Here is a 55850-nt window from a genome sequence, read left to right as displayed (position 1 = left end):
GAAGACGCGCGCACGAATCGAGCGACGGCACACACTCCATGACCGCGAGCTAATCGCGTACGGGGCGCGCTTCGCTGCGAGGAATGAAAACATGCCGGTGATGTGCGGTGAGTGTGGCCGATACGGTCACGTCCTGGGTGCAGTGGCAGCGCGTACGGATAGGGGGGTGTCGCTGATGGATAGGGAGTGTGCAAAGGAGGGGGGTGCACGTTTCCTCTCTCTGGGCGAATGCCTACAGCGTGCGGCGAAGCTCGGCATTCCGCTGAGGCCGGAGCGCAGCACAAGCCCAATCGGCGTGATCACTGCACAGCCTGAGTACGAGAACGCGGCGCTTCTCTACAACGCCACATCGGGCAGGTTCGACGCTGGCCACATTGCCCAGGTCGGCGCGGTGAAGCGGAGAGGCTGAGCAACCAACCCGCGCGAAACAGGTTGGCCGACCAGGGTTCCCACAAGTGAACTGATGAGGCATCAGGTATTCGCCGGCTCGGACCATACGTGCAGGTGAGCGGCGCCCTGATGCCTCATCGTTCTTTGCTCATTGGTTCGCGGGTGCGGGGTATCGGTCCGAAAGTTCAGCCGAAAGCCTCTCAGCGATCCCGGTCCCAGCTCGAAAAACGCACGCGTCGCGCGGCCCCTTGCTCGGGGCGACGGAAGGAAGAATTCAGATGATCAAGAACTGTTCGGTTTGCGGCGCTTCATTCGAGCCGCAGAAGACGCATGCCGAATACTGCGGCAAGCCGTGTCGCGATAAGGCGTACAGGCAGCGGAAGGGGGCTGAACGCCCGTCTCTCGCCCGCCCGTCCGCCGGGGGTGCTCCGCTGCCGGACGACGACCGGGAAGCGCTCAGAGAGCTATACCGCGCCGCTATCGTGCGCATCATTTCCGACGGGCTTGTTGTTCCCGGACGGCGCGGGGAGGCCGACGTTGCACACCCGCTAGCGCGCTTCGTCGGGCAATGGTTCAGCGCCCTGGGATACGCCGCAAAGCCCGTCGACAGCGACGGCGACGACCTTGACGCGCTGATCGCTTCACTCCTGAAGAACACGGACGATAAGGGGCAGCGGATATGAGCGAAGCGACGGCGGAGCTTGCAAGTCGGATTGCACGTGCGTCCTTCTCACACGCTGAGGCTGAGGCGCATCCGCTTTACCCGACGTTCAGTCTGGCGTTCGCACGCGACACGGGAAGAGTGCCGACGGGTGCCGACGCATTCGACGCCGCAAGCGCCCCTGACGTCTTCTAAGCACCCTGCAACACCACGAAGCCCCGTAGACGCCTGGGAATGATCCGGGGCCGTCTACGGGGCTTCGCTGCTTTCGGTGCTGGACGGTTCGGAGTTGGGCCTGATGCTGAAGGATCCGGGAGTACGTTGGAAGGTGAACGGTCGGTAGAGGGGTTCGATAGCGCGCGCTCCGGAGCCGGGTTCGCTCTGTTCGTCCTCCCGCTTCTCTTCTTCGAAATGCCGTGACGCTACAAATTCGGCAATGACAGACTGCACAAGCAGACCGTTAGCGGCCCGAAATGCACCGACCCCGTTCATGTACAACATTAGCGATGCGGCGGCCCCAAAGAGAAACCAGGGAGACCAGCTGAATGCGAGAACGACCCACAGAGGCACGGAATATATCGCAACGTTTATGCGGAACTCCCCCTCCGCGTTAAGCCGGTCGCTTTCCATGTAGACGTCCATGCTATTGCCGATGAGGTGTATGCGCAGCTCAGGAAATTCGAACTGGATATTATCCACAAGCATCGCCACCCTATTTGAATCCGGGTCAGTCACGCCGCGCACACGAAAAGCCTTCAAAGCGTAAGCCCTCAAGGCGACCATATCTTCTGCCGTCACGAGTGCGAGTTCACCCAAGAAGACCCAATTGAGCTTTGCTATCCGCCTCCATGGAATCCTCATGACGTCGCCTATGAGGTAAAGCGCAAAGGCAATGACTGCGGTCACTATGGGCCTGCCTGCTACCTCCCCCAGCAAATAAACGCGCTCAAGTAAACCGTTGGCCTCGTTAGACCCGGGCACCGAATCTCCGAACAATATCCATAGCTGAAACACGCACAGTGCGCCGACAGCAAACGGCGTGCGGAGGTGGCGAAACCCTGGGAGCAGACTGGCAAGCATGGTTGTGATGATGCACGCAAAAGGACTGGTATGGAAGACGGTGGAGCCCCGCAGACACCTGGGAATGGTCCTGGGCCGTCTACGGGGCTTCTGTGTGTGTGTTCAGGCGACGTTGTCTGCCAGCAGGGAAGCGACTTCCGGCACGTCGGCAAAGTCCTTCAACCGGGCGAGCACCACGCGCACCCGTTCCGCTGTGCGTTCCGACGCGACGTCGGCGGAAATGCTGATCACACGTTCCGCCACTGCCGCCGCTTCTTCAGGTTCGTTGGCATCGGCAAGGGCTACGGCAAGCCAAGACAGGTACAGCGCCATTTCGCGTGTGTGCGTGGCGTCGTATTCGTTGAGCACTTCCCGGAGCAACGGCACTGCGCGCAAGGGTCGGTGAATCTCCGTGTAAACGCGGGATTCCATAACGCGAAGTTCCCCAGCGTCCACCCAGTACAGATAGGCAGGCGACTCGGTACCGTCGCTGTCTTCGCTGAGCGCTTCTGAGGCTTCCCCCAGCGCCCGCATGGCTTGTTGTCCGTTCTCTCTGCCCCCGGCTTTCGTGTGCGCCCAGGCCACACGGTCCAGATACAGCGCGCGGGCTTTCGGGGGTGCTTCGGCCCGTGCGTCGTTGAATGCCGCCTGGGCGAGTGTGAGCCCTTCGGCTTCCCGCCCCGTGTTGCTCATTTGGTAGGCGAGTGATCCGGCGAGATTCCCGGCAAGCGTGTGGTCTTCAGCCTGCCGCGCCGCACTGATCCCTAGCCGGTAAATGCGCTCCGCTTCGTCGTGCTGCCCGGCGTCGCTCGCAATCCAACCCGCAATCTGGGCCAACTCCCCAATCTGGCGTAGGAGTTGCCGCCCGACTTCGGCCGTGTGCGCGCCTTCCCGGTACAGCTTCACAGCGGAACGCAGTTCCCGGAGCGCTGGGCGGATTAGGTCGCCACCCGCTAACACGTCGTCGGCCAACCTGAGCCCGTGTACGCGCTTCTGTAGGTCGTCCACCTGCCCAATGCCGATACGGCGTCCTGTACGGGGGCTGAGCGGCGCTAGCGGGTCGTCGTCGGGCAGGAAGTCAGCAAGGGTCGGCAACGGTGGCTCAGCGGGCTTCTCTGGCGCTTTCAGGGAATCCAACGGAACGCCGAAAGCGGCAGCGATGAACGGCAACCATTCCCGGGGTGTGCGCTTCCCTGTTTCCCACCGGCTGACTTCCTGCCGTCCGACGGGATCACCCTGCACCTGAGCGGCACGGCACACTTCGCGCGCTAGGCGTGCCTGACTCCACCCGCGCTCTTCACGCAGTCGCCGGATGTTGGCCCCGATTGCACTGCTCATGGGTCAAGTCTGGCCGACAGTTGGCCTACAGGTGGCCGCTAGTCCTAGATCCACTTCAGGCGGACGCTGGGGCGTATGACGGAACCGAAGCGATACCTGAGCGCGCCGGTCGAACTTCCGTACAGGGAAGCCGAGTTGGAGCCGAAACCCGTGGACGGATGCGCCGGTTGTCGAGAGCTGGCCAACGTTCGGGACCGGGCACGGGCGGGCGGCGATATGACGACCGTGACTGACTGCAATGTCCTCATGGCACGGCACCCGGACGGGCACGGATGACCACAGCCCCGGAGAAGCCCCGCAGCGCTGCCCCGGTAGTGCGTCAACGGACGCGCCCAGCGGATCAAGCACCCGTGCACCCGAAGCCCCGCGCGGGACGAACGGGCGGGGAACGTCGGTGGTCGCTGTGGACGGACGGGGACCTCTGCGGCGCGTGCGCCGGTCACCGTGCCATCTGGTGTGACGGCTGCTGCGGATTCGCTGGCTGCGAACTGTGCCGGTGGACGTTCAAGCGCCCGTGCCCGGTGTGCGTCGGCGGAGACGCTGAACCGATCAGGTGGTGACTCCGGCCCGCTGAGCGACGGCGAGCAACACCGCTCAGTGCGCCGGTACCTGCCCCGTCTGTGGCCTACCCCCCGTGGGTCACAGGCGGGGCTTCCATGCACCTGCCGACGTGCACGGCACGCGTGTATGTTTTGGGCAGGCACCCGCCCTCGTGGCCCGTGTTCAGCGCGGCCAGCAGCGAGACGACCTCCGGCCCGCGCACCTCGCCGACGACCAGGCGGTCGGGCCGCATCCGCAGGGCCTGGCGCACCAGGTCCTGGAGGGTGACGAGCCCGACCCCCTCCTGGTTGGCCGGCCGGCCCTCCAGGCGCACCACGTGCGGATGGTCGGGCCTCAGCTCGGCCGAGTCCTCGGCCAGCACGATCCGCTCGCCCGGGCCCACGAGCCCCAGCAGGGCACTGAGCAGCGTCGTCTTGCCGGTGCCCGTGCCCCCGCTGACGAGGAAGGACAGCCGGGCCTCCAGCAGCGCTGTGAGCACCCGGTCCCCGCCCGGGGGCACCGTCCCCGCCGCCACCAGCTCGGCGAGCGTGAAGGCGCGTGGGCGGACGACCCGCAGCGAGAGGCACGTGGAGTCGACGGCCACCGGCGGCAGCACCGCGTGCAGCCGTGTCCCGTCGGGCAGCCGGGCGTCCACCCACGGCCGGGCGTCGTCCAGCCTCCGGCCCGCCACGGCCGCGAGGCGTTGCGCGAGCCGTCGTACCGCCGCCGCGTCGGGGAAGGACACCGAGGTCCGTTCGAGGCCGCCGCCCCGGTCCACCCACACCCGGTCGGGAGCGGACACCAGGACGTCGGTCACCGACGGATCGGCGAGCAGCGGCTCCAGGGGTCCGCTGCCGACCAGCTCCGACCGCAACAGCTCTGCCGCGCCCAGGACTTCGGCGTCCCCGAGCACCCGTCCCTGCTCGCGCAGCGCCTGTGCCACGCGTGCGGGGGTCGGTTCGCAGCCGCTCTCGGCGAGCCACTGCCGCACGCCGTCCAGCAACTCCGCGGGGCCGTCCGGCTCGGACCGCCACCCCGCCCCGATGGATGCGCCGCATCCCTCGGCCCACGTCGGCGCCCGCCCGGTCGGAACACCGCCGAGGCCTCCCCGGGAGCCCGCGGGCCGGTCCGCTCGGTACGGGCTCTCCCAGGTCTCCTCCTCCCACCCACCAGGTGGTCCGGGCGGGGCGGGCAGGGGGTCGCCCGGCACCGCGGACCGTCCGTGCGGCCGGCCATCGCGCGGCGCTTCCAGCGCGGCCCCCGTCCAGCGGCCAGGCCGGACCCGGCCGCTCGTTCCCGCGTGGTGTCCCCTGTTCATGCGACGCCTCCCTCGACCGGAATCCGCTCCCAGAAGGCCGCGCAGAACCGGGCCAGCGGGCCGCGTGCCGCACTCCCCGGCGGCGCCGCTCCGTCCAACGGAGCTGCTTCGTAGGGCACTTCGCCCGCCAGGGGCAGGCCGAGCAGCCGGGCCACCTCGGGTCCGTCCAGCCCCGGGGCGAACGGGCCGCGCACCACGACCCGCAGATCGCGCAGGACCATGCCCGCCGCGGAGGCCATCCGCCCCGCGGCGGCGATCGCGCGCAGCTCGCCCGGCACCACCAGAAGCCCCACGTCGATCTGGGCCAGCACCTCCGCGATCCCCTCGTCGACACGGCGGGGCAGGTCGACGACCACGGCGCCGCCCCGCCGCCTGGCCGCGGCCAGGACCGCCCGTACCGCGCGGGGCGGGACCGCCACCGCCTCGCCCCGGTCCCAGCTGAGAACCCGCAGAGCGTGCAGGGCGGGCAGCGACTCCTCCAGGGCTCCTCCGCCGACCCTGCCCCGGGACCCCGCGAACGCCGGCCAGCGCAGCCCCTCGGCCGCCTCCCCTCCCAGCAGGACGTCGAGCCCGCCGCCCAGCGGATCCGCGTCCACGAGCAGGGTGCGCCGCTCCCGGCGCGCGGAGGTGAGGGCCAGGGCGCAGGCCAGCGTGGACGCCCCGGCGCCGCCGCGCCCGCCGAGCACCCCGACGGTGAGGGCGGGCCTGCCGACCCCTTCGGCCACGTCGGCGATGCGGTCGACCAGCCACTGCTCGCCGTCCGGCAGCATCAGGACGTGGTCCGCCCCGATCTCCACGGCCCGTCGCCAGACCCCCGAGTCGTCCTGGTCGCGGCCGACCAGCACCACCCCCCTTCTCCGGGGGGCTCCGCGCACCCGCCGTGCGGCGTCGTCGCCGACCAGGACGAGGGGTGCCGCCTCCCAGCCGTCCCTGTGTTCCGGAACGCCGTGGTGGACCTCGGGCCGGGCGCCCGCCGCCGCGCACAGGCGGAGCAGGTCGTCCAGCAGTACGGCGTCCTCGGTGACGATCAACGGTCCGCCCTGCCGCCCGTCGGCGGCGGGCGGGCGGTCGTGCGTGATGGTTCCCGCCACGATCCCCAGCCTCCTTCGCTGCTTCCTGCGCGAGGCCCTCCAGGGGCCCCGCGATTCCCGCTCGTATGAAGAGCCGCCGGGCGGCGCCCATATGAACGGCCGTTACGAACCGGCCAAACGCATCCGACAAACGGAACCCGCCGTGAACGGGCGCCGAGCGGAGCGCGTGGGAATCACGGTGCAGCGATCCCGGAAATCGTGTGGATCTTGGTCGAAAACTGTGGACAACTCGACGGCTGTGAATATCGCCTTCACCCTTACCGGTGGGCTCTCTCCGACTTCCACAGAGCAGCGCTGCGACTACGCGCAGTGACCGATGACGGGCACGAAAAAACGCGGCACCACGAGTGCCGGGGAGGCACCGGGGCCGCGCGAAAGAAGACGAAAACCCGTCCGGACATGCGACGACCCCCGCCGGGGGGGAGAGCGGGGGTCGTCCCCACGGCCGACTCGGGGGGGGAGGAGTCGGACCGGGTTAGCACGGTCGCGAACGATCCGTGACTTCCATGGTGTACCCGAGAGCCTTCTCAAGCAAACCCACGCGCCTCACCTTACGCCGAATGGTGGGCCCTATGCTCGACCTCGTGGAAAACCACTCCTTGCCTCGTACAGCCGCCTTCTTTGACCTGGACAAGACGGTCATTGCGAAGTCGAGCACGCTCGCGTTCAGCAAGTCGTTCTACCAAGGCGGACTGATCAACCGCAGGGCCGCGCTGCGGACCGCGTACATCCAGTTCGTGTTCCTGGCCGGTGGGGCCGACCACGACCAGATGGAGCGGATGCGCAAGTACCTGTCGGCGATGTGCCGCGGCTGGAACGTCCAGCAGGTCAAGGAGATCGTCGCCGAGACGCTCCACGACCTCGTCGACCCGATCATCTACGACGAGGCGGCCTCCCTCATCGAGGAGCACCACACCGCCGGACGGGACGTCGTGATCGTGTCCACGTCCGGCGCCGAGGTGGTCGAGCCGATCGGTGAACTGCTCGGCGCGGACCGCGTGGTGGCGACCCGCATGGTCGTGGGCGAGGACGGCTGCTTCACCGGCGAGGTCGAGTACTACGCCTACGGACCGACCAAGGCCGACGCGATCAGGGACCTCGCCGCGTCCGAGGGCTACGACCTCTCCCGCTGCTACGCCTACAGCGACTCGGCGACCGACGTGCCGATGCTGGAGTCGGTCGGCCACCCGCACGCCGTGAACCCTGACCGCGCGCTGCGCCGCGAGGCGGCGGCCCGTTCGTGGCCGGTCCTGGACTTCCACCGGCCCGTCCGCCTCAAGCAGCGGCTTCCCAACCTGTCCGTGCCACCCCGGCCCGCCCTGGTCGCGGCGGCGGCCATAGGCGCAGCCGCGGCCACGGCCGGTCTCGTCTGGTACGCCAGCAGGCGCAGGGCACCGGCCGTGTGACCGCGGCGGCGGCCGGCCCGGGCAGGTGCGGATGGACGAGCACCTCGCGCCCAGCGCGCACCCTTTCGCACCATTCGACCCCAAAGGCAAAGAAGTCCGGTCAGGGGTTTCGCTTCCTTCGGACCAGGAGTACAAAGGGGTTAACGGCCCGCGAGACCAAGGACATCCGCGAGGATCACCTTCCACGGCATTTCGGCCCCACGGACCGAGCATGGACATCGAGCACCCACGCGACGTCGACCCGTCGATTACGGGCCAGCCGCACCAGGTGACGGGCAGAAGATCCCGACCTGATGGGCATCATCACGAGGACGCTTGGTAACCCGGTGAACATGCCAGCGGCGGTACGAGTCCTCGTACCGCCGCAACCCTGTTCGGGGAGTTCTCCACGCTCGGGGGCGAACCGGGCGTCCGGTCAGGCCGCGCCGCGCTGGAGCGCCTCGCAGACGGCCGCCGACTCCCGCGCACCGAGTTCCACGGCCCTGCCGCAGTGGGTGATCCAGGCCGCCATGCCCTCCGGCGTTCCGGAGACGTAACCGTCGAGCGCCGCGAGGTAGGCGGCGCGGCCCAGTTCCGCGTGGCCGACCTCGGCCGGGCAGATCGCCTTGGGGTCGAGGCCGCTGCCGATCAGCACGAGGCGTTCGGCCGCGCGCGCGACCAGCCCGTTGCGGGACGTGAAGGGACGCAGGGCGATCAGCTCGCCGTGCACGACGGCGGCGGTGACCAGCGCGGGCGCCGAACCCCCCGCGATGACCAGCCGCGCGAGCCCGTCGAGCCGGCCGGCGACCTCGTCGGCGTCCGGTAGCGGCAACTCCACCAGGGGCTCGTCGACCGACTCGCCGTGCCGGCGCGGCCGGCCGGTGTCGTCGCCCTGGTCGGCGGCGGCCACCAGGTGCAGCCGGGCCAGCACCCTCAGCGGCGACTGCCGCCAGATGGACAGGAGCTGACCGGCCTCGGCGGACAGCCGCAGGGCCGCGCCGACCGTGCGGGCCTGGTCGTCCGCGCTGAAATCCGTACGCCGGCGCACTTCCTCCAGAGCCCAGTCGGCCCCGGACACCGCGGCCGAGCCGCGGGCGCCGCGCAGCGCCGCCTCCGACGTGATCTCGTTGCTGCGCCGCCGCATGATGCGGTGCCCGTAGACCCGGTCCACGGCCTTGCGGACGGACTCCACGGACTCGGCCACCCCGGGAAGCGAGGCCAGGGCCGCGAGCGGATCGGCGGACGCACCTGTCGTACTCATGAGTACGACCCTACGCACCCCGCGGCCCCGCCCCACGAAGGAGTGGCCTTCTTCACGCGTGCGAGCACATGGAGCGACCGACCCACTACTCTTGGTGAACATGAAAATTGCTTTCGTCGGGAAGGGCGGCAGCGGCAAGACCACCCTGTCGTCGCTGTTCGTCCGCCATCTCGCCTCGTCCGGGTCGCCCGTCGTCGCCGTGGACGCCGACATCAACCAGCACCTCGGGGCCGCGCTCGGCCTGGAGGAAGCGGAGGCGGCGGCCCTCCCCGCCATGGGCGAGCGCCTGCCCCTCATCAAGGACCACCTGCGCGGCTCCAACCCGCGGATCGCCTCCGCCGAGACGATGATCAAGACGACTCCGCCCGGGGAGGGGTCACGGCTCCTGCGCGTCGGCGAGTCCAACCCCGTGTACGACGCCTGTGCCCGGCCGGTGGAACTCGACGGCGGCACGATCCGTTTGATGGTCACCGGCCCGTTCACCGAGGCCGATCTGGGAGTCGCCTGCTACCACTCCAAGACCGGCGCGGTGGAGCTCTTCCTGAACCATCTGGCGGACGGCGCGGGCGAGTACGTCGTCGTCGACATGACGGCGGGCTCCGACTCGTTCGCGTCCGGCCTCTTCACCCGTTTCGACGTCACGTTCCTCGTCGCCGAGCCGACCCGGAAGGGGGTCTCCGTCTATCGCCAGTACAAGGAGCACGCCCGGGACTTCGGCGTCACCCTCAAAGTCGTCGGCAACAAGGTGCAGGGCCCTGACGACGTCGACTTCCTGCGCTCGGAGGTCGGCGACGACCTCCTGGTCACCGTCGGGCACTCGGACTGGGTGCGCGCCATGGAGAAGGGCCGGCCGCCCCGCTTCGACCTCCTGGAGGAGGCCAACAGCCGCTCCCTGCACGTGCTGCGCGACGCGGCCGACGCCACCTACGAGCTGCGCGACTGGGAGCGCTACACCCGCCAGATGGTCCACTTCCACCTGAAGAACGCGGCCGGCTGGGGCAACGCCCGGACCGGCACGGACCTCGCCGGGCAGGTCGACCCCGGCTTCGTCCTCGGCGAACACCCGCTGGCCACGGCCTGAGCGACCATCCGGCCCCCCGCTCCCGCCGCAGGCCGGGGGAGCCGGGGGCCGGTCCGGTGCGCCGCTAGCGCCGGGCCGCCGGAGCGCCGGGGACGCCCTTCGGGGCCGGAGCGGGGTTCGCGGAGAGGAAGGAGGCCCAGCCCTGCCGGGGAGCCTCGCCGACCTGGAGGTCACGGAGCTTGGCGAGGGTGGCCGGGTCCTGGGCGTCGAGCCAGTCGGCGAGTTGCCGGAAGGACACGCAGCGCACCTCGGCCCGGGTGCAGACCCGCTCGACCACCTCGTCGACCGCACGCATGTAGGTGCCGCCGTTCCAGGACTCGAAGTGGTTGCCGATGATCAGCGGTGCGCGGTTGCCGTCGTAGGCGCGTTGGAAGCCCTGGAGCAGGCCGTCGCGCATCTGGTCGCCCCAGAACTCCTGCTTGTCCGGGTCGCCCTGGGTCTGGGTGCCCGACTGGTTGACCATGAAGTTGTAGTCCATGGTGAGCTGCTCGTAGGAGTGGCCGGGGAAGGGGACGAGCTGCATCGACAGGTCCCACAGCCCCTCCTTCTTCTGCGGCCAGAGCTGGTTGTTGACGCCGCTGGTGTCGTAGCGGAAGCCCAGCTGGTGGGCCGCCTTCATGAAGTTCTCGCGGCCTTCGAGGCAGGGCGTGCGCGCACCGACGAGTTCCTTGTCGTAGTCGAACGGCAGCGCCGACTCCGTCGTCAGGCCCGCGTTCGTCTTCCACGACTTGACGAACGACTTCGCCTGGGCGATCTCGCTCTTCCAGTCCGCGACCGACCACTGGCCGACGCCGCCCTCCTTGCCGCAGAAGTGGCCGTTGAAGTGCGTGCCGATCTCGTTGCCCTCCAGCCACGCGCCGCGCAGCTGCTTCACGGTGTCCTCGATGCCCTGCCGGTCGTTGAAGCCGATCTCCGAGCTGCCGGCCGAGTGCTGCGGCGGGTGGTACAGCTCGCGTTTGCCCTCGGGCAGCATGTAGACGCCGCTCAGGAAGTAGGTCATCGTCGCGTTGTTGGCCTTCGAGACCTTCCGGAAGTGCGAGAACAGCTTCTGGCTGTCCTCTCCGGCGCCGTCCCAGGAGAAGACCACGAACTGCGGCGGCTTCTGGCCGGGCTTCAGGCGTTCGGGCCGGGGCAGGTGCGGCTGCGCCCCGGTGTACGAGGTGGAACCGTCACCGATCAGCCGGACCGCGGCCTTGGGGGCGGCGGGCGCGCCCTCCGCCTTCTTGACCGCGTGCGGGGTCTCGCGGGGCGGGGTGGCGCCGCCGGCGCAGCCGGCGAGCGCCGTGGCGCAGGCCGCGGCGAGTGCTGCACCCGCGGCGATCCTCTGGGTGGCGGCCATCTTCCGCCCTCCTCTTCCTCGGTCGGGCACCCCTGGGTCGGGGCGTCATGGGTGGACGTGCGGCGCTGTGCCGCGGCGCCGCCAAGGTGGCACGAGACCGAGAAGGAATAAGTACGACAAGCCGATCAAATGACCGCTTCACTCCAGAGAGTGATTCAATGCACCATTTGCTCCGCTTTTCCGCACGATGCCTTTACTCGGCATTACGATCCATTTACCGAGCGTTGAAAATCCCGCCGCTGTACGCCGTGACCCACGGCCGCGACCCGCCCCCCGCCTTCCGGACGGGGGATCACCTGTTCCGCGACCGCGCCGCCCCGGAGGAGACGGGAACATGTCTGCCTGCGTCCCCACCCGCGCCGCCGACCCCACTCGGCCCGCACCTGTCCACCCGCCCCACAGCCCCCCGCCGACCCCGCCCCGCCGGTTCCGCGTCGAGGGCGCGGATCTGTCGGCCGCCATCGCGGTCTTCCTGATCGCCCTCCCGCTGTCCCTGGGCATCGCCCTTGCCACGGACGCCCCGCTCCAGGCCGGTCTCGTCGCCGCCGCCGTCGGCGGACTCGTGGCGGGGCGCCTGGGAGGTTCACCTCTTCAGGTCAGCGGCCCCGCCGCGGGCCTCACCGTCGTCACCGCCGAGCTGATCCACCACTACGGCTGGCGGGCGACCTGCGGCATCACCGTGCTCGCCGGAGTGGCCCAACTCGGCCTCGGCTGCCTCCGCGTGGCCCGCACCGCGCTGGCCGTCAGCCCCGCGATCGTGCACGGCATGCTCGCCGGCATCGGCGTCACCATCGCCATGGCCCAGTTGCACATCGTGCTCGGCGGCGTTCCCCAGAGTTCCGTCCTCGACAACCTCCTCGGCCTCCCGGACCAGGTGGCCAACCTGCGGCCCTCCGCGGTGTCGATGAGCGTGCTGACCCTGATCCTGCTGTTCGCCTGGCCACGGCTGCCGGGCCGCTCCGGCCGGCTGCTGCGCAAGGTGCCCGCCGCGCTCGTCGCGGTCGCCGGCGCCACCGCCACCGCCTCGCTCGCCGGCCTGACCCTGCCCCGCGTCGACCTGCCCTCCTGGAGCAGCCACGCGCTCGCCGGACTCCCGGAGGGGCCGGTGCTCGGCGTCGTCGCCGCCGTCCTCACCGTCACGCTGGTGTGCAGCGTGCAGTCGCTGCTCGGTGCCGTCGCGGTCGACAAGCTGGTCGGCTCCCGCCCGCAGCAGCAGGCCCGCGCGGGCCGATCCAACCTCGACAGGGAACTGCTCGGCCAGGGCGCCGCGAACGTCGTCTCGGGCGCCCTCGGCGGGCTGCCGGTGGCGGGCGTGGCCGTCCGCAGCTCCGCGAACGTCCAGGCGGGCGCCGTGAGCCGCAACTCCACGATGCTGCACGGCGCTCTCGTCGTGGTGGCCGCGCTGCTGATGGTCCCGATCCTGGAGCTGATCCCCCTCGCCTCGCTCGCCGCCCTGGTGATGGCCGTCGGCATCCAGATGGTGTCCCTGCACCACATCCGCACGGTCACCCGTCACCGCGAGGTGCTGGTCTACGCCGTCACCACACTCGGCGTCGTGTTCCTCGGCGTCCTCCAGGGCGTGCTGCTCGGCGTCGGCGTGGCCGTCGGCGTCGCCCTGCACCGCCTGACCCGCACCCGCATCACGCACGAGGAGAGGGAGGGCGTGCACCACATCCGCGTGCGCGGCCAGTTGACCTTCCTCGCGGTGCCGCGGCTCAGCCGTGCGCTCCATCTCGTCCCGCGCGGGGCCGACACGGTCGTGGAGCTGGACGGCTCGTTCATGGACCACGCCGCGTACGAGTCGCTGCACGACTGGCAGGGCACGCACAGCGCCCAGGGCGCCACGGTGGAGATCACCGGGCGGGCCGGGACCCGTATCGCGGAGCCGGCGGAGTCCGGGCACTGCCGCTGCCGCCCCTGGACACCCTGGCGGAACCACCACTGCCACGACTCCGCCCCGCCTGCCGTCGCGGTGTCCGCGACCTCCGAGGCGCCGCCCGAGGAGCCCCCGCGGGAAGCGGCCGAACCCCGGCCGAGCGGGCACCAACTGGCCCGCGGGATCAGCACGTTCCAGCGGAACACCGCGCCCCTGATGCGGGAGGAGCTGGCCCGGCTCGCACGGGAGGGGCAGCGGCCCTCGCAGCTGTTCCTCACCTGCGCCGACTCGCGGCTCGTCACGTCGATGATCACCTCCAGCGGTCCGGGTGACCTGTTCGTCGTGCGGAACGTGGGCAACCTCGTGCCACTGCCCGGCGAGGAGTACGGGGACGATTCGGTGGGCGCCGCCATCGAGTACGCCGTGGAGGTGCTCGGCGTGCGGTCCATCACCGTCTGCGGACACTCCGGTTGCGGGGCCATGCAGGCGCTGCTGACGTCGGAGCCCGACGGCGCCCGCACCCCGCTGAAGCGGTGGCTGCGGCACGGACGGCCGAGCGTCGAGCGGACGGCGGACGCGGGGCGTGCGCCGCGGCTGAGCGGGCGGGCGCCCGCCGACGAGGTCGAGCAGCTCTGTCTGACCAACGTGGTCCAGCAGTTGGAGCACCTGCGGGCGCACGACTGCGTCACCCAGGCGCTGCGCGCGGGCACCCTCGAACTGCACGGGATGTACTTCCACGTCGGGGAGGCCCAGGCGTATCTGCTCGACGAGGGTGACGGGGCCGGGCTGTTCGGCCACGTGGGAGCGGTGGACGAGCTGCGTCCCGCGTGACGGGCGGTGGTGCGCGGCCCGGTCGGCGAGGCCGCGCACCACACCGGACCGCCGGCGCCCCCGTCCGCCCTGTCTCCCCCCGCACTCCCCCGTATCCCCTCGGCCTCCCTTCACCGCCCGCCCGTCCCTCTCTCGCCCGCCCCTCTCGCCGAGCCGCCCCGACACGCCCGGCCCGGCATGTCGTTGCGCCGCCGCACGCCCCGTGAACCGGGCTCCGGCGCCGTCCGTGCTTCGGAGTGGGCCCCGGTCACCGGGCCCCCGGGTCGCGTGTGATCTCTTGGGGCGGCCGGGCCGCCTCCCTCGGCGAGCACGGATCGCCGCACCGCGGGACCGGAGCGACGACGGCAATAGGTCTAAACCAATTTGGGGACGACCCTTGTCACCGGGCCCCCCGGTCTGATGAGCTGTGGCCTGGGACACAACGGACACCCTGGGAAAGGGAGATGTCGTGAGCAACGAAAGCCTGGCCAACCTGCTGAAGGAAGAGCGCAGGTTCGCGCCGCCCGCCGACCTGGCGGCACACGCCAATGTCACCGCGGAGGCGTATGAGCAGGCCAAGGCTGACAGGCTCGGCTTCTGGGCCGAGCAGGCCCGCCGGCTGACCTGGGCCACCGAGCCGACCGAGACGCTGGACTGGTCGAACCCGCCGTTCGCGAAGTGGTTCGCCGACGGCGAGCTCAACGTCGCGTACAACTGCGTCGACCGCCATGTCGAGGCCGGGAACGGCGACCGGGTCGCCATCCACTTCGAGGGCGAGCCGGGCGACAGCCGCGCCATCACGTACGCCGAGCTGAAGGACGAGGTCAGCCGCGCGGCGAACGCGCTGACCGAACTGGGCGTGCGCAAGGGCGACCGGGTCGCCGTCTACCTGCCGATGATCCCCGAGGCCGTCGTCGCGATGCTGGCGTGCGCCCGCATCGGCGCCGCGCACTCGGTGGTCTTCGGCGGCTTCTCCGCCGACGCGATCGCCGCCCGCATCCAGGACGCCGACGCCAAGCTGGTCATCACCTCCGACGGCGGCTACCGGCGCGGGAAGCCGTCCGCGCTCAAGCCCGCCGTGGACGACGCGGTCGGCCGGGTCGACGGGGTCGGCACGGTGCTGGTCGTGCGCCGCACGGGCCAGGACGTGGCCTGGACCGAGGGCCGCGACGTGTGGTGGCACGACGTCGTGGGCAGGCAGTCGGCCGAGCACACCCCCGAAGCCTTCGGCGCCGAGCACCCGCTGTTCATCCTCTACACCTCGGGGACGACGGGGAAGCCCAAGGGCATCCTGCACACCTCGGGCGGCTACCTCACCCAGGCCAGCTACACCCACCACGCCGTCTTCGACCTGAAGCCGGAGAGCGACGTGTACTGGTGCACGGCCGACATCGGCTGGGTCACCGGACACTCCTACATCACCTACGGGCCGCTCTCGAACGGCGCGACGCAGGTGATCTACGAGGGCACCCCCGACACCCCGCACCAGGGCCGCTTCTGGGAGATCGTCCAGAAGTACGGCGTGAGCATCCTCTACACGGCGCCCACCGCGATCCGCACGTTCATGAAGTGGGGCGACGACATCCCCGCGAAGTTCGACCTGTCGTCGCTGCGGGTCCTCGGCTCGGTCGGTGAACCGATCAACCCCGAGGCCTGGATGTGGTACCGCAAGAACATCGGCGCCGACCGGACGCCCATCGTCGACACCTGGTGGCAGACCGAGACCGGCGCCATGATGATCTCGCCGCTGCCGGGCGTCACCGAGGCCAAGCCCGGCTCCGCCCAGCGCCCGCTGCCCGGCATCGCGGCCACCGTCGTCGACGACGAGGCGAACGAGGTGCCCGACGGAGGCGGCGGCTACCTGGTGCTCACCGAGCCCTGGCCGTCGATGCTGCGCACCATCTGGGGCGACGACCAGCGGTTCCTCGACACCTACTGGTCGCGCTTCGAGGGCAAGTACTTCGCGGGCGACGGCGCCAAGAAGGACGAGGACGGCGACATCTGGCTCCTCGGCCGGGTCGACGACGTGATGCTGGTCTCCGGACACAACATCTCCACCACCGAGGTCGAGTCCGCTCTGGTGTCCCACCCCTCCGTCGCCGAGGCCGCCGTCGTCGGCGCCGCCGACGAGACGACCGGGCAGGCCATCGTCGCCTTCGTCATCCTGCGCGGCACGGCGTCCGCCGAGGACGAGGGGCTCGTGGCCGAGCTGCGCAACCACGTCGGCACCACCCTCGGGCCGATCGCCAAGCCCAAGCGCGTGCTCCCGGTGGCCGAACTGCCCAAGACCAGGTCCGGCAAGATCATGCGCCGTCTGCTGCGGGACGTCGCCGAGAACCGGGCGGTCGGCGACGTCACCACCCTCGCCGACTCCACGGTGATGGACCTGATCCAGGCGAAGCTACCCGCCGCGCCCAGCGAGGACTGACGCGGGAAGCCTCCCGCACGACCCCCCGAGGGGTGGCGGAACCGCCGGTCACCGGCGTTCCGCCACCCCTCGGCCGCTGTCCGGCACCTCTGGCTCCGGCCTCCGCTCCCCCCCCTGACGGGCGACGCGCAGCGCGGACCCGCGGCGCATTCCCCGCCCCGGCACCCGCGCTCTTCGCACACCTCATCCCATCCGATTTGCCCGTAATCTGAACACTCCGATGCCGACCCGGGCCACACGTTAGGTAAAGTAAGCAAAAAGTCCACGACGCGACAAGATCCATCATGGTGTGCCGGGAAGTCTGGTCGGCGAGTACTCAGTCCTGCCTGCCCGACCGGAGGTCCTCCCCGTGGCCGCGCCCCGCACCACCCCCCGCAAGTTCCTCGGACGGATGTCCCTGCCCGAACGGAACTTCGTCGCGGAGGCCCTGCGCGCCGAGACCGTCGGCGGCGTCCTGCTGCTGATCGCGGCGATCGCCGCCCTCCTCTGGGCGAACACCCCCATCCGGGAGAGCTACGAGACCGTCTCGCACTTCCACTTCGGGCCGAGCGCCCTCGGACTGCACCTGTCCGTGGAGCACTGGGCTGCCGACGGACTGCTCGCGGTCTTCTTCTTCGTCGCCGGAATCGAGCTGAAGCGCGAACTGGTGGCCGGGGACCTGCGCGACCCCAAGGCGGCGCTGCTGCCGGTGGCCGCCGCGATCTGCGGCATGGCCGTCCCCGCCGCCGTCTACCTGGCCACGAACGTCTCCGGCGGCGGCTCCCTCGAAGGCTGGGCCGTCCCCACGGCCACCGACATCGCCTTCGCACTCGCCGTCCTCGCGGTCATCGGCACGTCGCTGCCGTCCGCGCTCCGTGCCTTCCTGCTCACCCTGGCCGTCGTCGACGACCTCTTCGCGATCCTGATCATCGCGGTCTTCTTCACCGAGTCCATCAACTTCCCCGCCCTCGCGGGGGCGATCGTCGGGCTCGGCGTCTTCTGGTTCCTGCTCCGCAAGGGCATACGCGGCTGGTACGTCTACGTCCCGCTCGCCCTCGTCATCTGGGCGCTGATGTACAACAGCGGCATCCACGCCACCATCGCCGGCGTCGCGATGGGCCTGATGCTGCGCTGCCACCGGGTCGAGGGCGAGGAGCACTCCCCCGGCGAGCACATCGAGCACCTGGTGCGCCCGGTCTCGGCGGGCCTCGCGGTTCCGCTGTTCGCCCTGTTCAGCGCGGGCGTCTCCATCTCCGGCGGGGCGATCGGCGAGGTGTTCACCCGCCCCGAGACCCTCGGCGTGGTCCTCGGACTCGTCGTCGGCAAGGCCGTCGGCATCTTCGGCGGCACCTGGCTCACGGCCCGCTTCACCCGGGCCTCGCTCAGCGACGACCTCGAATGGGCGGACGTCGCCGCCGTCTCCACCCTGGCCGGCATCGGCTTCACCGTCTCGCTGCTCATCGGCGAACTCGCCTTCGCCGGCAACCGGTCGCTCACCGACGAGACCAAGGCCGCCGTCCTGATCGGCTCGCTCATCGCGGCCGTCCTCGCCACCGCCCTGCTGAAGATCAGGAACGCCAAGTACCGTGCGATGTGCGAGGCGGAGGACCGCGACGAGGACCGCGACGGCATCCCCGACATCTACGAGCAGGGCAACCCGGCGTACCACCTGCGCATGGCGGAGATCTACGACCGGAAGGCCGCCGAACACCGCAGGCTTGCCGAAGTGGCGGGTGGGGCAGGCGAGGGGAACGACGGTCCGGCATGATCTGACACGACCGTACAAACACATGCAGAAGAGGGAGATCGCGATGAGCGCACCCGACGGCAGCCCGGTCGGCGCCGAACGCAGCATCGGCCAGCTGTTCGCCTCGGCGACGACCGAGATGTCCGCCCTGGTGCACGACGAGATCGCACTGGCGAAGGCGCAGCTCAAGCAGGACGTCAAGCGCGGCGCCGTCAGTGGCGGGGCGTTCTCGGCGGCCGTCGCCGTCCTGATCTTCTCCCTGCCGATGCTCAGCTTCGCCCTCGCCTACGGCATCCGGACCTGGAGCCACTGGAACCTCGCGCTCTGCTTCCTGCTGTCGTTCGCCGCGAACGTACTGGTCGCGGCCGTACTCGCCCTGATCGGCGTGTTCTTCGCGAAGAAGGTGAAGAAGAGTCAGGGCCCGCAGAAGGTGGCCGCCTCCGTGAAGGAGACGGCGGGCGTCCTGCCGAACGCCAAGCCGCACCCCCGGCCCGAGCCGGTCGAGGACGCTGTCAAGGCTGTGGCACGCTCATCCTCATGACGGACCCCGCCACACCTTCGGCCCAACCCGCCTCGGCCGTTCGGATCGACCTGCCCGGCGGACGCGCGGTGACCCATCGGGACGTGGCCGCCAACGGCGCCCGCTTCCACATCGCCGAGGCCGGCGACGGCCCGCTCGTCCTGCTGCTGCACGGCTTCCCGCAGTTCTGGTGGACCTGGCGGCACCAGATCGGTGCGCTCGCCGACGCCGGGTACCGCGCGGTGGCCATGGACCTGCGGGGCGTCGGCGGCAGCGACCGCACCCCGCGCGGCTACGACCCCGCCAACCTCGCGCTCGACATCACCGGAGTCATCCGCTCCCTCGGCGAGCCCGACGCGGCGCTGGTCGGACACGATCTGGGCGGCTACCTCGCCTGGACCGCCGCCGCGATGCGCCCCAAGCTGGTCCGCAGGCTCGCCGTGGCGTCCATGCCGCATCCGCGGCGCTGGCGGTCCGCCATGCTCGCGGACGTCCGGCAGAGCGCGGCGGGCTCCTACATCTGGGGGTTCCAGCGCCCCTGGATCCCCGAGCGCCAACTCGTCGCCGATGAGGGCGCCCTGGTGGGGCGTCTGGTGCGCGAGTGGTCGGGGCCCCGTCAGCCGGACGACGAGACCGTGGACACCTACCGGCGGGCCATGTGCATCCCGTCGACCGCCCACTGCTCCATCGAGCCCTACCGCTGGATGGTGCGGTCCCTGGCGCGCCCGGACGGCATCCAGTTCAACCGGCGGATGAAGCGGCCGGTGCGGGTGCCGACCCTGCACCTGCACGGCTCGCTCGATCCGGTGATGCGCACCCGCAGTGCGGCCGGATCGGGCCAGTACGTCGAGGCGCCCTACCGCTGGCGGCTGTTCGACGGGCTCGGCCACTTCCCGCACGAGGAGGATCCGGTCGCCTTCTCCGCCGAACTGATCAACTGGCTGAAGGACCCGGAACCCGATCGGTGACACCCGGTCAGCCGTCCGAAACCGTTCGGACACGGCCCGTGGCGTCCACCAGGGATGAGCGATGAACACGCGTTCATCGAACAGCCAATTGCCTCGCGCATAGGCCAATTGGGGGCCCCGCGCGAGGTTATGGACCTTGGGGCCCGGGCAGACGTCGGGGTATGGGCTGGACGCACGACTACAGTGACGCAGCACGCAATCGCCGCTCGGCCTCGGGTCTGAGCTCCCATCAGAGGGGCACCCCGCAGCTGACGGGTGCCGATCCTCGCGTGGGGATTCCGCACATCCTGCGCCGCCGCGCCCGCTGGGTGTCGGTGCGCATCCGCCACCCCCGCGGCTGACGTTACGGCGCCCGCGGCCCCGTCAGAGCGCGCAGCTGTCGCTGTCCACCTGCTGGTTGGCCGTCCGCCCCTTGGCGATGTCCTGCCGGATCTCGTCGGCGGTGAGGGCGTAGCCGGTGTCGGCGTCGTCGAGCGACTTCGCGAAGACCACCCCGTAGACCCTGCCCTCCGGGGTCAGCAGCGGGCCGCCGGAGTTGCCCTGCCGGACCGTGGCGTACAGCGAGTAGACGTCGCGGCGCACCGTCTTGCGGTGGTAGATGTCGGGACCGTTGGCCGTGATGCGACCGCGCACCCGGGCCGGCTGGACGTTGTACGAGCCGTTCTGCGGGAAGCCCGCGACGATCGCGCCGTCCCCGCTGCTCGCGTCCTCGGCGCTGAACCGCAGCGCGGGCGCCCGCAGGCCCGGCACGTCGAGTACGGCGATGTCGCGCTCCCAGTCGTACAGGACGACCTTGGCGTCGTACTTCCGGCCCTCTCCGCCTATCTGGACCGTCGGTTCGTCGACTCCGCCGACCACGTGCGCGTTGGTCATCACCCGGCGCGGGCCGAAGACGAAGCCGGTGCCTTCGAGGACCTTGCCGCAGCTCTGCGCCGTGCCCATGACCTTGACGATGGACCGCTGCGAGCGGGCGGCGACGGGGCTGGTGGCGAGCGCCGGGTCGGGCGGCGTGACCTCCTTGATGGGCTCGTTCGCGAAGGGGCTGAAGACCTGCGGAAAGCCGTTCTGCGCGAGGACCGAGGAGAAGTCGGCGAACCAGGTGTCGGCCTGCGCGGGCAGCGCGCGGGACACCCCGAGCAGCACCTTGGAACTGCGGACCTCCTTGCCCAGCGTCGGCAGCGTCGTCCCCGCGAGGGCGGAACCGATCAGCCAGGCCACCAGGAGCATCGCCAGGACGTTCACGAGGGCGCCGCCCGTCGCGTCGAGGGCGCGGGCGGGCGACCAGGTGATGTACCGGCGGAGCTTGTTGCCGAGATGGGTGGTGAGGGCCTGGCCGACGGAGGCGCAGACGATCACGACGATCACCGCGACGACGGCGGCGGTCGTGCTCACCTCGCTGTCCTCGGTCGCCCAGCCCCAGATCACCGGCAGCAGGTAGACGGCGACGAGGCCACCGCCCAGGAAGCCGATCACCGACAGGATGCCGACGACGAAGCCCTGGCGATAGCCCACGATCGCGAACCACACGGCGGCGACCAGCAACAGGATGTCCAGCACGTTCACGGAGGTCACCTTGTCATGCGCGCCAGTCGAGCGGGACCTTCTTCTCCCGGTCCCACGGGCGCTCCCACCCCGCGTAATGCAGGATCTTGTCGATCACTCCGGCCGTGAAACCCCAGACCAGGGCCGATTCGACCAGAAATGCCGGGCCGCGGTGGCCGCTCGGGTGCACGGTGGTCGCACGGTTGGCCGGGTCCGTGAGATCCGCCACGGGGACCGTGAAGACGCGAGCGGTCTCGCCGGGGTCGACGACGCCGACCGGGGTCGGCCGGCGCCACCACCCGAGGACCGGGGTCACCACGAAGTGGCTCACCGGGATGTACAGCTTGGGCAGGACGCCGAAGAGCTGGACGCCGCTCGGGTCCAGGCCGGTCTCCTCCTCCGCCTCCCGCAGGGCGGCGCGCAGCGGGCCCTCGCCCGCCGGGTCGCCGTCCTCGGGGTCGAGCGCGCCGCCGGGGAAGGACGGCTGCCCCGCGTGCGACCTGAGGGTGCCGGCCCGCTCCATGAGCAGCAGCTCGGGGCCGCGGGAGCCCTCGCCGAACAGGATGAGCACGGCGGACTGGCGGCCCGCGCCGTTCGCCGGCGGCAGGAAGCGGCTCAGCTGGAGCGGCTCCACCGTCTCCGCGGCGCGCGCCACCGGGTCCAGCCACGCGGGCAGCCCGTCCTTGGAGAGGTCCACCTGTCCGCCCTGCGTGCCGCTCGCGTCCCGTGTGTTGCCCGTGCGTGTCATCGCCACCCCCGTTCTGCTGTTCCCAACGCCCGCCGGGGCCGTGTTCGTTCCGTCATCCGGCGCCCAGTGGGGGCGCGGGGATGCCGCCCGCGTCCAGGTAGGACTGCGGGGGATCGAGCCGCTGGCCGGGGAAGCCGCCCTTCTCGTACTTCAGGAGCTTTCGTGCCTTCTCCGGATCGGTCTCGCCCTCCCCGTACGCCGGGCAGAGCGGCGCGATCGGGCAGGCTCCGCAGGCCGGCTTGCGGGCGTGACAGATGCGGCGGCCGTGGAAGATCACGTGATGCGACAGCATCGTCCACTCGCTCTTGGGGAAGAGCGAGCCGACGGCGGCCTCGATCTTGTCCGGATCGGTCTGCTCGGTCCACTTCCAGCGCCGCACCAGCCGCTGGAAGTGGGTGTCCACGGTGATGCCGGGGCGTCCGAACGCGTTGCCGAGCACCACGAACGCGGTCTTGCGGCCCACACCGGGCAGTTTGACGAGGTCCTCCAGCCGGCCGGGCACCTCTCCGCCGAAGTCGTCCCGCAGGGCTCTGGAGAGCCCTATGACGGACTTGGTCTTGGCGCGGAAGAACCCGGTGGGGCGCAGGATCTCCTCGACGGCCTCCGGGTCCGCCTCCGCCAGGTCCTCCGGGGTCGGGTACCGGGCGAAGAGCGCCGGGGTCGTCTGGTTCACCCGGAGGTCGGTGGTCTGCGCGGACAGCACCGTGGCCACGATCAACTGGAAGGGGTTGCGGAAGTCCAGCTCCGGGTGGGCGTACGGATACACCTCGGCGAGTTCGCGGTTGATGCGGCGGGCCCGGCGGACGAGCGCGGTGTGCGACTCGTTCCGCGGCGGCGACGCGGCAGCCGAGCGCGCGGGGCGGCTCCCTCCGGCGGCGGCCCGCGCGGGAGCCGCCGTCCCGGCCGCGGACTTCGCGGGCGCCTTCCCAGCGGTGGTCTTCGAGGGCACCTTCGTAGCGGCCGCCTTCTTCGCGGGCGCCTTCTTCTTCGCGGTGGTCTTCGCGGGCGCCTTCACAGCGGGCGCCTTCCTCGCGGCGGCTGCCGCCGACGGCCTGCCGGCCGCGGCCTTGGCGGACGTCACCTTCTTGGCGGGCTTCCGGGCCGGCGCCGGCTTCGCCGCTTTTGTCGGCTCCTTGGTTCCACCGGGGCCCTGTTCGCCCACGGCGGAATCACGACGTACAACCATCCGCCCAGCCCCCTTGGCCTGTGCTCTCACCGGCGATTTGGACACCCGGCCAGCCTAGAGCCCGGCACCGACATCCGCCCCGGACCCCGAAGATCGGCCCCCAATTGGCCCCCTGCCGCACTCGCCGACACGCCCGTGCGGCAGACTTGTGACTGATCACACTGTTTGGACGGTCCGGCAAGATGGGGAACACGGTCCCCTGGTACCAAGGGGGAGCAAGATCCCCTGAGCAGGTCGACAAGGAGAGAACTCGTGGACGACGTTCTGCGGCGCGCCCCGCTCTTCGCGGCGCTCGATGACGAGCAGGCCGCGGAGCTCCGCGCCTCCATGAGTGAGGTGACGCTCGCTCGCGGCGATGCTCTCTTCCATGAGGGGGACCCCGGAGACCGCCTCTACGTGGTCACCGAGGGCAAGGTGAAGCTGCACCGCACCTCCCCCGACGGACGCGAGAACATGCTGGCCGTCCTCGGCCCCGGCGAGTTGATCGGCGAGCTGTCGCTGTTCGACCCGGGCCCCCGCACGGCCACCGCCAGCGCCCTCACCGAGGTCAAGCTGCTCGGTCTCGGGCACGGCGACCTCCAGCCCTGGCTGAACGCCCGGCCCGAGGTGGCCGCCGCCCTGCTGCGCGCCGTCGCCCGGCGCCTGCGCAAGACCAACGACCAGATGTCCGACCTGGTCTTCTCCGACGTGCCGGGCCGCGTCGCCCGCGCCCTGCTCGACCTCTCGCGCCGCTTCGGCGTGCAGTCGGAGGAGGGCATCCACGTCGTGCACGACCTCACCCAGGAGGAGTTGGCCCAGCTGGTCGGCGCCTCCCGGGAGACCGTCAACAAGGCGCTGGCCGACTTCGCGGGGCGCGGCTGGCTCCGTCTGGAGGCCCGCGCGGTGATCCTGCTCGACGTGGAGCGGCTCGCCAAGCGCTCGCGCTGACCCGTTCGGCCGTACGGCGGCGGGGTTCTGCTTCTCCCTCGGGGAAGCCGGCCCCGCCGCCGTCGCCGTTGGGGGCCGGTGCGGGTCTCGTCGTCACGGCTCTGCCCGCCATCGCCGCCCCGTGAGCGCACCGCAGCCGCACAGGGCCGTACGGCTAGGGCCTCGGCACTAGATGAGCCCGTGCTCGCGCAGGTACTCCATCTGGGCCCGGACCGAGAGTTCGGCGGCCGGCCACAGGGAGCGGTCCACGTCGGCGTACACGTGGGCGACGACTTCGCCGGGCGAGCGGTGGCCGTCCTCGACCGCCGTCTCCACCTGCGCGAGCCGGTGGGCGCGGTGGGCGAGGTAGAACTCGACGGCGCCCTGGGCGTCCTCCAGCACCGGGCCGTGGCCGGGCAGCACGGTGTGCACGCCGTCGTCGACCGTCAGGGACCGCAGTCTGCGCAGCGAGTCCAGATAGTCGCCCAGGCGGCCGTCGGGGTGGGCCACCACGGTCGTACCGCGCCCGAGGACGGTGTCACCGGTCAGGACGGCGCGGTCGGCCGGGAGATGGAAACACAGCGAGTCCCCGGTGTGCCCGGGGGTGGCGACGACGCCGAGTTCCAGCCCGCCCACGGCGACGACGTCTCCCGGAGCGAGCCCCTCGTCCCCGAGGCGCAGCGCAGGATCCAGCGCCCGCACCGTCGTGCCGGTCAGCTCCGCGAACCGTCCGGCGCCCTCGGAGTGGTCGGGGTGGCCGTGCGTCAGAAGCGTCAGGGCGACGCGCTTGCCGGCCCTCTCGGCGGTGTCCACCACGTTCCGCAGATGGGCCTCGTCCAGGGGCCCGGGGTCGATGACCACCGCGAGCGCGGAGTCCGGCTCGGACACGATCCAGGTGTTCGTGCCGTCCAGGGTCATGGCCGAGGCGTTGGGGGCGAGGACGTTCACCGCGCGCTCGGTGGCACGGCCCGAGAGGACGCCGCCTCGGGGCTGTCCCGGCAGGGTGGCCGCGTCGGTCATGCGGTGCCTCCGCCCGTCGGGACGTGCCGGGTGAACTCCTCGTGTCCGGGCCAGGAGAGGACGACCTCGCCGCCCTCCAGGCGGGCGCGGGCCAGGACGGGGCTCATGTCGCGGGCCGGCGCCGCGGCGAGCGCGTCGGCGGCGCTCGGGTGGTCCGCGACGCTCCGCAGGGTCGCGATGGTGGGCGGCATCATCAGCAGCTCGCCCCGGTCGTAGCCCGCGGCCGCATCGGCCGGGCGGATCCACACGGTCCGGTCGGCCTCGGTGGAGGCGTTGCGAGTGCGCTGGCCCTCCGGGAGGACGGCCACGAAGAACCACGTGTCGTAGCGGCGGGACTCGAACTCGGGGGTGATCCAGCGCGCCCAGGCTCCGAGCAGGTCCGAGCGCAGCACGAGGCCCCTGCGGGTCAGGAACTCGGCGAAGGACAGTTCCCTGGCCACCAGAGAGGCCCGGTCGGCCTCCCAGTCGTCACCGGTCGTGTCGCCGACCACGGAGTCCGGGCCGGGGCCGGCGAGCAGCACGCCCGCCTCCTCGTAGGTCTCCCGGACGGCCGCGCAGACGATGGCCTGGGCCGCCCGCTCGTCCACACCCAGGCGCCGCGCCCACCACGCGCGCGGGGGGCCCGCCCAGCGGATCTGCCGCTCGTCGTCGCGGGGGTCCACACCACCGCCCGGATACGCGTACGCGCCTCCGGCGAAGGCCATGGAGGCGCGTCGGCGCAGCATGTGCACCACGGGGCCGGCCTGGCCGTCCTTGACCAGGATCACGGTGGCCGCGCGCCGGGGCGCGACCGGCGTCAGCGTGCCCTCGGCGAGAGCCCTGATCCGCTCCGGCCACTCCGCAGGAAACCACTGCCCATTCCCCATGGCCGGAGGCTATCCCGAGCCGGGCGAATGTTCGAGACCCCACCGCCCCACCAGCCCCTTCCGCTCCGCACGGCGCCGCCCGGCGGCGTCGCCCCGAAGCCGCCGCGCGACCGCCACGGGGCGGCCCGGAGAGGGCCTCCGCGGCCGGCGGCCCCTCCCGCGGAGGGAGGGCGGCGCGGCTACGCGTGCGTGAGCTCCACCTGGATCTCGACCTCGACGGGCGCGTCCAGCGGCAGCACGGCCACCCCGACGGCGCTCCGGGCGTGCACGCCCTTGTCGCCGAGCACCTCGCCCAGCAGCTCGCTCGCGCCGTTCAGCACGCCCGGCTGCCCGGTGAAGTCCGCGGCCGAGGCGACGAAGCCCACGACCTTCACCACCCGGGCGACGCGGTCCAGATCGCCCGCGACCGACTTCACGGCGGCCAGCGCGTTCAGCGCGCACGTCCGGGCCAGGTCCTTGGCCTCCTCGGCGGTGACCTCGGCGCCCACCTTCCCGGTGACCGGAAGCTTCCCGTCGACCATCGGCAGCTGGCCGGCGGTGTACACGTACACGCCCGACTGCACCGCCGGCTGGTACGCGGCCAGCGGCGGGACCACGCTCGGCAGCGTCAGCCCGAGCTCGGCGAGCCTCGCCTCGACGGCCCCGCTCACGCGGACTTCTCGCGCTTCAGGTAGGCCACCAGCTGCTCGGGGTTGTTCGGGCCGGGCACCACCTGGACGAGTTCCCAGCCGTCCTCGCCCCAGGTGTCCAGAATCTGCTTCGTGGCATGGACGAGCAGAGGCACGGTTGCGTATTCCCACTTGGTCATGGGGCCGACTGTATCCGCTGCCGGGAACCGCCTCCCGCCCCCGTCACCCCGCCCAGGTCACCGCCCGTCCGCGCCCCGCCCCGGCCGGGCCCTCCCCGCCCCCGCGCCCGGCGGACCGCCGCCCGGCCGCAGGACCGGCCCCGGTGGGCCGGCGTCCGAGGCGTCCCGGCGGACCCGCCACATCCGGCCACACCCGGCCCCGGCACCCCCGTCCTTCGCGCAGCTTGTCCACAGCCTCCTGCGTACTCCGGGCGCGGACTGGTTAGGCTCGAATACGTGAGCAGGCTCCAGGTCGTCAGCGGCAAGGGCGGTACCGGCAAGACCACGGTGGCCGCAGCACTAGCGCTCGCCCTCGCGACGGAGGGCAAGCGCACCCTCGTCGTGGAGGTCGAGGGCAGACAGGGCATCGCACAGCTCTTCGAGACGGAGGCGCTGCCCTACGAGGAGCGGAAGATCGCCGTCGCTCCGGGCGGCGGGGAGGTGTACGCCCTCGCCATCGACGCGGAACTGGCGCTGCTGGACTACCTCCAGATGTTCTACAAACTGGGCGGTGCCGGCCGGGCCCTGAGGAAACTCGGCGCGATCGACTTCGCGACCACCATCGCGCCCGGCGTACGCGACGTCCTGCTCACCGGCAAGGCGTGCGAAGCGGTCCGGCGCAAGGAGAAGAACGGCCGTTTCACCTACGACTACGTGGTGATGGACGCGCCCCCCACGGGCCGCATCACCCGCTTCCTGAACGTGAACGACGAGGTCGCCGGTCTCGCGAAGATCGGACCGATACACCATCAGGCCCAGGCCGTCATGCGGGTCCTCAAGTCGCCGGAGACGGCGGTCCACCTCGTGACGCTGCTGGAGGAGATGCCCGTCCAGGAGACCGCGGACGGGATCGCCGAGCTGCGCGCCGCGCAACTCCCCGTCGGCCGGATCGTCATGAACATGGTCCGTCCGTCGCTCCTCGACGGCACCGGGCTCGCCCGTGTGGGCGCCGCTCCGCGGACGGCGATCGCCAAGTCGCTGTCGTCGGCCGGCCTCGGCGGCGCCCGCCGCGGCGGTCTCGCCGAGCGGCTGGTGGACCCGCTGCTCCAGCAGGCGGCGGAGTACGCCGAGCGGCACGCCCTGGAGACCGAGCAGCGGAGCGTCCTTGCCGAACAGGGGCTGCCGCTGCACGAACTCCCCCTGCTCGCCGACGGCATGGACCTGGCCGGCCTGTACGAACTGGCGAAACTGCTGCGGAAGCAAGGGATGTCATGAGTCTGGAGCCCGCTCAGGCCCTCGACCTCGACCCGCTGCTCGACGACCCGAAGACCCGGATCGTGGTGTGCTGCGGCTCGGGCGGCGTCGGCAAGACCACGACGGCCGCGGCTCTCGGGCTGCGTGCCGCGGAGCGCGGCCGGAAGGTGGTCGTGCTCACCATCGACCCCGCGCGCCGGCTGGCGCAGTCGATGGGCATCGACTCCCTCGACAACACCCCCCGGCGCGTGAAGGGCGTCGAGGGCACCGGGGAACTGCACGCGATGATGCTCGACATGAAGCGGACGTTCGACGAGGTCGTCGAGGCGCACGCCGACGGCGAGCGGGCCGCGGCGATCCTCAACAACCCCTTCTACCAGTCGCTCTCGGCGGGCTTCGCGGGCACGCAGGAGTACATGGCCATGGAGAAGCTGGGGCAGTTGCGGGCACGCGACGAGTGGGACCTGATCGTCGTCGACACACCGCCCTCCCGCTCGGCCCTGGACTTCCTGGACGCCCCGAAGCGGCTCGGCTCCTTCCTCGACGGGCGGCTGATCCGGCTGCTGACGGCGCCGGCCAAGCTGGGCGGACGCGCCGGCATGAAGTTCCTGAACGTCGGGATGTCGATGATGACCGGCACGCTGGGCAAGGTCCTCGGCGGCCAGCTCCTCAAGGACGTGCAGACGTTCGTGTCGGCCATGGACACCACCTTCGGCGGCTTCCGCACCCGCGCGGACGCCACGTACAAGCTCCTCCAGGCTCCCGGCACGGCCTTCCTCGTGGTGGCCGCCCCGGAACGGGACGCGCTGCGCGAGGCGGCGTACTTCGTCGAGCGGCTGGCGGCCGACGACATGCCGTTCGCGGGCCTGGTGCTCAACAGGGTGCACGGCAGCGGGGCGGCCGGGCTGTCCGCGGAGCGGGCCCTGTCCGCCGCCGAGGAACTCGACGGCGGCGACCCGGAGGGCGAGCCGGACACCGCCGCGGAAAATCTTGACACCGCCTGCATTGTCGATCAGGGGGACGGGAAAGCTGGTCTTCGTAACTCTCCCGACATGTACGGCAGTTCAAAGACAACGGATTCCGCGACACCGGCTCCTGACGAAGGCTCCCCCGACGCCCCGCCCAGGACGGCCGTCACGGACACCACCCCCGGCACCGACGGGACCGCCGTCCCGCTCCCCGAGCCCACCGTGGACCAGCCCACCGTGGACCAGCTCACCGCGGGCCTGCTGCGGCTGCACGCCGAGCGCATGCAGCTGCTCTCCCGCGAGCAGCGCACGCGCGACCGGTTCGCCGCGCGCCACCCCGAGGTGGCGGTGGCGGAGGTGGCGGCGCTGCCCGGCGACGTACACGATCTGGCGGGGCTGCGGGACATCGGGAACCGGCTCGCGGCCCATCGGCCGGAGCTGCCCGAGAGCTGACCGGGCGGCTTTCACGACGGCCCGCCCGCGTCGGCGGGCCCGCGACCGGCCGCACGGGCAGGCCCTCGGCTCCGCCACCGGCCACCGGCACCGCGTCGGCCACCGGCGGGCGCGCACGCCCCTACGGAGCGAGCAGCGGCCTCGGCCCACAGCGCGACGACGCGCATCCGGTGTCCCGCCCGCACGCGGCCGGGCCCGGAAAGGCCGGTCCGCACGGGCCCTCACGGGGCGTGCGTGGGCGCGGAATCCCCCGGGACGACGGAGGGCGCGCGAACGACGCTCGGAGGTCGCGGAAGGCGCAGGGCACGGCGGCGACCGCCTCCGGTGTCGCCGCAGCCTCCCCGCGGGAGCGTCACGACGGCGTCCCCGCCCGGACTCGCACCGGGGCACCGCGCCTCGGGACGGTCCGCCCCGGACGGATGCGCCGCGGAGCCGCACCCCGCGGGACGACCGGGCCGCCTGTCAGCCGACGGCCGCGTAGCGCTCGTACACCTCTTCCTCGTCCAGGGGGAGCAGGCCCGCGCCGCGCTCGTACTCGATGCGTGCGGTCTCCAGCAGATGACGCCACGACGTGACCGTCGGACGGCGGCGCAGCAACGCGCGGCGCTCCCGCTCGGTCATGCCACCCCACACGCCGAATTCGACGCGGTTGTCGAGCGCATCGGCGAGGCACTCCGTGCGCACCGGACATCCGGTGCACACTGCCTTGGCCCTGTTCTGCGCTGCTCCTTGAACGAACAGTTCATCCGGATCGGTAGTGCGGCAGGCCGCCTGCGCACTCCAGTCGGTAACCCAGCCCATGCCGGCGCCGTCCTCTCCCGAATCGAGGCTCCCCCACGGCGGCAGCGGCATATTCACCGCCGCCAGTTGAGGACGTTACGGAAGGCGGGCACAGCGCAACACCCCCTTCGGGCCCAATCTTGAATGGCCCGAACGGACTATGCGTAAGCGGCAGATCACCCGGGGGAGTGAGCTGAGGGCATACAAGATGATCCCGGCAAACCAGGACAGTTCAGTTGAGCCACAACGGACGCCAGGTGACACACAAGGCTGATTCGGACACGCCCTCCACAGAAATCGCGGAACCTCCGGAACGATTCGGGGTCGCCGGACGTATTGATACGTAGCCGCACTGCTGTGACAGTTGAGAGCAGCTTAGGCCAAGGCATATACGCGTGTCCGGCGAATGAGAACGTAGGCTGCCCTCATGCCAAAGAAGCGATCGGGCGGTGGTCTGTCCCCTACGCAGCAGGCCGCCAAGTTCCTCGGTGTCAGCGTGCTCGCGGGTGCCGTCATGGCCGGAATCGCACTGCCCGCCGCGGGCGCCTTCGGCCTCGCGGCCAAGGGCTCGGTCCAGGGGTTCGACGACATTCCGGACAATCTGAAGAGTCCGGCGCTGAGCCAGCGGACCACGATCCTGGACAGCAAGGGCGGGCAGATCGCGACGGTCTACTCGCGCGACCGCACGGTGGTCGACCTCAAGGACATCTCGCCCTACATGCAGAAGGCGATCGTCGCGATCGAGGACTCGCGCTTCTACCAGCACGGCGCGGTGGACCTGAAGGGCATCCTGCGCGCGGTCAACCAGAACGCGCAGAACGGCGGGGTGGCCCAGGGCGCCTCCACGCTGACCCAGCAGCTGGTGAAGAACTACTTCGTGGAGGAGGCCGGCGACGACCCGACGAAGGTCGCGCAGGCCACCCAGCAGACCATCGGCCGCAAGATCCGCGAGCTGAAGTACGCCATCCAGCTGGAAGAGAAGCTGGGCAAGAAGAAGATCCTCGAGAACTACCTGAACATCACGTTCTTCGGGGAGCAGGCCTACGGCATCGAGGCCGCGTCCCAGCGCTACTTCTCCAAGCACGCCAAGGACCTGAACCTCCAGGAGTCGGCGCTGCTCGCGGGCATCGTCCAGTCGCCGAGCCGGTACGACCCGGTGAACGACGAGGAGGAGGCCACCAAGCGCCGCAACACCGTGCTGCAGCGCATGGCCGAGGTGCACGACATCTCCCGGCAGGAGGCCGAGACCGCCAAGGCGGCCAAGCTCGGACTGCACGTGAGCCGGCCGAAGAACGGCTGCATCACCGCGGTCGCCGGCGCCAGCTTCTTCTGCAAGTACGTGGAGAACGTCTTCAAGAGCGACCCGGTCTTCGGCAAGACTCGGGCGGCCCGCGTCAAGGTCTGGGACCAGGGCGGCCTGACGATCCGGACGACGCTGGACCCGCAGTCGCAGGAAGCGATCCAGACGTCGATAAAGGATCACGTCAACAAGTCCGACAAGGTCGCCGCCGCCGGCACCCTGGTGGAGCCCGGCACCGGCAAGATCCTCGGCATGGGCCAGTCGAAGCCGTACGGCTACGGGAAGAACGAGACCGAGTACAACTACTCGGTCAACTACGGCATGGGCGGCTCGAACTACGGCTTCCCGACCGGTTCGACCTTCAAGCCGTTCGTGGCCGCCGCGGCGCTGGAGCAGGGCAAGCCGGCGACGCAGGAGTACTCGTCGCCGAACAAGATGCCGTACCCCAGCCCGGTGCAGACCTGCGGCGGCAAGGCGTGGACGAACCAGGCGAACGAGGTCGTCCCGAACGAGAGCGCCTCCGAGGTCGGCCCGTACCGGCTGAAGGAGGCCATGGCGAAGTCGGTCAACACCTACTTCGTGCAGATGATCTCCGACATCGGCCTGTGCCCCGTGATGAAGCAGATCGACAAGCTCGGCGTCGTCCAGGGCAACGGCGACAAGCTCCCCCAGGTGCCCTCCATCGCCCTGGGCGCCAAGGGCATCTCGCCGCTCACCATGGCCACCGCGTACGCCGCCTTCGCGTCCCGCGGCATGTACTGCACGCCGATCGCCATCGAGTCGATCACCCAGCAGGTCGGTGACCACGAGAAGTCCCTCGACGTGCCCAAGTCGACGTGCTCCAGGGCCATGTCGGAGAAGACCGCGGACACGGTCAGCACCCTGCTGAGCGGCGTGATCGACTCCGGTACGGGCCAGCAGGCGGGTCTCACCGACCGCGACAACGCGGGCAAGACGGGTACCACCGACGAGCGCAAGAACGCCTGGTTCGTCGGCTACACGCCGAACCTCTCGGGCGCCGTCTGGGTCGGCAGCGCCTCCCAGCGGGTCCACATGGTGGGCATCTCGATCGGCGGCGTCTACCACGCCAAGGTGTACGGCGGCGAGGTCCCCGGCCCGATCTGGCGCGACCTCATGACGGGCGCCCTCGCCGGCAAGGACGCCCCTTCCTTCAACAAGGTCGACATCCCCGACCCCGGCAAGGACAAGCGCCGCGACAAGGGCCGCGACGACGGCAACAACGGCGATCGGAACGGCAACCAGGGCGGGGCCACCGGCGGCGGCGCGACGCTCGGCAACACCATCAGCGGCCAGGGCGGCGACGGCGGCGTGGTGACCCCGAACCCCACCTTCTCGATCCCGGAGGGCTTCATCCAGGGCAACGGCAACGGCGGCCGGGGCAACGGAGACGGCGGCCAACGCTAACCCACCCCACCCGCGCCCGAGACCGCCCCTGCCGGGGAGGGACCTCGGGCGCGGCTGCCGCTGCCGCTGCCGCTGCCGCTGCCGCTGCCGCTGCCGCTGCCGCTGCCGCAAGGAATACGGGAGCGGTCGCGGTGCCGGACAGCCGTACCCGTGTGCAGGCAGCCCGGGCCGGCTGCCGCGGGCCGGCATGCCCGGAGCCGGTTCAGCGGCGTCGCAGGCCGACGTGCCCGGCGCCGATCAGCGGCGGCCGTCGTGCCCGGCGCCGGTTCAGCCGGCGAGCAGCTGCTTCACGACGGCGGCGACCCGGCCGCCCTCGGCCTGACCGGCCACCTTCGGGTTCACGATCTTCATGACCTGACCCATGGCCCGCGGCCCCTCGGCACCGGCGGCCTTCGCCTCCTCGACGGCCTGGGCGACGATCTGCCGGAGCTCGTCGTCGGACAGCTGCTGCGGCAGGTAGGCGGCGAGCACCTCGCCCTCCGCCTTCTCCCGCTCGGCCGACTCGGTGCGCCCGCCCTGGGCGAAGGCCTCGGCCGCCTCACGGCGCTTCTTCGCCTCGCGCGTGATCACCTTCTGCACCTCGTCGTCGGAGAGCTCGCGCTTCGTCTTGCCCGAGACCTCCTCCTTGGTGATCGCGGACAGGGTGAGCCGGAGCGTCGAGGAGCGGAGCTCGTCGCGCCCCTTGATCGCGGCGTTGAGGTCTTCCTGCAACTTCGACTTGAGCGTGGTCATGCCGCCAAGTGTCGCAGGTGCGACGAGGTGACCGCCCGTCGATTTCCCGGCGCGCCCGACGGCCGGGGCGGACGCCGACCCGACTCCGGCCACGCGGCGAACGGGCGGCGATCGAGCGGCACGGACCGGCGGACGGGCGCACGGGACCCGGGCGGGCTCCCCCGGGGAGGGGTTGTCCACAGGCGAGCACGCGGACTTGGCGGGGTCTGACACGATGGACGCATGCGCGCGCTATACGGAGTACCCCTGGGAATCACGGCGGTGGGTGCCGCCGGTCTGCTGTACTCGGCGGGGATCGAGGCCCGTTCGTTCCGCCTGCGGCGGGTGACGGTCCCGGTCCTGCCGCCGGGCATGCGCCCCCTGCGCGTGCTCCAGGTCTCCGACATCCACATGGTGAGCGGGCAGCGCAAGAAGCAGCGGTGGCTGCGCTCCCTGGCCGGGCTGCGGCCCGACTTCGTGATCAACACCGGGGACAACCTGTCGGACACCGAGGGCGTCCCCGAGGTGCTGGACGCGCTGGGCCCCCTGATGGAGTTCCCCGGGGCTTACGTCTTCGGTTCGAACGACTACTACGGCCCCCGACTCCGCAACCCCGCCCGGTACTTGTTCGAGAAGGCCCAGGGCCGCCACGGGCTGAACGGCAACAAGCCGGTCGTCGGCGCCGTCCACAACCCGTGGGAGGACCTGCGGGACGGCTTCGACACCGCGGGCTGGCTCAACCTGACGAACACCCGGGGGACGCTGAAGATCGAGGGTTCGGAGATAGAGCTGACGGGACTCGACGACCCGCACATCAAGCGCGACCGGTACGCGCGCGTGGCCGGCGGCCCGTCCGCGTCCGCCGACTTCTCGATGGGCGTCGTGCACGCTCCGTACCTGCGCACCCTCGACGCGTTCACCGCCGACGGCTACCCCCTGGTGCTGGCGGGCCACACGCACGGCGGCCAGCTCTGTCTCCCCTTCTACGGCGCGTTCGTCACCAACTGCGACCTGGACACGGACCGGGTCAAGGGCCTCTCCACCCACACCGCCGAGGGCCGCAGCTCCTACCTGCACGTCTCGGCGGGCTGCGGCACGAACCGCTACACCCCGGTCCGCTTCGCCTGCCCGCCGGAGGCGTCACTGCTGACACTGGTCGAGCGCGAGCAGTAGCCCCGAGGACACCAGGAGGAGGGGCGGACGGGGGCCGGGGCGGGTGCGGGTGCGGGGCGCGCCGTGTCCGGAGACCAGGGGCGGGGCGTGCCCTAGGACCGACCGGTTCGATCGGCCGGGCCGGAGGCCGTCGAGCCACCGAGTCGGGGCGCGCGAGGCGACCCGGCCGGCGGGACCGGCGGGCGGGCTGCGCCGCACGACCCACTGGGCTGGTCGGGGCCTGGACCCCGGAGACCGAGGCAGCCCGGGTGGGCAGCCCCGGGGGCCACGGGCAGGGTCTCCGTGCGGCCGAGCCTGACGGGGCGGCGGGTCAGGGGTGAGGCTCGCCGGATGGACTCCATGGCGCCGCCGTGCCGGGGAGCACAACGGCAGGAGCCGGAGGAGCCGGAGGGCTCCGCCAAGGTCGTGTGGATGCAGGGTCCCGCCTCCGCCCCGCCCGTGTCGCGCCACCCACTCACCGCATCCCATATCGCCCGATTCGCCCACCCCGCTTAGCGTGGGGCCATGATCACCCCCATGCCTCGGGACATACCCGATCTCCCCGCGATACCGGGTATCTCGCCGCCGACGGTCTCCTTCGTGCCGGCGACGGCGGTCGTCACCCCCACCCGTCGGCCTCTCACGGCGATCTTCCGTGTCCTCGTGGCCCTCGCGGCCCTGCTGGGTGTGGCCATCGACCTGAAGCTGGGCAGCCCTGCGCGCGTGCTCAGCTACTTCACGATTCAGACCAACCTGCTGGTCGCAGCGGTCTTCGCGGCGTCGGCCCGCCGGGCCTGGTCGGCCCGGCGCCCCCTGCCCGGGGCGCTGACGGGCGGGACGCTGATCTACATCTCGATCACGGGCCTCGTGTACCACCTGCTCCTGGCGAACGAACCCAGCCCGTTCTCCATGACCGGAGGCGTCGACACCCTCCCCGGCTGGCACGCGGTGGCCAACCACCTGCTCCACACGGTGACACCGATCGCCGTCCTGATCGACTGGCTGCTCCTCACACGGCCGGCCCCGCTGGCGCTCCGCAACGCCGTGACCTGGCTGCTCTACCCCCTCGCCTACCTGGTGTTCTGCCTGGTCCGAGGCGCGGCGATGACGCCGGGCAGCCCGGCGCGCTACCTCTACCCATTCGTGGACGTAGATCGTCACGGATACCCCGGCGTCCTCGGCAACACCGCCATCCTCGGGGTGGCCTTCTACGCGCTGGCCCTGCTCGTCATCGTCGTCGACCACGTCCGCCCGGATCCCGTCCGACGCCGCGTACGAAGCCTCGAAAACCGGATTTCGTCTCCGGGCAGCAGTGGGCTAAAGTAAACGACGTCGCCGCGAGAGCAGCGACGATCGGGGTGTAGCGCAGCTTGGCAGCGCGCTTCGTTCGGGACGAAGAGGTCGTGGGTTCAAATCCCGCCACCCCGACAGCTGAGTAGCAGTTCAGAGGGCCCTTACCGGATCGGTAAGGGCCCTCTGGCGTTGCTGCGTGTCTAACTGCGTGACTATCGATTCCTGAGTGCCGACAGCCCTCGTCAGTCGGTGCCGAAGATGCCGTCCATGGCCACGGCACCGGTCTGGATCACGGGCCGGATCTGCTTCCGGTAGACCTCCTCAGTGACGGCCGTACCGGAGTGCCCGACGAGCCGGGAGATCTCCTCCAGGGGGACGCCGCGGTCGGAGAGCAGCGACACGAAGCTGTGCCGGAGCTCTCGGGGCGTCCACTCATCCGCGTTGATCCCCTCGATGCCCCTGAGCGCCTGGCGGAAGGCGCGGCGGACGTTGGCGGCGTCGAGCGGCTTGCCGAGGGCCGAAGAGAAGACGAGCCCGTGTTCCTCCCATTCCTCGTCGGCGGCGAGCCGGTCCCAGCCCTGATCCTCGAACTGCCGCCAGAGAGCATCGACGCAGCGCGCCGGCAGGGCGAGCGTGCGCCGGGACTTCCGGGTCTTGGTGTCCCCGCTCCGCCGGACCGAACGCCACACCGCGATGTGCGGAGGCTGCGGCGGTTCGAAGTCCGGCCGCCCCTTGAGGAAGACGTGGTCCCAGGTGAGGGCCCGCAGCTCCTCGGTCCTGGCCCCGGTCAGCAGGGCCAGGACGATGTACGCGTACATCGTCGTTCCCTCGGCCTCCTTCAGCACCGCCTCAGCCTGAGCAAAGGTGAGCGCCTTGGACGGACGCCCCGCCTGCCCCTGCGGCACCGAGCACAGCTCGACGACGTTGCGCTTCACCTTGTCCCGCGCCATGGCCCGCTTCACGGCGCGGTTCAGGCACGAGTGAAGCGACTGGAGGGTGCGGGTGCTGAGGGTCTTGGCCTTGGTGGAGAGCCAGCGGTCCACGTCCTCCGCGCTGAGGTCGCGGAGCTTACGGGCGCCGAGCGACGGAATGACATGTCTCTCGCTCAGGAGCGTCACCGTCTCGACCGTGCTGGGGTCGAGGCCGGCCAGGCCGTACGTCAGCCAATCCGTCACCGCATCCTTGACCGTGTAGTTGGTCGGCGCGATGGCGAGGCCGTCCTCGTGGTCCCGCAACACCTCCTTGAGCTTCTGCTTCGCCTCGGTCTTGGTCTTGCCACTCCCCCGCTTGACGATCCGCTTCCCACTCGGATCGAACCCGAGGTTGGCCGTGGCGATCCAACGCTGCCGCTTCTCGTCCCAGTGCAGGCCGCCGTCACCACGGCTGCGACGCGTAGCCATCAGGCCGCACGCTCCATTTCTTCCGTGATGAAGCGGCCCAGGGCTGAAGCCGGAATACGCCGACACCGGCCAATGGTGACCGAGGGCAGCCGCCGTGTACGGAGCAGGTCGTACACGGTGGACCGGCCGAGCCGAAGGCGGGTCATCACCTCGGCAACAGTGAGCAGTTCGTCATCACGCATGGTCGTTCTCTCCTTCCGTATCGGCTGAGGCCGGTTGTCGTGATGCGGCGAACAAGGATTCGGCGGCGGTCAGACCGGTGCCGGCGAAGCGCCAGTGCGAGAGGACGAGGATGGTGTCCGGGTCGGGCAGCGGGTGACCGGCTGCGGCGGCGCGTTCGCGGGTGAGGGCTTCGTTGTGGTCGGCGCGTTGCTGGCGGAGGGCGCCGAGGGTGACGGAGTAGGCGCGGGACTTGGTGGAGAAGTGGCCGCGGAAGCCGAGCATGTGGGCCCACTTGCGCAGGCGGAGTTCTTCGAGCTCGGGCAGGGCGCCGAGGCGCCAGCAGGTGAGGATCATCTGCCGGGCGTGGTCGGTGACTTCGGTGCCGATGAGGTCGGTGACGGGGTTGCGGATGGGGCGGTCCAGGGTGCCCGCGCTTTCGGCGCCCTTGGTCGCGTACTTGGCGATGTAGGCGGCGACGGCGCGGCTGCTCAGGTTGGTGGGGCCGGTGAAGTCGGCGGACTGGATGGGGCGGACGTCGAGCTGTCCGCCGAAGCGGAAAGTGTGGGCGCGGCCGTCCAGGACCGGGCCGGGAGTCTCGGCAAGGGCGGCGGCCGAGCGGATCGCGTCGGTGAGGAGTTCGGTGGTGGCCCAGGCCGGCGGGGTGTCCTCGGCTCCGCCCGGCCCGTCGAGGCGGATCACGGCGTGGAAGTGGACGGCGCCCCGTCGCTGGTACTCGGCGACCTTGGCGTACGACACCTTGAGGCAGTCGCGCAGCTCCGCACGACCGATGCCCGCGCGGGACGCGAGCTGCTGGCGCAGGTACGTGACGAAGCGGGCCCATAAGGCACCGGCGTGGGCGTTCCACAGGACTGCGGCGCGGTAGTCGTAGCGGTCCGCGTTCAGCGGGGTGCCGAGTTCGGCGTCCCCGTCCGCGTGCAGGCGCCCGCAGCGGCAGCGCCCGCCACCAGGCCGGTTGTGGACGGGGCCGAAGGACGGCGCGGTGAAGGTGGCGAAGACGCGGGGGTGTTCGGCGACCGCGGGACCGACGCCCTTGCCGCCACTGAGGCCCGCCGTGACGAGGTGGAAAGTGTCCTTGCGGTAGACCTCGGCGCAGGCGGCACAGCGAGTTGCGCGGCGATTGTTGCAGCGGATGAGGAGTTGTCCGGCGGGAAGGTCGCGGTCGGCGATCTCTCGGACGATTTCGCCGGTGGCGGCGAGGACGTCCAGGCGGTGACCTTCCATCCGTACGGGGCGCTCGCAGCCTCCGAGTCGTTGGATCTGGTGCGCGTAGGTGCTCAGGTCGCCGAACTGGGCAAGGGACGCCAGTTGGCGGACGGCTCCGGACGGAGCCTCGGGGCGCATGTGCAGGGACCTCCTTGAGGGGACGAGTTCGAGACAGCGCCCAGCTTGTCCAGGGGGCTAGACATCGTGAGCAAGCCAGGGCGCGTGCGACGTGACGTCAGCGGCGGTCGCTCTTGAGAATCGAGCGGACGGTGACCGCGCAGACGGCCACGGAGGCGGCCGTAATCGCGACGGCGAGGAGCATGGAGACCAGGACGGCCCCCACGACCAGCACGGCGGCGGCACCGCCCATCACGAGGGTCAGCGTGCTTCCCGGGGTGAGCTGCACGGCAGGACGGTTAGAAACCGCCTCTGTGGGAGCAGGCGCCGCACCACGCCGAAGGGGAACAGGGCTGTGGACGGTCGATGGGGGCGTGACGGGTACCGGGGCTGTGTCCATGGGCGGGTACTTGGGCTTGAACATGGAGCGGACTCCGTTCTGTTCGGGCGCTACTTGAGGGCGGGGTCGATGGCGGGGGCGAGGAAGCTTCCTGCGGCGAGGTAGCCGCCGAGGAGGAGCACGACGACGAGCCACCACGGCGGGCGGGCGAGCCGGACGCCGAGGGCTCCGACAGCGAGGAGGGCGAGCCAGAGGGGGACGTGCATGTCGGTCGTCTCCTGTCAGGCGCGGCAGCGGTGGAGGCGGGCGGCGAGTTCGGCGGCGGCGCGGCTGTCGTACTCGGCAGAGAAGTCGCAGCGCGGGGCGGTGCAGACGGCGACGTGTCGTGTACGGCCCCGGGAGAGGTACGAGGCGACCTGAACGGGGCCGATGCGGCGGACGTCGCGGAAGCGCGGGTTCATGGCGGGCGTCTCCCTGGTCAAAGGTGCGCGGCGACGGCCGGCGTCATGGACGCGGGCAGGCCGAGCCGGGCACGGACGGTGTCGGGGTCGGCAGGTTCGCCGGTAGTGGAGCGGAGCTCTCGGGCGACCGCTTGGGCACGGTCGACAAGGACGGGCGGGAGCTGGGCGGTAGAGGCGAGCACCGGTGCCGGGACCGAGTCGGGCGCAGACTCCAGGGCCGGGACAGGGTCGGGCTCTGCCGTGCCGCTGGCTGTCGGTTCGACGATCGCGGGCGTGGGAGCAAGCGACATCGACTCCCCCACCTCGGACTCGGCCGACGCACTACGGTCGACGGCATCCGAGGTGCGAGGCGTGTGGGCCAGCAGCGTGCCGCCGAAGAAGGCGACGGCCGGCCAGCCCGCGACGACCACGCGGAGCAGGGCGGGAACGTGGGCCAGGTCGAGGAGTCCGGCGGTGGCGATGTTCGCCCCGAGGGACGCCGCGAGAGCGACGAGGAACCACAGCCGCGGCCCAGCGGCCGGGAGCCCGGCGCGCTGCTGGTCGCGCATTCGCCGCCAGGCAGCGACGAGAAGCAGGTCGACGGAGACGGGGTAGGCCCACGCCTTCCAGCCGCCCTGTCCCGCCGCTTCGGCCAGGTCGTGCAGGTGCGAGAAGGACAGGGCGCCCGCGATGACGGCTTGGATGATCACGGCGTCCACACGGGCCGGGAAGGCACGCATCGGCACGGACTCCTTCCGGTTCGAGGCATGGGAGGGGTAGGGACGCGGCGCGAGGCGGTCACGCCGAACCGGGGGAAAGCGGTGTCGTTACTCGGTCACCGGGCGCGAGGCGGTCGCGGCAGTGGTGGAGGGCGTGGACTTCTCCACGGCCTCCGGAGCGACGGCCGGCCGGAAGGCGGCGAGGCGAGGCAGGTTCGGAACCAGGTCGACGGTGGCGCGACAGACGGCCGCGGCGTCGTCCAGCGTGAGGTGTGGCGAGCGGGCGCGGGACCAGCCGCCCGAGGAGTCTCCGACCACGGCCACGCCGGGGCGGTCGGCGGGAATGCCGGTCGCGGCGAGCGCTGCCTGGGGGGAGATATCGGCAAGGGCCATGTTGGCCGAGGACTCGTCGTTGACCCGGTGGCAGACGCGGCCCGTGAGCTGGGCCCGCAGCATGGTGGCGCCCTTGCCGAGTTCGGAGCCGAACCGCTGTCCGCACACCTCCAGGTAGATGCCCGCGGCGCGGCCGAGCTGGGCGATGCGGATCAGCTTGGTCACCATGGCGTCCCGGCGCTTTTCGTCGTCGCGGCTCGCGGCGAGGAAGAGTTCCGCCACCTCGTCGACAACGATCACGATCGGTACGGGCCGCACAGCGTCGGGAAGGCCCCACACATCGGAGGTGAGCACGGCGTCCGGACCCGCTCCAGAGGTGACACCGATCAGCCGGAACCGCTCCTCCATCTCCTCCAGGAGCACGTCCAGGAGTTCGTTCGCACGGTCCGAGGTATCGGCGAGCGCCGACAACCGGGGCGCGAACGGCGCCAGTTCAACGCCCCACTTGCAGTCGATGCCGACGAGAACGACCCGCTGTCGGGCCAGACCGCACAACAGATTGCGCAGGTAGACGGACTTGCCGGACTGAGTGGCACCGAGGATCAGCTCGTGCGGCACGGTGCGAAAGTCCCGTACGTGCCAACTCCCGTCGTCCCGCAGGGCGAGAGGCAAGGTCAGCGGTCCGCCGGAGAACCGGCGCCGTGCCGGACGCACGTTGGCGAGTACGTCCCAGCCGATGAGCCGCAGTTCGAGGCGTCCGGGCTTGGTGGGGCGAATGTGGACGGCGTGCGCCGCCCAGGCGTGGCGCAACCGATCGGCGGAGGCGGCGAAGTCCTCCGGCGCCTGCCCGGTCGCCATGCGCAGTCGCATCACGAGCCCCGAGCCGGTGGGCAGGGGAAGCGACCGGCGCGGCGGCACGGGCGACGCCTCCCGCCCCATCATCCGGGCCGTTGCCCGACGCACAGCCGAAGCAGGGACGGTCAAGCCGCACGCGTCCATGGTGGCGCGGTAGGTGGTGAGCACCCGTAGCGCGACGACGGGATAGCCGATGAGCCACCAGAAGACGACCGGCAAGCGGTGCCGCAACACCTGCAAGATGACGGCCAGGGCCACCAGCCCTAAGAGCAGCGTCCACACGGAGTCGATCATGGCGTTCAGCCCTGCACCGAGGCGGGGACGTTGGCCATGACGGCATCGGCCCGGTAGGCGATCCCGTGCCGCGCACGACCACCGAACTCGCTCTCCCACGGCCGTGCGACCAGGCCGGAGAGAATCACCGGCGTACCCATGACCAGGCCCTCGCCGACGCCCTTGGCCGGCACGGTCACCTTGACCATGTCCGAGCCGCCCTGGGCGATGAACACCACCTCCAGCACCATCAACCGGTCGTTGGTCACCGGGTCCACGGCGATCTCGCCCGTCTGCCGGTCCTTGATCTTCACCTCGGGCAGCTTGGTGACGAGCAGCGTCGCGGCCGAAGTGTCCACGGGGATGACACGCATTCTGTTGACCTCACTGAGTCTGTGGCGCCGCTTCCGACGCCATCTCGATTGGATACCCCCCTAGACAGCAAGGGAGTGGCCACCCCTAACTGTCTAGGGGGGTTGACGACAACAGTAAGCCGACGACCCGTCAACTGTCTAGGGGGGTACGCAAGACGGTGTTGCGCAGCGACTACGGCAGCACCCAGTGCACCACCGTGGCATCGTCACGGGCCTTGCCCCGAGGCCAGCGCCGGCCGTCAGGGTCACCGGCTTCCGCGTCGCGCACCTGGCGGATTGCCTCGGCAGGACCAGACGCGGCGACGAGCGCGAACAGCTCATGCCATGTGGCGAGTTCGAACCGGTCTACAAGGCGGGTGGCCCCGTCGCTCATCAGAGCCACAGACGCCAAGGAGTCCAGCGGGACAGAACCCGTGAGCGCATGTTGAGCCGCTTCCGGGTCGGGCCCGGCAATCCAGAAGCCTTCGGGCCGGTTGCGCAGCCGGGTAAGGGCAGTCCTGTACTCGGCAAGAGCGGCAGCGTGTTCGGGCGACCCCGTGGGCAAGGCATCAACGAGCCCGCGCAGTTGCTTACCCACCTCGTCCAACCGTCGGTCCGTGACGACGGCGACCGTGCCGTCACGAGCGGCCAAGAGGAGCGCCGAGTCTCCCAGGACGAGGTAGTCCAGAGCACCCGCCCTGGTCCTCGCGGCGACGACGGTACTGGTTGGGCTGGCCGGGTGGCGCAGGTCGCAGTCATCCTCATGCAGGGACCCGACAGTGCGGATCGCATGACTCAGACAATCGGCCAGCGGGAGGCCCGGCTGCTCGACGAGTGTGCCGAGCAGAACCCCGCCCAGCGTTGCGGAGAACCAGGCGACGCCGTGCTTGCAGCCGGTCTCACCTCCGGCCACCCCCGCACCATCGAGGAGGACCGCCGCCCCGGATGAGGCGGCGGCGAAATCCTCGTTCGGCACATCGGATGCCGCGGGGAGCGAGGCCAGAGCGATCGTCACGCCGCCGGCTCCTCGTCGTGACGGTAGAGCGGGCAGAGTAGTTCGACGCTTCGGGGTTCTCCGGTTTCGGAGTCGTACTCCACTCCAACGAGAGTGGAGAAGCGATGCTCACCGACCTGCCCCCAGAGGCTGTTCAGGTCCGAGGAAAGCAACTGGACTACGCCGAGGGAGCCTTGAGTGTGGATTCCGGCGATGGCCAAGAGCGAGCCCGCCCCATCCGGTCGACGCAGCCTGCCGAGGTATCCCACGTCATACGGGCGAGCCGGGTCGCTGTCCTGCCCCGACCGATACACGGTGCCCGTGCGCCCGTCGACGACCGTCCACGGCCCATCGTCCGCCTGCTTCCAGCGAAGCACCGGATCTTGGCCGTAGGTGTCCCACATCTGCTGGGACATCCGGGGGCCGCAAACCACGACCAGGCCGTCTCGGTCGAGGTCGATCTCGCCACTCACCGACACGTGCTCGGACCTGACATCGAGCCCGTACGACCGTGCCAGGTCCTCCAGGCGCTTGCCCGAACTGACGTCGTCCACAGCGACCACCGTGCGCCCACGCTCGTCGTCGCGACGCAGAGGAGTGGCCACGATGACGCCACCTCGCCCGAGAAAGGCCCCTTCGGGAGCGGGCCCCGTATGCCGAATCTGATGGATGCGCCCACGGCTCAGACCGGCCTTCGCTGCAATCTGCGCGTACGACAGTCCCTGCGCATGCAGGTCCTGCACTACGCGTCGGCGCAGCCGAGCGAGCTCCGTAACCTCCTGCTGAGCGTCGGCCAACCTGGTCGTGACCTCACGCAGCAGCAAGTACGGATCATCGATGGCCGCGATCCTTTGCAGCTCGTCCGACATGCCTGTACCTCCTAGATGCATCCAGGAGTCTAGGGCTCTAGACGATTCGGGCGGGAGACGCCGACCCGTACGAACTTCAACCACATAGAAGCCGGACCGATAGCCAGGGACTCCACGTGGACTCACCCCCCGCCGCCCACGGGGCATGCAACGCAGGCGGGCAGAACCACGGGGATCACGCGCCGGCTCGCGCGAGCTCGGCCCAGACGGACCGGCCATGCATCCGCTCTTTCACTCCCCAGTCCTTGGCGCAGGTCGCCATCAGCAACAGCCCGCGCCCGCCCTCCTCCTCCCAGTCATTGGCGGCGAGGAGTTGGGGCCTGTCATGACCCCCCTCGTCGATCACCTCGATGCGCACTCGGTCGTCATCGAGCACGACGATCACCAGGAACCAGCCGCCCTTACGGCCACTCCGGGAATGCCGGACGGCATTGGACGCCAGCTCGCTGACGATGAGGACGGCGTTCTCCACCATGCGGGGACCCTCGGCCTCCATCAGGGCGGCGACGAAGTATCGGGCTTCAGCGACCTGTTGCGGCAGGCCAGGGAACGGACGGCACCACTTCGCAAGCAAGAGGAACACTCCTCGTCTAGAGGGCTAGACAGCACGCAGGCAGAATATTCCTAGGCGCCCCAAGCTTCTAGGCATTCAGAGGAATTATTCCTCTATGGAGTGACGTCCTCGGGCAGGGCTCGCAGATCACCCATGATCCGCATCAGCAGTTCGCGCGCCTCACCACCGAAGAGGGCCGCACCCTCGAACTGGGCGAACGTCTCCTCGCACGAGGCCAACACGTCCGGACCCTTCTCCGCCCGCTCGTCCCGGAACGTCTCCACGACCACCGTCTCCCGATCGCACAACGTGAAGCCGTGCCGCGGCATGACCGGCACTGGCCGGTCCCACGGGAGCACCCCGAGCCGCACGGTGGTCAGGCTCTCCACCGCGAGCAGCCGATCGAGCTGGGCAAGCATGAGCGCAGGACTGCCGGGCCATGTCCGGAGCACGCCCTCCGTCACCACGAAGACGGACTCTCGTCCGGGCTCATACAAGACGCTCTGCCGCTCCACCCGGGCCGCAACAGCCCTGCCCACCTCGGCAGCATCCGCACCAGGCACGCTCGCGAAGACGTGCCGCGCGTACTCCGCGCTCTGAAGCATGGCCGGCAGAACCACGCACTGGAACGACCGAACGAGCCGAGCCCCGCGCACGGCCAGGTCAACATCCGCATCCGCGGAAGCGCTCAAGCCCGACAGATCGTCTCCTGCATCCACCGAAGCAGCCGACTCAACATCAGTGAGCGCCGCCCGCATCTCCGAGACAACAGCGGCATCCAGGCCAAGAGCTCCGGACAGCCGATCGAGGACGTCCCGGCTGGGAACCATCCGCCCGTTCTCCACCTTGGAGACCGTCGGCTGACCAACCCCAGCCCGCTGCGCCAACCCGGCACCTGTCAGGCCGGCATCAACCCGCAGAGCTCGAAGGTGTGCCCCCAGCGCCCGCATTCGTTCCCGCCGCTCACTCCCCATACCCAGCGTTCTACACCAACGTCTGGCGAGCACCCAGCACGAACGATCACACCGAGCCCGCGAAGACGACGTGATTCAAACTTTCTCTACTGGTTCAAGGCGGCTCGCTCCGCTCGCCGCGCGCTCCCCGGCTCACCGCCGGGGCCTGACGCTCCTGCCTTCGGCCCGCTCTGGCCCCGGCTACGCCGGTCGCGCGGCTGGAGCGAGCACCATGGTGGGGAGAAACCCACTGTGGCTGGGGCGGTCGGCTCCACGGCTTTAGCCACCTCCCCGGTTCGGGTCCCGCGTCGAGCAAGACCAGGGGGCCACTCGTTCAAATTCCGGGCAGGATCACAGCCTGCCCGAGTTGCCGGCCAGCGTACGGCCCCCTGATCATGCTCGACCCCAAACCGGGCAGGCCACCGGCCAAAGCCGCTCCGCCGACCTAGATCCAACCACTAGATCTAGTGGCTGGATCAAAAAAGGCCACTACATCTAGTAGTGGCCTGGAGATCTCTGGTGTAACTTACTGCTAACCGCACGTCATATCGTACGCCCAAGGAGTGAGATGCCCACACGCCAGCTTGTCAGGGCATACATAGACGAGACCGGCGACCGCGGCATCTCCGCTTCGGCATCTCCCTACTTCTCTTTCGCCGCACTGGTGATCGCGGACGAGCAGGAAGCCCAGATGCGCGCGGCGATGTCACAGTTGCGGCGCGACCTAAAGGTGCCGCCTGGCAAGGCTTTGCATTGGAAGGATCACGTCAAGGTCTATCCGCGACGCCAGTACGTAGCCGGAACACTGGCGCAGCTGCAGGACGTCAAGATCGTCTACGTCGTGGTCGAGAAGGCAGCCATTCCCGCTCACGCCGGCATGCGTCGAGATCAAGTGATCTTCTACAACTTCGCCGCAGGCATCGCACTAGAACGGCTACTTCTCGCGGCCGGGCACTGGGAGGGGGGCGCGCGGGACCTCGTAGTGAAGTTCGGGCATGTGCGGGGGTTCGATCACCGCACCACCTGCAACTACTTCAAGATCAAGCCAACGAAGAACCCTGGCTACATCCCCTGGAGCTTGCTACGCGGACAACCGACGTTCGAGGACCAGGCGAAATGGGACGGCCTTCAGGCCGCCGACCAATACGCTGGCATGTTGAGCGCGGCTATCCGACCTGACAGGTATGGCGGCTACGAACCCGCGCACCTCCTGAGCGTGCGGCACCAGATCCGTCGCAGCGGTGGCGGAGTGAGCCGCAACTACGGATTTAAGATCCTCGGCAACGAAGCGACGTTCACGTCCCTCCCTTGGTGGCCCGCCGAAGGCCTGTAGACGACGAGAAGGACCACCTAAGAGGCCCGGGGCGCTTCAACCGATATATCGGAAGGGTCTGGCAGCAGACCAAGCGTTCTCCCCGCGACCACTTAGGTGGTCCTTACTCACTATCTACATCTACACCTTAGCGGCTTCGCCTCCAGTTGCCCACACCGCGTGCGCAGAGCCGCGCGCGCCCGGTGCTCACACACGACGAGGGCCTGGGGCCGCCCTGCAAACTCGGAGCAGCACCTACAAAATGAAGGTACAGGCAGCCACTGACAGCGACGCCAAGCAAGCAGTCCCACGTGCCAGAACCGTGCCAGGTAGGGCGGTGCACAGCGGACAACGCCAGCACCCTGTCAGCAACCAGGGCGGCCCCTCACCACGCGGGATACCTGGTGAGAGGGGGGTTTCGACGCCGAGCTCCGCTGATTCCCAAGCTGATGGCTCACCTCCGGTTTGACCTCAACGCCCCGTCCTGTTCGTCTGAGCCCATGGCCACGGACCCCAGCGAGTACGAGAAGGCAATGCCGATCGTGGAAGCCCACCTCGCGAAGATCGAGCGGGCGGTTGACCGGACCCGCGTCTCACATGCGGGGCAGCCGTTCGCGGTGGTCCATCAAGCACTTGCCGAGGCGCTGCAAGACGAGGGCGCCCAACGTGTCGTGCCCCAGGTTGTTGAGGAGCTGGCGCGCCAGATCTCTGGCGGCAGCGACGGGGTGAGTGTCTAACTGCGTGACAACGCCCACGAACAACGGCGAACAAGCTCGGACGTCTACGGACTATCAGCGCAGGTAAGAGGCGCCCCAGCCCAAGGCAGCACCCTTGCCCAAGTTGCTTCGGGACGAAGAGGTCGTGGGTTCAAATCCCGCCACCCCGACAGTCAAAACAGCAGGTGAGGCGCCTACTCTTGAGTAGGCGCCTCACCTGCTTCTGCGTGCGTACCTGAGTGACCAGACCACCGCCTCCCACCTGCCTCCGACCGGCGTTGCGCATGCGCCGAGGGCGCGCCCCGGTTCTCCGGCGGGCTGATCGACGGCGGCGACGCGGGAACGGCGGTCGCGGACTCGATGACGACTTGTACAGCCTGAACCGGATTGCGGACGATGATGTCTCGCCCTGCGGGGGTGTCAACCAGGCGAAGGGCAGAGGCCTATGGCGCTCCTGGCCGAGTACAGGTGCAAGGCAACACCGGCCCGCCGCGTCATTGAGGTCTACGATGCCGACGCCTACTTCGGTGACGACGACGCCATGGCCGTCGCACGCACGCAGGTGGTGGCCGGCAACGGCTATCACCTGTACCTCCTCAGTCTGCAACCCGACATCGACGTCGAGGTCGCCATCCGCGTCTGGGACACGCCACCGGCCCCGCCCGCCGATGCTGAAGGCAGGGTCTCCGTCGGCATCGAGTCCGAAACCGGCATCCTCGTCGTCAACCAGCTCACGTACGGGCCTGCGGGGGAAATGACCCTGCCCCGCCCCGGCGTCTACGAGGGCCACGCCTGGTGGGAAGGCCGCCAGGCGACCGCGGACTACCACGAACTCAGCCTCGACCACCCCGCGGACGACGGCTTCGAAGAGCACCTCAACCGGGCATGGAACACCTGCCCCGTCACCGAACGCTACGTCCTCGACGTCGCCTACGTCCGCGAACCGGAACCCGTCGATGAAGACGACCTCTGAAACCCTTAGGTATCGGCGGACTTGCCACGGACGTCCTCCGCGACGTCTGCGACTCCCGGCAGGCCGTGCCGCGTCCGATGTCCGTCACTGCCGGCAGACCACGCCTCCTCCCAGCGCCGCCTGGCTGCCGTGAACGCCGGCGTAAAGCGCGCTCGGGCAGCGCGAGACGACGTGACGAGGCGTGCGTGGGCGCCTCGTGCATGCGTGGGCGCCTCGTGCATCCGCGTGCTCGGCCCAGCCGCACTGCCCCCCGGCATGGGGTCGACGGACTGGACGACGCCCCGGCTGGACGGCCCTGGCTGGGCGGACCTGGGCGGGTGCCCCCGCCCGGACGAGCCTCGCTCGGAGAGCCCCGTCCGGACGAGCCTCGCGCGGAGAGCCCCCCACCCGAACGGGCCCCGCCCGGACTGCCCTCCTCCGGACCGGTCACGCCCGGACCGGTCACGCCCGGACCGGTCACGCCCGGACCGGTCACGCCCGATCGGCCCCCGAGCAGAGCCCTCACCGAGCGCCCCGCCCTGTCCGGACAAGGCCCCCGAGCAGTCCCCGCCAGCCCCCTCCCGGGGTACCCGGCGGATGGTTACCGCGGAGCGCCCCCGGCCGGGGTACCCAGCGGATGGTTACCGCGCAGCGCCCCCGCCGGGGGTACCCCGGCGGGTCGTTACCGGTACGCACCGCCCCCCGTCCGCGCGCTTCACGGTCGGTTCGTCCAGGTCCAGCCTGTCAGGGCGGGCTCCGTCAGGGTGCGGGCGAAGACGGTGTGCGCGGTGGCCTCGGTGGTTCCGGGGGGCGGGGTGAGGCGCAGGGACACCGTCTCGCCGGGGAACTCGGGCTCGTAGCGCCAGTCCGGCGGCAGGAGCGACAGCAGCCGCACCGCGGCCAGTTCCGGTGCCGATCCCTCGGGGGCGCGGCCGTCCGGGGCGAGGACGAAGTGGTACGTGGAGAGGTTCCCCGGGGAACGGTCGGTCATCGTGGGGCCCTTGCGAGGAACGGCAGACCGGGTCGCCCGCCGCCGAGGGCCGACTCCATCGCGAGGAGCACACCGGCGGTGCCCGTCGCCAGGTCCGCGGACAGCCGCAGCGAGTGGTCGCCGAAGAAGGCGAGGTGACCGTCGCAGCGCACCACGTGGCGGCCGAGGGTCTCCAGGTGGCGCTCCAGCGCCCGGTCCGTGGCGGCGGAGCCGTCGTGCAGGTGGGACAGCGCCAGGAGGGCCCCGGCCCGGCCGTGGAAGAGCCCCCCGTTCAGCATGAAGGAGGGGCCCGCCACCTCCCGCAAGGCGTCCCCGGCCCGGAGGAACTCCGGGTCGGGCAGCCTGCGCACCGCCTCCTGGACCACCATGCCGAGGCCGGCCCCGCCGAAGGCCAGGAACGGCACCTTCCACGGAGCGTCGGTGGATGCCGCCGCCTCCGGCGCAGCCTCCCCCGGCTTCCCCGGCTCCCCCGGACGGCCCGCCGCGGCGAGGTCGTTCCGCAGCAACTCGCCCGCCAGATGCAGGTACTTGGGGTCGTCGGTGGCTTCGTGCAGCCGGAGCATGAGCAGCGCGCCGCCCGCCTCGCCGTGCAGCAGCCCGGGCCGCGGCCGGCCCGCGCCCCCGCCCGGCGCCCGGTCGGCGACGAGCGCGGCGATCCGGGCCGCCTCGTCGGTGTCGCCGAAGTGCAGGTGGGTCAGCGCGACGCCGGCGAGTCCGCCGAAGAGGCTGTGGTCGAGGTCGGCGAGCGGGGCCCGGCGGACCCGGTCCATCACGGCGGCCGCGTCCTCGGCGCGGCCCAGTCGCTCCAGGGCGTAGGCCACGCCGCTCAGGCCGTCGTAGAAGCCGGGTCCCATCGTGGTGGCGCGCGCGGCGGCGTCCGTCAGCCAGGCCACGTGCTCCTCGGCCGGCGCGAGGCCCAGCTCGGCCAGCGTCCACAGCACGCCCGCCGCGCCGAAGGCGAAGGTGGCGCCACCGCCGGGCACGGAGAACTGCTCGATGTCGCCGGGGAAGAGCCGGTCCTCGCGGTGCGGGGTGGCGGCGGCGACGAGGTCTGCGGCGAGGGTGGCCCGCAGGGCGGGCCAGGTGGCGGGGGTGGGTTCGCTCCACAGGGGTGCGCGGTCGGTCTCGGGGAGCCGGCCGGGGCCGGCGTCGGTGCCGAGGTCGTCCAGGATCCGCCGGGCGAAGTCGGCGGGCACCGGGAAGTGGTCGGTGACCAGGCCGATCAGCTGGTCCAGTTTGGCCGGCCCCCAGGTGGCCATGACCGTCAGCGGCAGGAAGACGCCGAGCCGGACGCAGCCGAGGGCGTACCGGTCGACGGCGGTTCCCCGGTAGCCGGCGGGGGCGCGGAAGCCGGGGGCACCGATGGCCTGGGCGGACTGCGCCTCCACCGGGGTCGCGGTCTCCAGGTCGATGAAGGCGATGGTGTCGTCGGAGCGGACGAGGATGTTGTTGGGGTGCAGGTCGCCGAAGACCACGCCCTGGGCGTGCATGGCCTCCACACCCCGCTCGACCTGGTCGAGGACGGCCAGCGCCCAGTCCGTGTAGGCGGCGAAGGCGCCGTCGGTGCGGTCGTCGTTGACGAGCGGGTTGCGGCTGAGGATCTCCCGGGCGAGCGGCCTGCCGTCCACGTACGCGCGGGCCAGGAACCAGTGTTCGTTGCCCTTGCGGTAGTCCACGAGGGGTGGGACGCAGTCCAGTCCGGCCAGCCGGTCCAGCGCCCAGTGCTCGCGTTCGAGCCGGGCGACGGCGTCGGTGCCCTCCTCGTCGAGCCCGGCGAGCGGGCGGGCCTCCTTCAGCAGGACGCGGCCGCCGTCCCGGGTGTCGGTGGCCTCGTAGACACCGCCTCCGTTGGAGAAGTGCAGGGCCCTGGTGGCCCGGAACGGGAAGTCGTGGAGGGTACCGGCGTTGCGGGCGGCGAGGGCCTCGCCGAGGAACGCGGGGAGTTCCACCCAGGACGGCGGCCGGAAGGACGGGCCGCGCACGTCGGGGACGAGCCGGCCCTCGGGGTCCTCGATGCAGTGGACGAGTTCACCGGTCTCCGAGCGGCCGAGCCGGGAGACGAAGCCGCCGTAGCGCACGTACAGCGGGCCGGAGCGCCAGCGCAGGTCGCTCAGGATGGTGGGTCCGCGCTCCCCGTCGAGGATGTCGCCGAGGCCGTGCAGGATGCGCTCCAACTGCCCCTCGTCGGCCGGGTACACGGTGAAGAACTTCCCGCTGCTGCCGCGGTCCCCGTACTTGCTGTTGCGCAGTTTCAGCAGGCCCGCGCTGCGGATGAACTTGAAGGTGACCCGCTCGGCGACGCAGAAGTCCCAGACCGTCTCCAGGACGCGGTCGGCGTTCTCCGGGGTCGCCGAGACGTGGATCTTCCAGCCCTGGCCGGGAAGCACGGTCCCGGGCGGGGTCAGAAGGACCCAGTGGGTGTTGTCGTCGCGCCTCCAGCCCTCGGGGAGGGGGCCGGTGACGGCCGGGAAGACGCTCGCGTCGGCGGCCGCCGCGGTGGCCGGTACGTCGTAGAACGGATTGCCGGGCAGACAGTGGTTCAGATAGCGAAGGTCCATGGTGCTCTCCGTTCGGGACGGGGAAGGAAGGGGGCGGCCTACCTGCGCCAGACGGGGGCGACGTACTTGGCGTACAGCCACTCGCCCAGCGGGAGTTCACCGAGGTCCACCTGCGCCGCTCCGACCGGGTCGGCCGGTATGCGGCCGGCGGTCAGGGGCAGGCCGACGACGGGCAGTTCCAGCGACGTGGCGGCGACGGGCAGGAAGGTCGACAGGGGGGCCGTGGTCTCGGTCCGGGTCAGGGCGGCGACCCGAGCGGTGCCGGTCTGCTCGCGCGTCATCAGTCCGGACCGGTAGAGGCGGACGGTGGAGCCCGGCCGGACGGCGGAGAGGTCGGCGGAGCCGGGCACGACGAGTTCGACGCGGCCCGGGTCCCGGGCGACGTAGCCGGCGGCGACGGTGTTCGGCAGCCTCACCAGGACGAGCGCGGCACCGGCCGCGGCGGTGAGCAGGACGGCGGCGGTGACCACACGCCACCGGGGCGCACCGGCCCCGCGGCCCTCGGCGGCGAGCCGGGTGAATCCCAGGCCGAACCGGTAGACGAGGTAGCAGACGGCCGTCAGGACCGTGCCGGTGCCGACGACGCCGAGCCGCTGGAACACGTCCGACCACAGGGTCAGGGCGCCCGCGACGATGTAGAGGGGGAAGGCCATGCAGGCCAGTCCGAAGGCCACCGCCCAGGGCCGGTCGCCGAGTTCGCGGGCGTAGCCGCGTCCGCCGAACAGGACCTTCGCGAGGAAGCGGCGGGCGTCGGTCATCGCGCGGTCCCGCAGGTGCGGTACGTCGAGGTGGCTCATGAGCGCGATGTAGCCGTCGAGCTTCACGAACGGCAGCAGGTTGACGACGCCGCTGGTGTACGTGGCGACCGCGAACACGAGGGCGGCGTCGCGCAGGTCCGAGGGGCCGAGGAAGGCGGCGGTCAGGGCCGCGGCCCCGGCGATCACCGTCTGCGTGGCGATGCCGGCGAGGGCGACCCGCACGCGCTGCTCCTTGCGGGACAGCCGCCAGCCGTCGGAGACGTCGCAGAAGAAGGCCGGCGACATGTAGAAGAGCATGAACCCCATACGGCTGGGCCGGCCGCCGTAGTACGTGAGGACCGCGCCGTGGCCGATCTCGTGGACGGCGGTGGTGGCGAGCACGCCGAGCAGCACGGCGGCGTACGCGGCGAAGGGGAGCGGTCTGCCGAGCGCGGAGTCCACCGCGGGTGCCGTCGCGGCGAGGGCGAGGAGGCCGCCGAGGACGAGCAGGGCGGCGACGGCGGCCGAGGCGCGGCCGGCGAGGAGCCTGACGAGGGGCGCGAGGCGGGCGAGCATCCGCTCGGGGCGCACCACGGTGAACTGGAGGGTCATCGGCGGCACGAAGCGGAACCAGTTGCTGCGGCGTTCGGCGGGGGTGCCGTCGTCGAGGACGCGGGACTCGGCGAGCGTGCTCACGGCGGTGCCGACGTGCCGCGCGGTCCACGGCGGGCCCAGCACGGCGGCGAGGCCGTCGTGGTCGAGGTGGCCGTCCATGGCGCGGACCAGGCGTGCCATGTCGGGCTGGAGGCGGAAGTGCTGGTGGTTGCCGCGCTGGAGGACCCAGGGCGCGCCGGTCTCGACGGGCTCGTGGATCTCGACGTTCGCGGCGACGCGCGGGCGTCGGAGGAACTCGGGGCCGGGGGTCGCGGCGGTGGCCGCGGGCGCGGCGGCCGGTCCGGCCACCGCTTTCCGGAGGAGTGTCTTGGTGGACATGTGTCGATCACGCCTTAGATGACGTCGCGGGAGAGCAGCAGGTGGCGGGCGGTCGCCGCGGCGGCGGCGAGCCAGCCGGCGAGGACCAGCAGCGCGAGCGGCACCGAGAGCAGCTCGGGCTTGCCGTCGAGGTACACGGAGCTCATCGCGATGGTGGGCAGGTAGGCGGCCGCCTTGGGGGCGATCTCCTGGAGGCCCGGCTCCACCAGGAGGGTGAGCGCGATGACGGTGACGACGGTGGCGAGCTGGCCGCGGATGATCCAGCCGAGGAACGCCCCCCAGGGCGCGGCGATCGCGTTGACGGCGACCACGCCGAGGACGATCCGGGTGGTGTGGCCGCTCCAGTCCGCGCCGTAGCCGAAGTGGCCGGGGATCGTGAGGGAGCAGAGCACGGCCAGGCCGGCGGCGAGGAGGCCGTTGAGGAGGCCGGCGGCGGTGGCGACGAGGGCCTTGGCGGACAGCAGCCGGGTCCGGCCTCCGCTCAGCAGGACCGAGCGGGCGACGGCGCCCGAGGCGTACTCGCGGGTCACGACGAGTCCGCCGAAGACGGCCGACATCAGGAAGGTCATCATCCACGCCTGGGCCATGTCGTCGGTGACGGCCGCGGCGGTGGTCCGGCCGAGGGCGATGCCCTCGTCCCCCTGGGAGGCGTAACCGAAGCAGGTCAGCAGGGACATGAAGACCCCGGTGGCGGCCAGGACCGACCAGGTGCGGCCGGTCCACGCCTTCATCCACTCGCCGGCGAGGACATTACGCATGGAGGGGCCTTTCGGTGCGCGCGGCGGACTCGGCGGGGCCGTCCACCAGGGCGAAGAAGCGGTCTTCCAGGCGGGTGGTGCCGCCCGCGGTGAGCTCCGCCAGGGAACCGGAGTAGCGCAGGGTGCGCTGGATCACGACGACGTCGTCCACGGTCTGCTCGACCTCGGCGAGGAGGTGGCTGGAGACCAGGACGGTGCGGCCTTCGGCGGCCAGGGCCCGCAGCGTGTCGCGCAGGGTGCGGATGCCGTCCGGGTCGAGGCCGTTGGCCGGCTCGTCCAGGACGAGCAGTTCGGGATCGCCGAGCAGCGCGGTGGCGAGGGCCAGGCGCTGGCGCATGCCCGTGGAGTAGGTCTTGGCGGCGCGGTCGGCGCCGTCGGTGAGGCCGACGCGCTCCAGCACCTCGTCGACGCGGGAGTCCGTGACGCCGAGCGCGCGGGCCCAGATCCGCAGGTCCCGGCGGCCCGAGGCGCCGGGGGTGGGGCCGATGCCGTCCATGCAGACGCCGACCCGGCGTGCCGCGTGGGGCAGTTCGGCGTAGGCGTGGCCGAAGATCGTCGCGGTGCCCGCGGTGGGGCGGACCAGGCCGAGCAGCATGCGCAGGGAGGTGGACTTGCCGGCGCCGTTGCGGCCGAGCAGTCCGGTCACCCGGCCGGGGCGGACCTCGAAGGTCACGTCCTGCACGGCGGTGACCGGGCCGAACTGCTTGGTGAGGCCCGAGGCGCGGACGACGCCGGCGGCGCTCATCGCTTGCTCGCCGCGATGTCGGCTCCGAGCTTGGCGGCGCAGCCGACCAGGCCGAGGCCGATGACCGACATGACGATCACGAGCGCCGGCCCGGAGAGCAGCGAGCCGGAGACGGCGAGGGCCAGCGCGAGGAGCGCGGCGGTGGTCCCCAGTTGGCTGTTCGTCCTCTTCCGGGGGGTGTCCTTGGGCATGGGTGGCTCCCTCTTTCTTCGGCTCTGTGCGGTGGTGCCTGCGGCGGCGCCCTTGTAGGTGGCCTTCAGCTCGACGCGGTCGGCGAACTCGCCGCCGGGCACACAGGTCAGCTTGGTGTCCGCGGTGCGC

At 70.8% G+C, this 55850-nt stretch carries 50 protein-coding genes, 1 tRNA gene and 2 pseudogenes; 19 read left to right on the top strand and 34 right to left on the bottom strand.

All coding sequences use genetic code 11. The annotated features are described in order from the left end of the window. The first annotated feature begins 668 nt into the window (after window positions 1-668). On the top strand, window positions 669-1073 hold the full coding sequence (locus tag ACGFS9_RS22115; RefSeq protein WP_393255443.1) for a hypothetical protein: 405 nt from the start codon (window positions 669-671) through the stop codon (window positions 1071-1073). Window positions 1074-1300: 227 nt separating this feature from the next. On the opposite strand, the gene ACGFS9_RS22110 is transcribed toward ACGFS9_RS22115, so the two are convergent. The 4 genes and pseudogenes from ACGFS9_RS22110 to ssd form a co-directional block, all read right to left on the bottom strand. Further along, window positions 1301-2131 (bottom strand): hypothetical protein, encoded by an 831-nt coding sequence (locus ACGFS9_RS22110; RefSeq protein ID WP_393255442.1) that lies wholly within the window; start codon window positions 2129-2131, stop codon window positions 1301-1303. Window positions 2132-2233: 102 nt separating this feature from the next. Next, entirely contained in the window at window positions 2234-3448 is a 1215-nt protein-coding gene (locus tag ACGFS9_RS22105; protein ID WP_393255441.1) for a helix-turn-helix transcriptional regulator, read from the bottom strand. A gap of 700 nt (window positions 3449-4148) precedes the next feature. After that, window positions 4149-5033 (bottom strand): annotated as a pseudogene (locus ACGFS9_RS22100) (TadA family conjugal transfer-associated ATPase); the annotation flags it as partial. 269 nt (window positions 5034-5302) lie between these two features. Further along, on the bottom strand, window positions 5303-6397 hold the full coding sequence (gene ssd, locus ACGFS9_RS22095) for a septum site-determining protein Ssd (RefSeq protein ID WP_393255439.1): 1095 nt from the start codon (window positions 6395-6397) through the stop codon (window positions 5303-5305). 572 nt (window positions 6398-6969) lie between these two features. On the opposite strand from ssd, the gene ACGFS9_RS22090 reads away from it, so the two are divergent. Then, window positions 6970-7803 (top strand): HAD family hydrolase, encoded by an 834-nt coding sequence (locus ACGFS9_RS22090; protein WP_393255437.1) that lies wholly within the window; start codon window positions 6970-6972, stop codon window positions 7801-7803. 415 nt (window positions 7804-8218) lie between these two features. On the opposite strand, the gene ACGFS9_RS22085 is transcribed toward ACGFS9_RS22090, so the two are convergent. Continuing rightward, the gene (locus tag ACGFS9_RS22085) at window positions 8219-9043 is read right to left on the bottom strand and encodes an oxidoreductase (RefSeq protein WP_393255435.1); all 825 of its coding nucleotides are present in this window, start codon (window positions 9041-9043) and stop codon (window positions 8219-8221) included. A 100-nt stretch (window positions 9044-9143) separates the two neighbouring features. Between ACGFS9_RS22085 and ACGFS9_RS22080 the strand changes: the two genes are divergently transcribed. After that, window positions 9144-10124 carry an ATP-binding protein gene (locus ACGFS9_RS22080; RefSeq protein WP_393255434.1) on the top strand — a complete coding sequence of 327 codons (981 nt, stop codon included), beginning with the start codon at window positions 9144-9146 and terminating at the stop codon, window positions 10122-10124. 64 nt (window positions 10125-10188) lie between these two features. On the opposite strand, the gene ACGFS9_RS22075 is transcribed toward ACGFS9_RS22080, so the two are convergent. Further along, the gene (locus ACGFS9_RS22075) at window positions 10189-11463 is read right to left on the bottom strand and encodes a hypothetical protein (RefSeq protein ID WP_393255432.1); all 1275 of its coding nucleotides are present in this window, start codon (window positions 11461-11463) and stop codon (window positions 10189-10191) included. A gap of 334 nt (window positions 11464-11797) precedes the next feature. On the opposite strand from ACGFS9_RS22075, the gene ACGFS9_RS22070 reads away from it, so the two are divergent. The 6 genes from ACGFS9_RS22070 (at window position 11798) to ACGFS9_RS22045 (ending at window position 20132) form a co-directional block, all read left to right on the top strand. After that, window positions 11798-14170: a bifunctional SulP family inorganic anion transporter/carbonic anhydrase gene (locus tag ACGFS9_RS22070; protein ID WP_393255430.1), complete on the top strand. Its 2373-nt coding sequence runs from the start codon at window positions 11798-11800 to the stop codon at window positions 14168-14170. 406 nt (window positions 14171-14576) lie between these two features. Next, the gene (acs, locus tag ACGFS9_RS22065) at window positions 14577-16577 is read left to right on the top strand and encodes an acetate--CoA ligase (protein ID WP_393255428.1); all 2001 of its coding nucleotides are present in this window, start codon (window positions 14577-14579) and stop codon (window positions 16575-16577) included. A 349-nt stretch (window positions 16578-16926) separates the two neighbouring features. Beyond that, window positions 16927-18324, top strand: a complete 1398-nt coding sequence (gene nhaA, locus ACGFS9_RS22060; protein WP_393255426.1) for a Na+/H+ antiporter NhaA — start codon at window positions 16927-16929, stop codon at window positions 18322-18324. Between the two features lie 43 nt (window positions 18325-18367). After that, entirely contained in the window at window positions 18368-18844 is a 477-nt protein-coding gene (locus ACGFS9_RS22055; RefSeq protein WP_393255576.1) for a phage holin family protein, read from the top strand. After that, on the top strand, window positions 18841-19791 hold the full coding sequence (locus ACGFS9_RS22050; RefSeq protein WP_393255424.1) for an alpha/beta fold hydrolase: 951 nt from the start codon (window positions 18841-18843) through the stop codon (window positions 19789-19791). Before ACGFS9_RS22055 ends, ACGFS9_RS22050 begins: the two co-directional genes overlap by 4 nt. Before the next feature lie 161 nt (window positions 19792-19952). Continuing rightward, window positions 19953-20132: a hypothetical protein gene (locus ACGFS9_RS22045; RefSeq protein WP_393255423.1), complete on the top strand. Its 180-nt coding sequence runs from the start codon at window positions 19953-19955 to the stop codon at window positions 20130-20132. 22 nt (window positions 20133-20154) lie between these two features. Here the strand turns inward: ACGFS9_RS22045 and ACGFS9_RS22040 are convergent, their stop codons facing one another. Genes ACGFS9_RS22040 through nth form a run of 3 tightly spaced genes read right to left on the bottom strand, consistent with a single transcriptional unit; the run spans window position 20155 to window position 23267 of the window. Then, a complete protein-coding gene (locus ACGFS9_RS22040; protein ID WP_393255422.1) occupies window positions 20155-21354 on the bottom strand; it encodes a MarP family serine protease in 1200 nt (399 codons plus the stop codon). 13 nt (window positions 21355-21367) lie between these two features. Continuing rightward, window positions 21368-22081: an NUDIX hydrolase gene (locus tag ACGFS9_RS22035; RefSeq protein ID WP_393255420.1), complete on the bottom strand. Its 714-nt coding sequence runs from the start codon at window positions 22079-22081 to the stop codon at window positions 21368-21370. 52 nt (window positions 22082-22133) lie between these two features. Continuing rightward, window positions 22134-23267 carry an endonuclease III gene (gene nth, locus ACGFS9_RS22030; protein ID WP_393255419.1) on the bottom strand — a complete coding sequence of 378 codons (1134 nt, stop codon included), beginning with the start codon at window positions 23265-23267 and terminating at the stop codon, window positions 22134-22136. A 252-nt stretch (window positions 23268-23519) separates the two neighbouring features. On the opposite strand from nth, the gene ACGFS9_RS22025 reads away from it, so the two are divergent. Further along, window positions 23520-24194 carry a Crp/Fnr family transcriptional regulator gene (locus ACGFS9_RS22025; RefSeq protein ID WP_016642758.1) on the top strand — a complete coding sequence of 225 codons (675 nt, stop codon included), beginning with the start codon at window positions 23520-23522 and terminating at the stop codon, window positions 24192-24194. Between the two features lie 168 nt (window positions 24195-24362). On the opposite strand, the gene ACGFS9_RS22020 is transcribed toward ACGFS9_RS22025, so the two are convergent. From ACGFS9_RS22020 to ACGFS9_RS22005, 4 genes are all read right to left on the bottom strand, one after another. Next, window positions 24363-25193, bottom strand: coding sequence for an MBL fold metallo-hydrolase (locus ACGFS9_RS22020; protein ID WP_393255417.1), 831 nt, complete (start codon window positions 25191-25193; stop codon window positions 24363-24365). Beyond that, window positions 25190-26059: an NUDIX hydrolase gene (locus ACGFS9_RS22015; RefSeq protein ID WP_393255415.1), complete on the bottom strand. Its 870-nt coding sequence runs from the start codon at window positions 26057-26059 to the stop codon at window positions 25190-25192. The genes ACGFS9_RS22020 and ACGFS9_RS22015 overlap by 4 nt, the downstream gene beginning before the upstream one ends. A gap of 179 nt (window positions 26060-26238) precedes the next feature. Next, entirely contained in the window at window positions 26239-26709 is a 471-nt protein-coding gene (locus ACGFS9_RS22010) for a RidA family protein (RefSeq protein WP_393255413.1), read from the bottom strand. Next, the gene (locus tag ACGFS9_RS22005) at window positions 26706-26867 is read right to left on the bottom strand and encodes a DUF4177 domain-containing protein (RefSeq protein WP_075033571.1); all 162 of its coding nucleotides are present in this window, start codon (window positions 26865-26867) and stop codon (window positions 26706-26708) included. Before ACGFS9_RS22005 ends, ACGFS9_RS22010 begins: the two co-directional genes overlap by 4 nt. A gap of 276 nt (window positions 26868-27143) precedes the next feature. On the opposite strand from ACGFS9_RS22005, the gene ACGFS9_RS22000 reads away from it, so the two are divergent. Together ACGFS9_RS22000 and ACGFS9_RS21995 are read left to right on the top strand one after the other, a co-directional pair. Continuing rightward, window positions 27144-28121, top strand: a complete 978-nt coding sequence (locus tag ACGFS9_RS22000) for an ArsA family ATPase (protein WP_393255411.1) — start codon at window positions 27144-27146, stop codon at window positions 28119-28121. Next, the gene (locus tag ACGFS9_RS21995; protein WP_393255409.1) at window positions 28118-29521 is read left to right on the top strand and encodes an ArsA family ATPase; all 1404 of its coding nucleotides are present in this window, start codon (window positions 28118-28120) and stop codon (window positions 29519-29521) included. Before ACGFS9_RS22000 ends, ACGFS9_RS21995 begins: the two co-directional genes overlap by 4 nt. A 462-nt stretch (window positions 29522-29983) precedes the next feature. Here ACGFS9_RS21995 and ACGFS9_RS21990 read toward each other — a convergent pair whose 3' ends face one another. Beyond that, the gene (locus ACGFS9_RS21990; protein WP_393255574.1) at window positions 29984-30322 is read right to left on the bottom strand and encodes a WhiB family transcriptional regulator; all 339 of its coding nucleotides are present in this window, start codon (window positions 30320-30322) and stop codon (window positions 29984-29986) included. 406 nt (window positions 30323-30728) lie between these two features. Here ACGFS9_RS21990 and ACGFS9_RS21985 point away from each other — a divergent pair, with 406 nt between their 5' ends. Further along, a complete protein-coding gene (locus ACGFS9_RS21985; RefSeq protein WP_393255408.1) occupies window positions 30729-33026 on the top strand; it encodes a transglycosylase domain-containing protein in 2298 nt (765 codons plus the stop codon). Between the two features lie 267 nt (window positions 33027-33293). Here ACGFS9_RS21985 and ACGFS9_RS21980 read toward each other — a convergent pair whose 3' ends face one another. Then, window positions 33294-33758: a GatB/YqeY domain-containing protein gene (locus tag ACGFS9_RS21980; RefSeq protein WP_393255406.1), complete on the bottom strand. Its 465-nt coding sequence runs from the start codon at window positions 33756-33758 to the stop codon at window positions 33294-33296. 222 nt (window positions 33759-33980) lie between these two features. Here ACGFS9_RS21980 and ACGFS9_RS21975 point away from each other — a divergent pair, with 222 nt between their 5' ends. From ACGFS9_RS21975 to ACGFS9_RS21965, 3 genes are all read left to right on the top strand, one after another. Then, window positions 33981-34910, top strand: a complete 930-nt coding sequence (locus ACGFS9_RS21975; protein ID WP_393255405.1) for a metallophosphoesterase — start codon at window positions 33981-33983, stop codon at window positions 34908-34910. Window positions 34911-35414: 504 nt separating this feature from the next. Beyond that, complete coding sequence (locus ACGFS9_RS21970) at window positions 35415-36215, top strand: Pr6Pr family membrane protein (protein ID WP_393255403.1); 801 nt, start codon at window positions 35415-35417, stop codon at window positions 36213-36215. A gap of 28 nt (window positions 36216-36243) precedes the next feature. Further along, a tRNA-Pro gene (locus ACGFS9_RS21965) sits at window positions 36244-36317 on the top strand. A gap of 107 nt (window positions 36318-36424) precedes the next feature. Here the strand turns inward: ACGFS9_RS21965 and xerC are convergent. From xerC to ACGFS9_RS21900, 13 genes are all read right to left on the bottom strand, one after another. After that, on the bottom strand, window positions 36425-37582 hold the full coding sequence (gene xerC / locus ACGFS9_RS21960; RefSeq protein WP_393255402.1) for a tyrosine recombinase XerC: 1158 nt from the start codon (window positions 37580-37582) through the stop codon (window positions 36425-36427). Then, a complete protein-coding gene (locus ACGFS9_RS21955) occupies window positions 37582-37764 on the bottom strand; it encodes a helix-turn-helix domain-containing protein (protein ID WP_393255400.1) in 183 nt (60 codons plus the stop codon). Before ACGFS9_RS21955 ends, xerC begins: the two co-directional genes overlap by 1 nt. After that, window positions 37757-39106 (bottom strand): replication initiator, encoded by a 1350-nt coding sequence (locus tag ACGFS9_RS21950; RefSeq protein WP_393255398.1) that lies wholly within the window; start codon window positions 39104-39106, stop codon window positions 37757-37759. Before ACGFS9_RS21950 ends, ACGFS9_RS21955 begins: the two co-directional genes overlap by 8 nt. Window positions 39107-39203: 97 nt before the next feature. Then, window positions 39204-39509, bottom strand: coding sequence for a SpdD protein (locus tag ACGFS9_RS21945; RefSeq protein ID WP_393255396.1), 306 nt, complete (start codon window positions 39507-39509; stop codon window positions 39204-39206). A gap of 26 nt (window positions 39510-39535) precedes the next feature. After that, window positions 39536-39691, bottom strand: coding sequence for a hypothetical protein (locus ACGFS9_RS21940; protein ID WP_183117007.1), 156 nt, complete (start codon window positions 39689-39691; stop codon window positions 39536-39538). A 15-nt stretch (window positions 39692-39706) separates the two neighbouring features. After that, window positions 39707-39886: a mobile element transfer protein gene (locus ACGFS9_RS21935; RefSeq protein ID WP_393255394.1), complete on the bottom strand. Its 180-nt coding sequence runs from the start codon at window positions 39884-39886 to the stop codon at window positions 39707-39709. Window positions 39887-39903: 17 nt separating this feature from the next. Continuing rightward, window positions 39904-40605: a DUF2637 domain-containing protein gene (locus ACGFS9_RS21930; protein WP_393255393.1), complete on the bottom strand. Its 702-nt coding sequence runs from the start codon at window positions 40603-40605 to the stop codon at window positions 39904-39906. An 87-nt stretch (window positions 40606-40692) separates the two neighbouring features. Next, window positions 40693-42066, bottom strand: coding sequence for an FtsK/SpoIIIE domain-containing protein (locus tag ACGFS9_RS21925; protein ID WP_393255391.1), 1374 nt, complete (start codon window positions 42064-42066; stop codon window positions 40693-40695). A 5-nt stretch (window positions 42067-42071) separates the two neighbouring features. Next, the gene (locus tag ACGFS9_RS21920) at window positions 42072-42419 is read right to left on the bottom strand and encodes a hypothetical protein (protein ID WP_393255390.1); all 348 of its coding nucleotides are present in this window, start codon (window positions 42417-42419) and stop codon (window positions 42072-42074) included. Window positions 42420-42591: 172 nt separating this feature from the next. Further along, complete coding sequence (locus ACGFS9_RS21915) at window positions 42592-43413, bottom strand: protein phosphatase 2C domain-containing protein (RefSeq protein ID WP_393255388.1); 822 nt, start codon at window positions 43411-43413, stop codon at window positions 42592-42594. Next, window positions 43410-44261, bottom strand: a complete 852-nt coding sequence (locus tag ACGFS9_RS21910) for a sigma-70 family RNA polymerase sigma factor (RefSeq protein ID WP_393255387.1) — start codon at window positions 44259-44261, stop codon at window positions 43410-43412. Before ACGFS9_RS21910 ends, ACGFS9_RS21915 begins: the two co-directional genes overlap by 4 nt. Before the next feature lie 175 nt (window positions 44262-44436). Beyond that, on the bottom strand, window positions 44437-44835 hold the full coding sequence (locus tag ACGFS9_RS21905) for an ATP-binding protein (protein ID WP_393255385.1): 399 nt from the start codon (window positions 44833-44835) through the stop codon (window positions 44437-44439). A 92-nt stretch (window positions 44836-44927) separates the two neighbouring features. Continuing rightward, window positions 44928-45701 (bottom strand): helix-turn-helix domain-containing protein, encoded by a 774-nt coding sequence (locus tag ACGFS9_RS21900; protein ID WP_393255384.1) that lies wholly within the window; start codon window positions 45699-45701, stop codon window positions 44928-44930. A gap of 634 nt (window positions 45702-46335) precedes the next feature. Between ACGFS9_RS21900 and ACGFS9_RS21895 the strand changes: the two genes are divergently transcribed. The 3 genes from ACGFS9_RS21895 to ACGFS9_RS21885 all read left to right on the top strand — a co-directional run bounded on the left by ACGFS9_RS21895 (window position 46336) and on the right by ACGFS9_RS21885 (window position 48768). Further along, a complete protein-coding gene (locus ACGFS9_RS21895) occupies window positions 46336-47100 on the top strand; it encodes a DUF3800 domain-containing protein (protein WP_228182105.1) in 765 nt (254 codons plus the stop codon). Window positions 47101-47579: 479 nt separating this feature from the next. Continuing rightward, on the top strand, window positions 47580-47816 hold the full coding sequence (locus tag ACGFS9_RS21890; protein WP_362949302.1) for a hypothetical protein: 237 nt from the start codon (window positions 47580-47582) through the stop codon (window positions 47814-47816). A gap of 424 nt (window positions 47817-48240) precedes the next feature. Further along, window positions 48241-48768 carry a hypothetical protein gene (locus ACGFS9_RS21885; protein WP_393255382.1) on the top strand — a complete coding sequence of 176 codons (528 nt, stop codon included), beginning with the start codon at window positions 48241-48243 and terminating at the stop codon, window positions 48766-48768. Between the two features lie 694 nt (window positions 48769-49462). Here the strand turns inward: ACGFS9_RS21885 and ACGFS9_RS21880 are convergent. The 6 genes and pseudogenes from ACGFS9_RS21880 to ACGFS9_RS21855 all read right to left on the bottom strand — a co-directional run. Then, complete coding sequence (locus tag ACGFS9_RS21880) at window positions 49463-49738, bottom strand: hypothetical protein (RefSeq protein ID WP_393255380.1); 276 nt, start codon at window positions 49736-49738, stop codon at window positions 49463-49465. Further along, window positions 49735-52296: a class III lanthionine synthetase LanKC gene (lanKC, locus tag ACGFS9_RS21875; RefSeq protein WP_393255379.1), complete on the bottom strand. Its 2562-nt coding sequence runs from the start codon at window positions 52294-52296 to the stop codon at window positions 49735-49737. Before lanKC ends, ACGFS9_RS21880 begins: the two co-directional genes overlap by 4 nt. A gap of 38 nt (window positions 52297-52334) precedes the next feature. Further along, the gene (gene mpaP, locus ACGFS9_RS21870; protein ID WP_393255378.1) at window positions 52335-54026 is read right to left on the bottom strand and encodes a daptide biosynthesis intramembrane metalloprotease; all 1692 of its coding nucleotides are present in this window, start codon (window positions 54024-54026) and stop codon (window positions 52335-52337) included. 14 nt (window positions 54027-54040) lie between these two features. Next, window positions 54041-54784 (bottom strand): ABC transporter permease, encoded by a 744-nt coding sequence (locus tag ACGFS9_RS21865; protein ID WP_393255376.1) that lies wholly within the window; start codon window positions 54782-54784, stop codon window positions 54041-54043. After that, window positions 54777-55529, bottom strand: coding sequence for an ABC transporter ATP-binding protein (locus ACGFS9_RS21860; protein WP_393255375.1), 753 nt, complete (start codon window positions 55527-55529; stop codon window positions 54777-54779). The genes ACGFS9_RS21865 and ACGFS9_RS21860 overlap by 8 nt, the downstream gene beginning before the upstream one ends. After that, a pseudogene (locus ACGFS9_RS21855) lies at window positions 55526-55850 on the bottom strand (hypothetical protein); the annotation flags it as partial. The pseudogene ACGFS9_RS21855 and the gene ACGFS9_RS21860, both read right to left, overlap by 4 nt.

It is taken from the genome of Streptomyces sp. NPDC048566 (assembly GCF_043199735.1).
GTDB lineage: Bacteria > Actinomycetota > Actinomycetes > Streptomycetales > Streptomycetaceae > Streptomyces.
Note: the sequence above shows the minus strand (reverse complement) of the source record. Positions and strands in the feature narration are given on the sequence as shown.

Excerpts from the sequence above, each read along its gene's own strand:
- ACGFS9_RS21995 (WP_393255409.1), top strand. The coding sequence starts at position 28,118 with ATGAGTCTGGAGCCCGCTCAGGCCCTCGACCTCGACCCGCTGCTCGAC.
- ACGFS9_RS21890 (WP_362949302.1), top strand. The coding sequence starts at position 47,580 with ATGGCCACGGACCCCAGCGAGTACGAGAAGGCAATGCCGATCGTGGAA.
- ACGFS9_RS22080 (WP_393255434.1), top strand. The coding sequence starts at position 9,144 with ATGAAAATTGCTTTCGTCGGGAAGGGCGGCAGCGGCAAGACCACCCTG.
- ACGFS9_RS22115 (WP_393255443.1), top strand. The coding sequence starts at position 669 with ATGATCAAGAACTGTTCGGTTTGCGGCGCTTCATTCGAGCCGCAGAAG.
- nth (WP_393255419.1), bottom strand. The coding sequence starts at position 23,267 with ATGGTTGTACGTCGTGATTCCGCCGTGGGCGAACAGGGCCCCGGTGGA.
- ACGFS9_RS22045 (WP_393255423.1), top strand. The coding sequence starts at position 19,953 with ATGGGCTGGACGCACGACTACAGTGACGCAGCACGCAATCGCCGCTCG.
- ACGFS9_RS22085 (WP_393255435.1), bottom strand. The coding sequence starts at position 9,043 with ATGAGTACGACAGGTGCGTCCGCCGATCCGCTCGCGGCCCTGGCCTCG.
- ACGFS9_RS22050 (WP_393255424.1), top strand. The coding sequence starts at position 18,841 with ATGACGGACCCCGCCACACCTTCGGCCCAACCCGCCTCGGCCGTTCGG.
- lanKC (WP_393255379.1), bottom strand. The coding sequence starts at position 52,296 with ATGGACCTTCGCTATCTGAACCACTGTCTGCCCGGCAATCCGTTCTAC.
- mpaP (WP_393255378.1), bottom strand. The coding sequence starts at position 54,026 with ATGTCCACCAAGACACTCCTCCGGAAAGCGGTGGCCGGACCGGCCGCC.
- ACGFS9_RS21955 (WP_393255400.1), bottom strand. The coding sequence starts at position 37,764 with ATGCGTGATGACGAACTGCTCACTGTTGCCGAGGTGATGACCCGCCTT.
- ACGFS9_RS22005 (WP_075033571.1), bottom strand. The coding sequence starts at position 26,867 with ATGACCAAGTGGGAATACGCAACCGTGCCTCTGCTCGTCCATGCCACG.
- ACGFS9_RS21985 (WP_393255408.1), top strand. The coding sequence starts at position 30,729 with ATGCCAAAGAAGCGATCGGGCGGTGGTCTGTCCCCTACGCAGCAGGCC.
- ACGFS9_RS22110 (WP_393255442.1), bottom strand. The coding sequence starts at position 2,131 with ATGCTTGCCAGTCTGCTCCCAGGGTTTCGCCACCTCCGCACGCCGTTT.
- ACGFS9_RS21910 (WP_393255387.1), bottom strand. The coding sequence starts at position 44,261 with ATGTCGGACGAGCTGCAAAGGATCGCGGCCATCGATGATCCGTACTTG.
- ACGFS9_RS21935 (WP_393255394.1), bottom strand. The coding sequence starts at position 39,886 with ATGAACCCGCGCTTCCGCGACGTCCGCCGCATCGGCCCCGTTCAGGTC.
- ACGFS9_RS22055 (WP_393255576.1), top strand. The coding sequence starts at position 18,368 with ATGAGCGCACCCGACGGCAGCCCGGTCGGCGCCGAACGCAGCATCGGC.
- ACGFS9_RS22105 (WP_393255441.1), bottom strand. The coding sequence starts at position 3,448 with ATGAGCAGTGCAATCGGGGCCAACATCCGGCGACTGCGTGAAGAGCGC.
- ACGFS9_RS22015 (WP_393255415.1), bottom strand. The coding sequence starts at position 26,059 with ATGGGGAATGGGCAGTGGTTTCCTGCGGAGTGGCCGGAGCGGATCAGG.
- ACGFS9_RS22035 (WP_393255420.1), bottom strand. The coding sequence starts at position 22,081 with ATGACACGCACGGGCAACACACGGGACGCGAGCGGCACGCAGGGCGGA.
- ACGFS9_RS21945 (WP_393255396.1), bottom strand. The coding sequence starts at position 39,509 with ATGTTCAAGCCCAAGTACCCGCCCATGGACACAGCCCCGGTACCCGTC.
- ACGFS9_RS21950 (WP_393255398.1), bottom strand. The coding sequence starts at position 39,106 with ATGCGCCCCGAGGCTCCGTCCGGAGCCGTCCGCCAACTGGCGTCCCTT.
- ACGFS9_RS21865 (WP_393255376.1), bottom strand. The coding sequence starts at position 54,784 with ATGCGTAATGTCCTCGCCGGCGAGTGGATGAAGGCGTGGACCGGCCGC.
- ACGFS9_RS21895 (WP_228182105.1), top strand. The coding sequence starts at position 46,336 with ATGCCCACACGCCAGCTTGTCAGGGCATACATAGACGAGACCGGCGAC.
- ACGFS9_RS22090 (WP_393255437.1), top strand. The coding sequence starts at position 6,970 with ATGCTCGACCTCGTGGAAAACCACTCCTTGCCTCGTACAGCCGCCTTC.
- ACGFS9_RS21925 (WP_393255391.1), bottom strand. The coding sequence starts at position 42,066 with ATGATCGACTCCGTGTGGACGCTGCTCTTAGGGCTGGTGGCCCTGGCC.
- ACGFS9_RS21970 (WP_393255403.1), top strand. The coding sequence starts at position 35,415 with ATGATCACCCCCATGCCTCGGGACATACCCGATCTCCCCGCGATACCG.
- ACGFS9_RS21975 (WP_393255405.1), top strand. The coding sequence starts at position 33,981 with ATGCGCGCGCTATACGGAGTACCCCTGGGAATCACGGCGGTGGGTGCC.
- ACGFS9_RS21885 (WP_393255382.1), top strand. The coding sequence starts at position 48,241 with ATGGCGCTCCTGGCCGAGTACAGGTGCAAGGCAACACCGGCCCGCCGC.
- ACGFS9_RS22020 (WP_393255417.1), bottom strand. The coding sequence starts at position 25,193 with ATGACCGACGCGGCCACCCTGCCGGGACAGCCCCGAGGCGGCGTCCTC.
- ACGFS9_RS22075 (WP_393255432.1), bottom strand. The coding sequence starts at position 11,463 with ATGGCCGCCACCCAGAGGATCGCCGCGGGTGCAGCACTCGCCGCGGCC.
- xerC (WP_393255402.1), bottom strand. The coding sequence starts at position 37,582 with ATGGCTACGCGTCGCAGCCGTGGTGACGGCGGCCTGCACTGGGACGAG.
- ACGFS9_RS21930 (WP_393255393.1), bottom strand. The coding sequence starts at position 40,605 with ATGCGTGCCTTCCCGGCCCGTGTGGACGCCGTGATCATCCAAGCCGTC.
- ACGFS9_RS21880 (WP_393255380.1), bottom strand. The coding sequence starts at position 49,738 with ATGACCGACCGTTCCCCGGGGAACCTCTCCACGTACCACTTCGTCCTC.
- ACGFS9_RS21980 (WP_393255406.1), bottom strand. The coding sequence starts at position 33,758 with ATGACCACGCTCAAGTCGAAGTTGCAGGAAGACCTCAACGCCGCGATC.
- ACGFS9_RS22070 (WP_393255430.1), top strand. The coding sequence starts at position 11,798 with ATGTCTGCCTGCGTCCCCACCCGCGCCGCCGACCCCACTCGGCCCGCA.
- ACGFS9_RS21920 (WP_393255390.1), bottom strand. The coding sequence starts at position 42,419 with ATGCGTGTCATCCCCGTGGACACTTCGGCCGCGACGCTGCTCGTCACC.
- ACGFS9_RS21940 (WP_183117007.1), bottom strand. The coding sequence starts at position 39,691 with ATGCACGTCCCCCTCTGGCTCGCCCTCCTCGCTGTCGGAGCCCTCGGC.
- ACGFS9_RS21860 (WP_393255375.1), bottom strand. The coding sequence starts at position 55,529 with ATGAGCGCCGCCGGCGTCGTCCGCGCCTCGGGCCTCACCAAGCAGTTC.
- ACGFS9_RS21990 (WP_393255574.1), bottom strand. The coding sequence starts at position 30,322 with ATGGGCTGGGTTACCGACTGGAGTGCGCAGGCGGCCTGCCGCACTACC.